50 protein-coding genes, 1 tRNA gene and 1 pseudogene are annotated in these 56335 nt (G+C 66.1%); 32 read left to right on the forward strand and 20 right to left on the reverse strand.

The genetic code is table 11. The features are described from left to right. Positions 1-759 (reverse strand): annotated as a pseudogene (locus ACIPVK_RS11320) (HNH endonuclease); the annotation flags it as partial. A gap of 240 nt (positions 760-999) precedes the next feature. After that, positions 1000-1584 (reverse strand): GNAT family acetyltransferase, encoded by a 585-nt coding sequence (locus ACIPVK_RS11325; RefSeq protein WP_407612082.1) that lies wholly within the window; start codon positions 1582-1584, stop codon positions 1000-1002. A gap of 59 nt (positions 1585-1643) precedes the next feature. On the opposite strand from ACIPVK_RS11325, the gene ACIPVK_RS11330 reads away from it, so the two are divergent. From ACIPVK_RS11330 to proC, 6 genes are all read left to right on the forward strand, one after another. Then, positions 1644-3254: a methyltransferase gene (locus tag ACIPVK_RS11330; protein ID WP_407612083.1), complete on the forward strand. Its 1611-nt coding sequence runs from the start codon at positions 1644-1646 to the stop codon at positions 3252-3254. An 11-nt stretch (positions 3255-3265) separates the two neighbouring features. Beyond that, on the forward strand, positions 3266-3910 hold the full coding sequence (locus ACIPVK_RS11335) for an ArsR/SmtB family transcription factor (protein ID WP_407612084.1): 645 nt from the start codon (positions 3266-3268) through the stop codon (positions 3908-3910). A 135-nt stretch (positions 3911-4045) separates the two neighbouring features. Next, positions 4046-6829, forward strand: a complete 2784-nt coding sequence (gene topA, locus ACIPVK_RS11340) for a type I DNA topoisomerase (protein ID WP_407612085.1) — start codon at positions 4046-4048, stop codon at positions 6827-6829. 39 nt (positions 6830-6868) lie between these two features. Continuing rightward, positions 6869-7894 carry a Ppx/GppA family phosphatase gene (locus tag ACIPVK_RS11345; RefSeq protein WP_407612086.1) on the forward strand — a complete coding sequence of 342 codons (1026 nt, stop codon included), beginning with the start codon at positions 6869-6871 and terminating at the stop codon, positions 7892-7894. A 23-nt stretch (positions 7895-7917) separates the two neighbouring features. Further along, on the forward strand, positions 7918-8757 hold the full coding sequence (locus ACIPVK_RS11350) for a sugar phosphate isomerase/epimerase family protein (RefSeq protein WP_407612087.1): 840 nt from the start codon (positions 7918-7920) through the stop codon (positions 8755-8757). Between the two features lie 55 nt (positions 8758-8812). Continuing rightward, positions 8813-9673 carry a pyrroline-5-carboxylate reductase gene (gene proC / locus ACIPVK_RS11355; protein WP_407612088.1) on the forward strand — a complete coding sequence of 287 codons (861 nt, stop codon included), beginning with the start codon at positions 8813-8815 and terminating at the stop codon, positions 9671-9673. Between the two features lie 72 nt (positions 9674-9745). Here proC and ACIPVK_RS11360 read toward each other — a convergent pair whose 3' ends face one another. Next, positions 9746-10384 carry a TrkA family potassium uptake protein gene (locus ACIPVK_RS11360; RefSeq protein WP_113761830.1) on the reverse strand — a complete coding sequence of 213 codons (639 nt, stop codon included), beginning with the start codon at positions 10382-10384 and terminating at the stop codon, positions 9746-9748. Between the two features lie 25 nt (positions 10385-10409). Then, a complete protein-coding gene (locus ACIPVK_RS11365; RefSeq protein WP_407612089.1) occupies positions 10410-11849 on the reverse strand; it encodes a TrkH family potassium uptake protein in 1440 nt (479 codons plus the stop codon). Positions 11850-12111: 262 nt separating this feature from the next. Between ACIPVK_RS11365 and ACIPVK_RS11370 the strand changes: the two genes are divergently transcribed. The 6 genes from ACIPVK_RS11370 (at position 12112) to ACIPVK_RS11395 (ending at position 17463) form a co-directional block, all read left to right on the forward strand. Beyond that, entirely contained in the window at positions 12112-13260 is a 1149-nt protein-coding gene (locus tag ACIPVK_RS11370; RefSeq protein WP_407612148.1) for an acetoin utilization protein AcuC, read from the forward strand. Positions 13261-13306: 46 nt separating this feature from the next. Then, positions 13307-13759 carry an ArsR/SmtB family transcription factor gene (locus tag ACIPVK_RS11375; RefSeq protein ID WP_407612090.1) on the forward strand — a complete coding sequence of 151 codons (453 nt, stop codon included), beginning with the start codon at positions 13307-13309 and terminating at the stop codon, positions 13757-13759. A 201-nt stretch (positions 13760-13960) separates the two neighbouring features. Next, positions 13961-15304, forward strand: coding sequence for an NADP-specific glutamate dehydrogenase (gdhA, locus tag ACIPVK_RS11380; protein ID WP_407612091.1), 1344 nt, complete (start codon positions 13961-13963; stop codon positions 15302-15304). A 404-nt stretch (positions 15305-15708) separates the two neighbouring features. After that, positions 15709-16815 (forward strand): 3-deoxy-7-phosphoheptulonate synthase, encoded by a 1107-nt coding sequence (locus ACIPVK_RS11385; protein WP_407612092.1) that lies wholly within the window; start codon positions 15709-15711, stop codon positions 16813-16815. 192 nt (positions 16816-17007) lie between these two features. Then, a complete protein-coding gene (locus ACIPVK_RS11390; RefSeq protein ID WP_407612093.1) occupies positions 17008-17220 on the forward strand; it encodes a helix-turn-helix domain-containing protein in 213 nt (70 codons plus the stop codon). A gap of 144 nt (positions 17221-17364) precedes the next feature. Next, positions 17365-17463 carry a 30S ribosomal protein bS22 gene (locus ACIPVK_RS11395; protein WP_003792170.1) on the forward strand — a complete coding sequence of 33 codons (99 nt, stop codon included), beginning with the start codon at positions 17365-17367 and terminating at the stop codon, positions 17461-17463. 113 nt (positions 17464-17576) lie between these two features. Here ACIPVK_RS11395 and ACIPVK_RS11400 read toward each other — a convergent pair whose 3' ends face one another. Continuing rightward, positions 17577-18443, reverse strand: coding sequence for an HAD family hydrolase (locus ACIPVK_RS11400; RefSeq protein WP_407612094.1), 867 nt, complete (start codon positions 18441-18443; stop codon positions 17577-17579). Here ACIPVK_RS11400 and ACIPVK_RS11405 point away from each other — a divergent pair. Both ACIPVK_RS11405 and ACIPVK_RS11410 read left to right on the forward strand, forming a co-directional pair. Next, positions 18442-18696: a glutaredoxin family protein gene (locus ACIPVK_RS11405; RefSeq protein ID WP_407612095.1), complete on the forward strand. Its 255-nt coding sequence runs from the start codon at positions 18442-18444 to the stop codon at positions 18694-18696. The two genes, ACIPVK_RS11400 and ACIPVK_RS11405, sit on opposite strands and share 2 nt — an antisense overlap. 188 nt (positions 18697-18884) lie before the next feature. Continuing rightward, positions 18885-19544, forward strand: coding sequence for a redox-sensing transcriptional repressor Rex (locus ACIPVK_RS11410; RefSeq protein WP_407612149.1), 660 nt, complete (start codon positions 18885-18887; stop codon positions 19542-19544). A 98-nt stretch (positions 19545-19642) separates the two neighbouring features. On the opposite strand, the gene ACIPVK_RS11415 is transcribed toward ACIPVK_RS11410, so the two are convergent. Next, a complete protein-coding gene (locus ACIPVK_RS11415; protein ID WP_407612096.1) occupies positions 19643-20392 on the reverse strand; it encodes a hypothetical protein in 750 nt (249 codons plus the stop codon). Between the two features lie 272 nt (positions 20393-20664). Here ACIPVK_RS11415 and ACIPVK_RS11420 point away from each other — a divergent pair, with 272 nt between their 5' ends. The 6 genes from ACIPVK_RS11420 (at position 20665) to ACIPVK_RS11445 (ending at position 25822) form a co-directional block, all read left to right on the forward strand. Next, positions 20665-21327 (forward strand): histidine phosphatase family protein, encoded by a 663-nt coding sequence (locus ACIPVK_RS11420; protein ID WP_407612097.1) that lies wholly within the window; start codon positions 20665-20667, stop codon positions 21325-21327. A 4-nt stretch (positions 21328-21331) separates the two neighbouring features. Then, positions 21332-21958 (forward strand): TlpA family protein disulfide reductase, encoded by a 627-nt coding sequence (locus ACIPVK_RS11425; protein WP_407612098.1) that lies wholly within the window; start codon positions 21332-21334, stop codon positions 21956-21958. 26 nt (positions 21959-21984) lie between these two features. Beyond that, positions 21985-22749: a cytochrome c biogenesis CcdA family protein gene (locus ACIPVK_RS11430; protein WP_407612150.1), complete on the forward strand. Its 765-nt coding sequence runs from the start codon at positions 21985-21987 to the stop codon at positions 22747-22749. Between the two features lie 14 nt (positions 22750-22763). Next, positions 22764-24368 carry a cytochrome c biogenesis protein ResB gene (locus ACIPVK_RS11435; RefSeq protein ID WP_407612099.1) on the forward strand — a complete coding sequence of 535 codons (1605 nt, stop codon included), beginning with the start codon at positions 22764-22766 and terminating at the stop codon, positions 24366-24368. A gap of 8 nt (positions 24369-24376) precedes the next feature. Next, positions 24377-25405: a c-type cytochrome biogenesis protein CcsB gene (ccsB, locus tag ACIPVK_RS11440; protein ID WP_407612100.1), complete on the forward strand. Its 1029-nt coding sequence runs from the start codon at positions 24377-24379 to the stop codon at positions 25403-25405. A gap of 343 nt (positions 25406-25748) precedes the next feature. Continuing rightward, positions 25749-25822 (forward strand) — tRNA-Met (locus ACIPVK_RS11445). Positions 25823-26074: 252 nt separating this feature from the next. Here the strand turns inward: ACIPVK_RS11445 and ACIPVK_RS11450 are convergent. Further along, complete coding sequence (locus ACIPVK_RS11450) at positions 26075-26512, reverse strand: PLDc N-terminal domain-containing protein (RefSeq protein WP_407612101.1); 438 nt, start codon at positions 26510-26512, stop codon at positions 26075-26077. 73 nt (positions 26513-26585) lie between these two features. Between ACIPVK_RS11450 and ACIPVK_RS11455 the strand changes: the two genes are divergently transcribed. Then, a complete protein-coding gene (locus ACIPVK_RS11455) occupies positions 26586-26834 on the forward strand; it encodes a DUF4229 domain-containing protein (protein ID WP_407612151.1) in 249 nt (82 codons plus the stop codon). Between the two features lie 100 nt (positions 26835-26934). Here ACIPVK_RS11455 and ACIPVK_RS11460 read toward each other — a convergent pair whose 3' ends face one another. Then, positions 26935-27591 (reverse strand): GntR family transcriptional regulator, encoded by a 657-nt coding sequence (locus ACIPVK_RS11460; protein WP_407612102.1) that lies wholly within the window; start codon positions 27589-27591, stop codon positions 26935-26937. 158 nt (positions 27592-27749) lie between these two features. Between ACIPVK_RS11460 and ACIPVK_RS11465 the strand changes: the two genes are divergently transcribed. Together ACIPVK_RS11465 and ACIPVK_RS11470 are read left to right on the forward strand one after the other, a co-directional pair. Continuing rightward, on the forward strand, positions 27750-30575 hold the full coding sequence (locus ACIPVK_RS11465) for an FAD-binding and (Fe-S)-binding domain-containing protein (RefSeq protein ID WP_407612103.1): 2826 nt from the start codon (positions 27750-27752) through the stop codon (positions 30573-30575). A 162-nt stretch (positions 30576-30737) separates the two neighbouring features. After that, positions 30738-31208: a hypothetical protein gene (locus tag ACIPVK_RS11470; RefSeq protein WP_407612104.1), complete on the forward strand. Its 471-nt coding sequence runs from the start codon at positions 30738-30740 to the stop codon at positions 31206-31208. 109 nt (positions 31209-31317) lie between these two features. On the opposite strand, the gene ACIPVK_RS11475 is transcribed toward ACIPVK_RS11470, so the two are convergent. The 4 genes from ACIPVK_RS11475 to ACIPVK_RS11490 all read right to left on the reverse strand — a co-directional run bounded on the left by ACIPVK_RS11475 (position 31318) and on the right by ACIPVK_RS11490 (position 35958). Continuing rightward, on the reverse strand, positions 31318-32205 hold the full coding sequence (locus ACIPVK_RS11475) for a 1,4-dihydroxy-2-naphthoate polyprenyltransferase (RefSeq protein WP_407612152.1): 888 nt from the start codon (positions 32203-32205) through the stop codon (positions 31318-31320). 94 nt (positions 32206-32299) lie between these two features. Continuing rightward, positions 32300-33667, reverse strand: a complete 1368-nt coding sequence (locus tag ACIPVK_RS11480) for a short-chain fatty acid transporter (protein ID WP_407612105.1) — start codon at positions 33665-33667, stop codon at positions 32300-32302. Positions 33668-33836: 169 nt separating this feature from the next. Next, positions 33837-34964, reverse strand: coding sequence for an AMP-binding protein (locus ACIPVK_RS11485; RefSeq protein WP_407612106.1), 1128 nt, complete (start codon positions 34962-34964; stop codon positions 33837-33839). Between the two features lie 22 nt (positions 34965-34986). After that, positions 34987-35958, reverse strand: a complete 972-nt coding sequence (locus ACIPVK_RS11490) for a 1,4-dihydroxy-2-naphthoyl-CoA synthase (protein ID WP_407612107.1) — start codon at positions 35956-35958, stop codon at positions 34987-34989. Between the two features lie 371 nt (positions 35959-36329). On the opposite strand from ACIPVK_RS11490, the gene ACIPVK_RS11495 reads away from it, so the two are divergent. After that, the gene (locus ACIPVK_RS11495) at positions 36330-37781 is read left to right on the forward strand and encodes an amino acid permease (RefSeq protein WP_407612108.1); all 1452 of its coding nucleotides are present in this window, start codon (positions 36330-36332) and stop codon (positions 37779-37781) included. 144 nt (positions 37782-37925) lie between these two features. Here the strand turns inward: ACIPVK_RS11495 and ACIPVK_RS11500 are convergent, their stop codons facing one another. Beyond that, on the reverse strand, positions 37926-39368 hold the full coding sequence (locus ACIPVK_RS11500) for an MFS transporter (protein ID WP_407612109.1): 1443 nt from the start codon (positions 39366-39368) through the stop codon (positions 37926-37928). Positions 39369-39716: 348 nt separating this feature from the next. Between ACIPVK_RS11500 and ACIPVK_RS11505 the strand changes: the two genes are divergently transcribed. The 6 genes from ACIPVK_RS11505 to ACIPVK_RS11530 all read left to right on the forward strand — a co-directional run bounded on the left by ACIPVK_RS11505 (position 39717) and on the right by ACIPVK_RS11530 (position 44507). Next, positions 39717-40940: a thiolase family protein gene (locus tag ACIPVK_RS11505; RefSeq protein WP_407612110.1), complete on the forward strand. Its 1224-nt coding sequence runs from the start codon at positions 39717-39719 to the stop codon at positions 40938-40940. Between the two features lie 3 nt (positions 40941-40943). Continuing rightward, positions 40944-41729, forward strand: coding sequence for an enoyl-CoA hydratase/isomerase family protein (locus tag ACIPVK_RS11510; protein WP_407612111.1), 786 nt, complete (start codon positions 40944-40946; stop codon positions 41727-41729). Further along, positions 41729-42601, forward strand: a complete 873-nt coding sequence (locus ACIPVK_RS11515; protein WP_407612112.1) for a 3-hydroxyacyl-CoA dehydrogenase family protein — start codon at positions 41729-41731, stop codon at positions 42599-42601. The genes ACIPVK_RS11510 and ACIPVK_RS11515 overlap by 1 nt, the downstream gene beginning before the upstream one ends. Before the next feature lie 169 nt (positions 42602-42770). Then, positions 42771-43157: an antibiotic biosynthesis monooxygenase family protein gene (locus ACIPVK_RS11520; protein WP_407612113.1), complete on the forward strand. Its 387-nt coding sequence runs from the start codon at positions 42771-42773 to the stop codon at positions 43155-43157. A 15-nt stretch (positions 43158-43172) separates the two neighbouring features. After that, positions 43173-43868 (forward strand): tyrosine-protein phosphatase, encoded by a 696-nt coding sequence (locus ACIPVK_RS11525; protein WP_407612114.1) that lies wholly within the window; start codon positions 43173-43175, stop codon positions 43866-43868. 42 nt (positions 43869-43910) lie between these two features. Beyond that, complete coding sequence (locus ACIPVK_RS11530; protein ID WP_407612115.1) at positions 43911-44507, forward strand: GNAT family N-acetyltransferase; 597 nt, start codon at positions 43911-43913, stop codon at positions 44505-44507. A gap of 54 nt (positions 44508-44561) precedes the next feature. Here the strand turns inward: ACIPVK_RS11530 and ACIPVK_RS11535 are convergent, their stop codons facing one another. From ACIPVK_RS11535 to ACIPVK_RS11555, 5 genes are all read right to left on the reverse strand, one after another. Continuing rightward, positions 44562-45113, reverse strand: coding sequence for a hypothetical protein (locus ACIPVK_RS11535; RefSeq protein ID WP_407612116.1), 552 nt, complete (start codon positions 45111-45113; stop codon positions 44562-44564). A 112-nt stretch (positions 45114-45225) separates the two neighbouring features. Next, on the reverse strand, positions 45226-47640 hold the full coding sequence (locus ACIPVK_RS11540; RefSeq protein ID WP_407612117.1) for a GNAT family N-acetyltransferase: 2415 nt from the start codon (positions 47638-47640) through the stop codon (positions 45226-45228). Continuing rightward, positions 47637-48980 carry a lysine N(6)-hydroxylase/L-ornithine N(5)-oxygenase family protein gene (locus ACIPVK_RS11545; RefSeq protein WP_407612118.1) on the reverse strand — a complete coding sequence of 448 codons (1344 nt, stop codon included), beginning with the start codon at positions 48978-48980 and terminating at the stop codon, positions 47637-47639. The genes ACIPVK_RS11540 and ACIPVK_RS11545 overlap by 4 nt, the downstream gene beginning before the upstream one ends. Next, positions 48977-50500 (reverse strand): pyridoxal phosphate-dependent decarboxylase family protein, encoded by a 1524-nt coding sequence (locus ACIPVK_RS11550; protein WP_407612119.1) that lies wholly within the window; start codon positions 50498-50500, stop codon positions 48977-48979. The genes ACIPVK_RS11545 and ACIPVK_RS11550 overlap by 4 nt, the downstream gene beginning before the upstream one ends. Before the next feature lie 323 nt (positions 50501-50823). After that, positions 50824-51432, reverse strand: coding sequence for a hypothetical protein (locus ACIPVK_RS11555; RefSeq protein ID WP_407612120.1), 609 nt, complete (start codon positions 51430-51432; stop codon positions 50824-50826). Positions 51433-51572: 140 nt separating this feature from the next. Here ACIPVK_RS11555 and ACIPVK_RS11560 point away from each other — a divergent pair, with 140 nt between their 5' ends. Then, a complete protein-coding gene (locus tag ACIPVK_RS11560; protein ID WP_407612121.1) occupies positions 51573-52586 on the forward strand; it encodes an NAD-dependent epimerase/dehydratase family protein in 1014 nt (337 codons plus the stop codon). 226 nt (positions 52587-52812) lie between these two features. Then, entirely contained in the window at positions 52813-54477 is a 1665-nt protein-coding gene (locus tag ACIPVK_RS11565; protein ID WP_407612122.1) for an ATP-binding cassette domain-containing protein, read from the forward strand. On the opposite strand, the gene ACIPVK_RS11570 is transcribed toward ACIPVK_RS11565, so the two are convergent. Both ACIPVK_RS11570 and ACIPVK_RS11575 read right to left on the reverse strand, forming a co-directional pair. Further along, positions 54458-54892, reverse strand: coding sequence for a hypothetical protein (locus ACIPVK_RS11570; protein WP_407612123.1), 435 nt, complete (start codon positions 54890-54892; stop codon positions 54458-54460). The genes ACIPVK_RS11565 and ACIPVK_RS11570 overlap by 20 nt on opposite strands. Positions 54893-55094: 202 nt before the next feature. Continuing rightward, positions 55095-55982, reverse strand: coding sequence for a serine protein kinase RIO (locus ACIPVK_RS11575; RefSeq protein ID WP_407612124.1), 888 nt, complete (start codon positions 55980-55982; stop codon positions 55095-55097). Between the last annotated feature and the right edge of the window lie 353 nt (positions 55983-56335).

Consider the following 56335-nt stretch of genomic DNA (forward strand, 5'->3'; position numbering starts at 1 on the left):
CTCCTCCGGGACGTCCCCGGTGCCCTGCTCGAGGGTGCCCTGGATGCCGGCGAGCAGCCTGGCGGTGGTGCGGGGGTCCTCGCGGCGCACGGATTCGGCGACCCGCTCCTCGAGCGTCCCGGCCAGCACGGCGGGGTCGGGGTGCCGGTCCAGGTGCGGGGCGAGCTTGTCGAGCTTGCGGGCCGCGGCACCGATCTGGCCGGGGTCGGCGGTGCCGTTGGCCAGGTCGCCGGCCAGGACGGGGAAGCGCGCGGGGACGGGTTGGCCGTGTTGGTCGGTGCCGGGCAGCAGCAGGGCGATGGTGCGGACGCGTTCGCGGGCCTCGAAGTAGCCGATGTGCAGGAAGCCGGCGAGGAATTCGGTGGTGTCCTTGAAGACGGGCCGTCCGGCGGGGACGGTGCGGGGGTCCGGGGGCAGGGCCGCGGCGCCGGCGAGGTAGGGGCCCGGGTCGGCGTGGAGGGCGGCGAGGGCGTCGAAGGTGGCCTCGGGCAGTTCGTGGGCCAGGGTGCGGCGGGCGGTGTCGGCGGCCAGCAGCCGGGCGTGGGCGGCGGTGCGGTGCGCGTCCTCGGCGGCCCGGGCGAACAGGGCCGCGGCGGTGGGGGAGGTGGTGCGGGCGACGCGGCGGGCCAGGTCGCGGGCGAGGCGCTGGGCCTCGAGCAGGGCGCGCAGTTCATCGTCCGGCGACACGGGGTGTCCCGGGGTGCCGCGGGTGCCCGCGGAAAGTTCGATGAACCGGTCGGTTTCCATGTCCACCAGCATGCGCCGACGCGAAGGGGAATGGGGAAGTGCGCGGGGAACTGTGGATAACGCTGAAATTGGGTTTGGGGCGGCCGCGGGCCACGACGTGGAATCCGGCAAGTGGCTGCCGAGCGAGATGGCACGGCGCTATGCGTGCCCGGGTTTCGCGATCACGCCCGGCGCCGTAGATGCCGGTCCGGGCAAGTCATCGGCTCGATGAAATGCCCGCCGCGCAAATCCGGCAGCAGCCGGGGCCGCGGTCTAGGCCGTGACGGAGTCCGCGGGCCACAGCCCGGCGGCCCCGTCGCCGGGCTCGACCATCTCTGTTTCGGTGTGGAAGATCCTCAGCCCGCGGGCTTCATAGTTGGCGATGGCGGCCGGTCCATCCAGCGAACAGGTGTGCACCCAGACCCGGCTCACCGGTGGAAAGCCCTCGAACCGGGAGTCAAGGTCCCATGCCCGGGAAATGCCCTCCGTCAGCAGGGCGCCGCCCAAGCCCCGTCCGATGCACTGCGGGAACAGGCCGAAGTACATGATTTCAACCTCGGTACCGGAATCCTGGACGCGTCCGGCCAATTCGACGTAGCCGCCGGGCGCCCCATCGACGTAGAGCACGTGGGTCTCGACCCCCGGCGTCCGCACCAGGGATTCCCACTCCGTGCGGGTCAGGGAGAGCCGGTCGGACCAATTCCAGCCGCTGCCCACGCCCCGGTACAGGAACTTGCTGAACTCCGGGGTGATCTCCGCGACCCGCTCGATGCGGGCTCCGGCCGGCAAGGGACGGGAAGAAGGGAGAATCCCCTCGGGAGAGAGCTGCTGCAGGTGGGTGGTGGTGACCTCGATCATGGATTCCATCATAGGCACAGGACCGAACCCGTTTTCCCCGGATCGATAGACTGTGGGACGTGACTTCCATCGAAAACTTTTCCCAGGTCCCCGATGCCCCGCGCAGCGACGACGCCCGGCTGCTTGAACTCCTTGCCGGGGATTTGCGGCGTGCGGAATATGCCCACGAAGCGATCACGAAGTTCCTGGGGGACAGCGCGCACGAGGCGCTCATGCGCGACCAGCTCATCCCCGCGCTGCGCCGCATCGCCGCCCAACCCGAGCCAACCGCGCTGGGTACCGTCCTCGGGATGTTCATGCTGGGCACCGATGTCGGGGACGACGAGCTTGCCGCCGCTTTCCCCGCCACCGGGATCGAGGGGTTGCGCGCGCTGGGCCTGATCGAGGACGTCGACGGAAGCCGGAACCACCGGGCCCGGATCGACCTGCGTCCGCACGCCTCGGATGCCGACGCCGAGATCTGGGTGGCGAGCGACCTGGGTGCCCACCAGCGCCCCGGCGTGCTGCGCCACGACCACGTGCTGGGAATCGGCCAGGCTTCCCTGACCCTTGCCCAGACCACCGTCCGCCCGCAGGTCGAGAACGCCCTGGATTTGGGAACCGGCTGCGGGATCCAGGCCTTCCACCTGCTCTCCCACGCCCGACGGGTGGTGGCCACCGACATCTCCGCCCGCGCTCTGGGCTTCACCCGCTTCAACCTGCTGCTGAACCACCAGGCCCTGGACATCGACCCGGGGAACCTTTCCGCCCGCGTCGACCTGCGCCTGGGCTCCCTGCTCGAGCCCGTGGCCGGGGAGCACTTTGACCTCGTGGTTTCCAACCCGCCCTTCGTCATCACCCCGCGCACCGCCGGCCAGGACGATTCCGAGCGCTTCACCTACCGCGACGGCGGGATGCCCGGGGATTCCCTGGTGGCCACCCTCGTGCGCACCTTGCCCGGGATCCTGAATCCCGGCGGCACCGCGCAAATGCTCGCCAACTGGGAGATCACCGCCTCCGCGAGCCCGGAGGAGGAACCCGAATGGAGCGCCGGTCCGCGCTCCTGGCTCACCGGGGACACCGAGGCCTGGTTCATCCAGCGCGAGGTCGTGAGCCCCACCGGCTACGCCGAAACGTGGCTGCGCGATGCCTCGCAGGGTCGCGACCCGGAGTCCTTCGCCGCGCAGTATGGTGCCTACCTCGATGACTTCGCCTCACGCAACGTCGCCGCCATCGGCTTCGGCATGGTGTGGCTGCGGCGGCCCGCCGCGGAGCACGCAGGCATGGGCCGGCTCTTCGAGTCCATCAGCTACCCCATCGAACAGCCCATCGGCCCGTACCTTGCCCGGGACGTCGCGGTGGCCGACGACCTGGCTGCGACGGAGGTGGGCGGGCTGCACCTGGTCGTGGGCGAGGACGTCACCGAGGAACGCCACCAGCGCCCCGGCGCCGAGCACCCCGGGGTGATCTTGTTACGCCAGGGAGCGGGTTTGCGGCGAACCGAAATATTGGACACCGCCCTGGCCGGATTCGTGTCGGCATGCGACGGCGATTTGAGCGTATCGTCCCTAGTCGGTGCCTTGGAGTCGCTGGTCGGCGACGGCGATCCGGAGTTTTCTTCCCGGCTTCACGAAGGGGTTGTCCGGCTAATTAAGCGTGGCTTCCTTTTGGAGATGCGAAACAACCGCTAAAGTTTTTTCATATGAGCCAGAACACTTCCACGGGACCAAGTGCCACCAGCAGTGGCCTGTCTCCGATGCCCGTCACCTCGGTGTCTATCAGCGACCCGCAAGCCATTCGCGCGCTCGCCCACGAGGCGCGCCTGACGGTCCTCGAGGAACTCTTTGCCTCGCAGTCCACGCGCACGGCCACCGAGCTGGCCACGCGCTGCGACCTGACGCCCAGCGCGATGAGCTACCACCTGCGCGCCCTGGAAAAGTACGGCTACGTGGTCCGCGCGGCCAGCGAGGGCGACGGACGCGAACGCCGGTGGAAGGCCGCCGGCGGCCAGCTCGTGCTGGGCTCGCTTTCGGATTCCACCAGTGCGAAGAACGCCTACCTGAACGTGCAGCTCAACGCCTTCCGCGACAGGCTCTCGGCGGAAATCGCGCGCCGTGACAAAGAACGCAAGGAGGGCAAGGAGCCCGAGCCGGACAGGGCACCGGTGCTGACCACGGGGGTGGTGTTCCTCTCCGAGGTCCAACGCAAGGAATTCATCGCCAAGGTCTACGGACTGCTCTATGAGTACGAGGCGCTGGCCGAACCCGAGCAGCGCGGTGTCGACGGGGAACGGCTCTACTACATGCTTTCCTTCCTGCCTGAAATCCGTGGGGAGCAGGCTCGCTGAGGCACTGCGGCTGAGAGCGGAAAAATGCGTCTTGGGGTCGCTGCTTGCCTTGGCGCTTAAAAATACGGCTAACCTAGAGCAGGGAATGTGCTGTGCGCCCACTTTGGTGCACCACTGGTTGCTAATAGGAGTGCTGTGCCCGCCAAGGCCAAGGAAAAGACCGGAATGAAACTCGTGATCGTGGAGTCCCCGGCGAAAAGCAAGTCGATTGCCAAGTATCTGGGCGAGGGCTTTGAAGTCGACGCCTCGGTGGGGCATATCCGCGATTTGGCGCAACCCGCCGATCTTCCGGCGGAAATGAAGAAGGGTCCCTACGGCAAGTTCGCCGTGGACGTCGAGAACGACTTCGACCCCTATTACGTGGTGTACCCGGACAAGAAGAAGCGGGTGGCAGAACTCAAGGCCAAGCTCAAGGGCGCCGACGCGCTCTATCTCGCAACCGATGCGGACCGCGAAGGCGAAGCCATCGCGTGGCACCTGCTCGAGGTGCTCAAGCCCAAGGTCCCGGTCTACCGCATGGCCTTCACGGAGATCACCCAAGAGGGCATCAACCGTGCCATGGAGAACATCCGCGAGCTGGACACCGACCTGGTCAACGCCCAGGAAACCCGCCGCGTGCTCGACCGCCTCTACGGCTACGAGATCTCCCCGGTGCTCTGGCGCAAGGTGGCTCGCGGCCTGTCCGCCGGACGCGTGCAGTCCGTGGCAACCCGCCTGGTCGTCGAGCGCGAACGCGAACGCATGGCCTTCCGCACCGCCTCCTACTGGGACTTGACCGGCACCTTCGCCACCGCCGCCGGCGAGTCCTTCGGCGCCAAGCTCTCCTCGGTCGACGGGGCACGCGTTGCCACGGGCCGCGACTTCACCGACCGCGGCGAACTGAAGACCCCCAAGTCCGGTTCCGTCGCGCACCTGGACGAAAGCAAGGCCGCGGCCCTGGCCCAGGGCCTGGAAAACGCGGACTTCGCCGTCACCTCGGTCGACGAGAAGCCCTACACCCGCCGCCCGGCCGCGCCGTTCACCACCTCGACGCTGCAGCAGGAAGCAAGCCGCAAGCTGCGCTGGAGCTCGAAGTCCACCATGCAGGTCGCCCAGCGCCTGTATGAAAATGGCTACATCACCTACATGCGTACCGACTCGGTGTTCCTCTCCAACGAGGCCGTGAACGCCGCCCGCAAGCAGGCCGCCGAACTCTACGGCGCCGACTCGGTGCCCGCGAAGATGCGCGTCTACAAGGGCAAGAGCGAGAACGCGCAGGAGGCCCACGAGGCCATCCGCCCCGCCGGCGACTCCTTCCGCCGCCCGGCCACGGTCCGCGCGCAGCTCTCGGCCGACGAATTCAAGCTCTACGAGCTGATCTGGAAGCGCACCGTCGCCTCGCAGATGGCCGACGCCAAGGGCTTCACCGCGACCATCAAGCTCGCCGGCGAGTCCACCACCGGGCAGGTCGCCGAGTTCTCCGCCTCCGGCACCGTGATCACCTTCCGCGGCTTCATGGCCGCCTACGAGGAGGGCCGCGACGCCGCCCGCGAAGCAGAAGCCGCGGAGGCCGCCGAGGAGGCACGGCTGCCCCAGCTGAAGGTCTCCGACCCGCTGGCCGGCACCGGCATCGACGCGATTTCGCACACCACGAGCCCTCCGGCCCGCTACACCGAGGCCTCGATCGTCGCCGAGCTGGAGGCCCGCGAGATCGGGCGCCCCTCGACCTTCGCCCCGACCATCTCCACCATCATGGACCGCGGCTACGTCACCAAGCGCGGCGGGGCCTTGGTGCCCAGCTGGATCGCGTTCTCCGTGGTGCGCCTGCTGGAAGAGCACTTCGGCAAGTACGTGGACTACGACTTCACCGCACGCCTGGAGGACGACCTCGACGAGATCGCCCACGGCCAGAAGGGCCGCACCGCCTGGCTCAAGGACTTCTACTTCGGCTCCAAGGAACGCGGCGAGGCCGGCCTGGAATCGGTGGTCAACAACCTGGGCGACATCGACGCCCGTGCCATCAACTCCATCGACATCGCTCCGGGCATCGTGCTGCGCGTGGGCAAGTTCGGCCCGTACCTTGAAAAGCCGTTGCCGGCCGATGCCCCGGAGGGCACCGACCCGCAGCGCGCCAACGTGCCCGAGGACCTGGCCCCGGACGAGCTCACCGCCGAGAAGGCCATCGAGCTCATGGAACACCAGGGCCCGAGCGAGAACGTGTTGGGGGTGGACCCGGAGACCGGGCGCACCATCGTGGCCAAGGACGGGCGCTACGGCGCCTACGTCACCGAGGTCATCGTGGAGCCCACGGCCGAGGAACTGGCCGCCATGCCCGTGGAGTACTACAAGAACGGCAAGCCCAAGCCGCCGAAGAAACCGGTCAAGGCCAAGCCGCGCACCGGTTCGCTGTTCAAGTCGATGACCGTGGAATCCGTCACGCTCGAGGAGGCCCTGCGGCTGATCTCGCTGCCGCGCGTGCTCGGCGTGGACGCCGAGGGTACGGAGATCACGGTGCAGAACGGCCGCTTCGGGCCCTACCTGAAGAAGGGCACCGACTCGCGCTCCATCGGCTCCGAGGATGAGATCTTCACGATCACCCTCGAGGAGGCGCTGGAAATCTACTCGCAGCCCAAGCAGCGCGGCGCCCGTGCCGCGGTGCCGCCGCTGGCCGAGTTCGGCCCGGACCCGGTCTCGGAGAAGAACATCGTGGTCAAGGAGGGACGCTTCGGTGCCTACATCACCGATGGCGTCACCAACATCACCATCCCGCGCGACACCACGCTGGAGGAGCTGACCCGCGAGAAGGCCATCGAGCTGCTCGCGGACAAGCGCGCCCGCGGACCGGTCAAGCGCAAGACCGCGGCCAAGGCCCCGGCCAAGAAGGCGCCCGCCAAGAAGGCACCGGCCAAAAAGCCGGCGGCCAAGAAGACCGGCAACTAGCCGCACGCGGCAGGAAGCCACACACATGAGGATGACACCATGAGGCTGGGCGTACTGGATATCGGGTCGAACACGGTCCACCTGTTGCTGGTCGACGCATATCCGGGCGCCCGCCCGGTGCCCTTCGCCTCGCACAAGCGGGCGCTCTCGCTTGTGGCATACCTCGACGAGCACGGGGCCATCAACGAGGCCGGGCAGGCCGAGCTGCTGGACTTCGTGCACGAGGCCGCGCAGTTCGCGATCAACCACCACGCGGAGGACCTGTTGGCCTTCTGCACCTCGGCCATCCGCGAATCGGCCAACGGCGAGGAGGTCCTCGCGAGGGTCGTGGCCGAGACCGGCGTGAGGCTCACCGAGCTGACCGGTGAGCAGGAGGCCGGGATGACCTACTACGCGGTGCGCCGCTGGTTCGGCTGGAGTTCGGATCGGATCCTGAACCTGGACATGGGCGGCGGCTCCTTCGAGCTGGCCATGGGCCAGGACGAGTTCCCCACCACCGCGCACTCGGTGCCGCTGGGTGCCGGGCGGCTGACCCGCGAGTGGCTGCCGGAGGACCCGCCCTCGATCAAGCAGGTCAAGGCGCTGCGCCACCACGTGCGCGAGGTGCTCGCCGAGCCGGTGGCCGAGCTGGGCGGGTTCGGGCGGCCCACCGTGGTCACCGGCACCTCCAAGACCTTCCGCTCGCTGGCGCGGATCACCGGGGCGGCCCCGTCCGCCGAGGGACCCTACGTCAAGCGGGTGCTGCGCGCCGAGTCGCTCAAGCTCTGGACCAACCGGCTCACCGCGATGAACTGGGAGGAGCGCGCCGAGCTGCCGGGGGTCTCGGCCATCCGCGCCCCGCAGCTGCTGGCCGGCGCCATCGTCGCCCTGGAGGCCATGAGCGCGCTGAAGGTCAAGAGCCTGCGAATTTGCCCGTGGGCGCTGCGCGAGGGTTTGATGCTGCGCCGCTTTGATCACGTCCTTTTTGACTCCACGGTGCCGCTCAGTAGTAGCGTGGGTGTCGGAGAGGTCGCCCTGGGCAGGTCCTCGGTAATGTCGATGTCCCAGGGCAGCAACGTTCTGTAAGGAAAAGACAAGGGGCACGTTCCATGGTCGAGTCAGGCAACAACAACAACGCCCCCATTCCCGTGGCGCTCTCCAGCGCCTCGGTCTATCCGCTGAACGTCCACGACGCCTTCGCCGTGTCCCATGACTTGGGCTACGACGGGGTGGAGGTGCTGGTCACCGGCAACCAGATCTCCCAGGACGCCCGGGCCCTGAACCGGCTGGCCGAGCGCTACGAACAGCCCGTGATGGCCATCCACGCGCCCACGCTGCTGCTGACCCAGCAGGTCTGGGGCACCGCCTGGAACAAGATCGAGTCCGCCGCCGCCATGGCCGTTGAGGTCGGCTGCGACGTCGTGGTGGCCCACCCGCCCTTCCGCTGGCAGGGCACCTATGCCACCGAGTTCGCCACCGGCATCCGCCGCATCATGGAGGAGTACGGGGTGAAGATCGCGGTGGAGAACATGTACCCGTGGCGTGCCCGGGGACGCGAGGCCAAGATGTACCTGCCGCACTGGAACCCGGTCCCCGAACCCTACGAGTTCGTCACCTGGGACTTCTCGCATTCGGCGATCGCCGACATGGACTCCGCGGTGGCCTTCCGCGACCTGGGGCAGCGGCTGACCCACGTGCACCTGTGCGACGGGATGAACAACGGCAAGGACGAGCACCTGGTGCCCGGGCGCGGCACCCAGCCGGTGATCGAGGCCATCGAATACCTGCGGGACTCGGCCTGGGACGGCGTGGTGGCGGTGGAGGTCTCCACGCGCAAGGCCAAGGGCGCCGGGGAGCGTGAGGCCTGGCTGGGCGAGACCCTCGAATTCGCCCGCCGCTACCTGGCCCCGGTCACCGAGTCCGCGGACTCCGGGCGCTACTCGATCTAGCCGCACCGCGCGCACGTGCGGCCCGCGTCACCGCGGGCCGTGGAACAATGGGCACATGACTTCAGTGCTTTCGACTTCAGCCCTTGCCGCGAACAAACTTGCCTTCCTGGGCACCGGTTCCATGAACGGGGCGGTGCTGCGCGGCATCATCGCCACCGGCTACGACCCGGCGGCAATCGTGGCAACCCTGCGCAGCGACGCGAAGGCACAGGCCCTGCGCGCTGAAACCGGGGTCACGGTGCTCATCGGGGCCCAGGACCCCCAGTCCAACGCCAAGGCCGTGAAGGACGCGGACATCGTCTTCCTGGGCGTCAAGCCCGTGGGCATCGCCGCGCTGTGCGACGAGATCAGGGACGCGCTGAAGCCCACCGCCGTGGTGGTCTCGGTGGCCGCCGCCATCACCATCGACATGATCGCCGCGCACCTTTCCCCAGGCCAGCCCGTGGTTCGCTCCATGCCCAACACGCCGCTGCAGGTGGGCCTCGGCGCGGTGGGGCTCAGTGCCGGGCCGACGGTCTCCGAGGCGGCGCTGGCCACCGTCGTGGACCTGTTCGCCGGCTCCGGCGTGGTGCACGTGGTCCCCGAGTCCCAGCAGGACGCGGTCTCGGCCATCAGCGGCTCCGGACCGGCCTACGCGTTCTACCTGGCCGAGGCCATGGCCGCCGCCGGCGTCAAGCTGGGCCTGGACCCGGCGCTGGCCACCGACCTGGCCCGCGCCACCGTCGCCGGGGCCGGGAAGATGCTGGCGGAACCGCAGGCGGACCCCTCCGCCCTGCGCCAGGGCGTGTCCAGCCCCAACGGCACCACCGTTCAGGCCCTGGCCGTCTTCGAGGCGGAAGACCTGCCGGGCATCGTCGCCCGGGGCGCGGCCGCCGCGGCCGCACGCGCCGCGGAGATCACCGGGGAGCTGGCCTAGCAAACAGAAAAGTTCCCCCGCCACCGGGTTCGCACAACGGTGGCGGGGGAACTCTTTTGTCTTCCGGGCGGCTTAGGGCCGGGCGGCGAAGCGCTCGAGCAAATCCACGTGCCCGGAGACGATCAGCACGTCGCGGCGGGTGACCTTGGTGTCGGGCTGGGCGTAGGTGAAGTCCTCGCCGGGGGACTTCACGCCCACCACGGTGATCCCGTACTTGGAACGGACCTGGGACTCGGCCAGGGTGAAGCCCTGGGTCTCCTTGGGCGGGTACATCTTCACGATGGCGAACCCGTCGTCGAACTCGATGAAGTCCAGCATCCGACCGCCGACCAGGTGGGCGGCGCGGACCCCGGCATCGGCCTCCGGGTAGATCACGTGGTTGGCGCCGATGCGGGTGAGGATCTTGCCGTGCGAGGGAGTGATGGCCTTGACCCACAGGTGCTCGATCCCCAGGTCCACCAGGTTCACGGTGATCAGCACGGAGGACTCGATCGAGGTGCCCACGCCCACCACCGCGGAGGTGAACTCCTGGGCGCCGAGCTGGCGCAGCGCATCGATGTTGGTGGCGTCGGCCTCCACCACGTGGGTGAGGACCGAGGCCCATTTCTGCACGAGTTCCTGGTTGCGTTCGATGGCCAGGACCTCGCGGCCCTGCTTGACCAGTTGCTCGGCCACGGAGGCGCCGAAGCGCCCCAGCCCGATGACCAGCACCGCGGCGTTGTGGTCGGTGTTCTTCTCAGCCAATGATCGGCCTCTCTTCGGGGAAGTGGTAGAGCTGGTTGCGCTGGCGCAGGGTCAGCGCAGCCGCAAGGGTAATCGTACCGATCCGGCCGGCAAACATCAGCGCCGAGAGCACGTACTTGCCCGCCGGCGGCAATTCGGCCGACAGGTTGGTGCTCAGCCCCACGGTCGCGAAGGCGGAGATCGACTCGAAGAGCGCCCGGGAGAGCGAGGTCCCGCTGATCACCAGCAGCGAGGCCGTCGCCAGCATCACCAGCGTGGCTCCCAGCACGATGACCGAGATGGCCACGCGCATGGTGCCCTCCGGGATGCGGCGGCCGAAGGCGCGCACGTCGGTGTCGCCGCGGGCCTCGGCGAAGATCGCCAGGAACATCACCGCGATGGTGGTGACCTTGATGCCGCCGGCCGTGGAGGCCGAGCCGCCGCCGGCGAACATCAGCGCGTTGGACAGCAGCATCGTCACCTGGCCCATTTCCCCCTGCTCCACCAGGTTGAAGCCACCCGAGCGGGTCATCACCGAGGCGAAGACCGAGTGGATGACCTTGTCGCCGTTGGACATGTAGCCGATGGTGTCGGGGTTGGACCATTCGGCCGCGGCCCAGAGCAGGGTGCCGACCACCAGCAGCATCGAGGTGACCAGCAGGGTGAGCTTGGCGTGCAGCGTCCACCTCCTGGCGTTGAAGCGGTGTGCCAGCAGCACCATCAGCACGGGGAAGCCCAGCGAACCCAGGAAGACCCCGAGCATCAGCGGCACCAGGATCCACAGGTCGGTCTCGTAGGGGACCAACCCGTCGGAGTGCGGGGTGAACCCGGCGTTGTTGAAGGAGGAGATCGAATAGAAGATCCCGTGCCACACGGCCTCGTTCACCGGTTCGCCCAGGATCAAAAAGCGCGGGACCAACATCAGGGCCAGGGCGATCTCGATGGCGACCGAGGTGGTGATCACGATGCGCAGCAGCGAACCGACCTCGCCGAGCGTGGAGGCGGCGGAGGTGTTCATGGAGTTCTGCGCCATCAGCTTGCCGCGCACGCCCAGGCGCTTGGACACGGCCAGGGACAGCACCGAGGCCAGGGTCAGGATGCCCAGGCCGCCGACGAACACCGCGATGATGATCACCAGCTGCCCGAAGAAGGACCAGTGGGTGGCGGTGGAGACGACGGTCAGGCCGGTGACGCACACCGCGGAGACCGCGGTGAACAGGGCGTCGTAAAAGGGGGTGAACTCCCCGCTGGCCGAGGACGGCGGCAGCGCCAGCACCGAGGTGAACAGCGAGATCACCAGGGCAAAGCTGAACAGGGCCAGGCGCGCGGGGGAGCGGACGGTGAAGTCGGAGACGATTCGGCGCCACTGCCCCAGGCGCGAGCGCCAGCGGGCCGGCGCGCCCGACTCGGTGACCGGCCGTCGTGCTGGTTCGGAAAAGGGAGGCATTCCCATGTGATCTGCTCGGCTCCAAGACGTGGAAAACTTCGGTGCGGAAGCGCTGCCCCGCAAGATCCCACAATAAACCATGGCGCAGCGGGATCGGCCGGTGGCCCGCCGACTCGCTGGCCCCTCCCGCGCCGGGTGCCGGGGCACTGGGTTGGCGGAGGTCACACGAGTGTCTTGGCGCACACCGGTGGTGCAGATCGCGTAGCCTGAATGGGTGTTTGCCGTAAATGAGCCGCTGCCCCCGACCCAGGTGATCTGGAGCGAGCAGATGATGCAGTACCGCTTCAGCGAGACCCATCCGATGCACCCGCTCCGGCTGGAGCTCACCGCCCGGCTCTGTACGGACCTGGGCCTCTTCGGGCGCTCCAACGTCACCCTGGCCGCCCCGCCGGTGGCCACCGACGCGGAACTGGCCGCGGTGCACGATCCGGCCTACATCGCCGCCGTCCACGAGGTCAGCGCCAACCCGCAGGTTCCCAACGAGGCCCGCGGTCTTGGCACCGAGGACAACCCGGCCTACGCGGGGATCCACGAGGCCAGCGCCCGGCTGGCCGGGGGTTCGCTGCTGGCCGCCGAGGCCATACTGGGCGAGAGGGCCCTGCACGTGGTCAACTTCGGCGGCGGCATGCACCACGCCTCCGCGTCCAAGGCGAGCGGCTTCTGCATCTACAACGACGCGGCCCTGGCGATCCGGCGATTGCTCGACGGCGGCGTGCAGAAGGTCCTGTACATCGACGTGGACGCCCACCACGGCGACGGCACGCAGTCCATTTTCTGGGACGACCCGCGGGTCATGACCATCTCCATCCACGAAACGGGCATGTCGCTGTTCCCCGGCACCGGATTCGCCAACGAGATCGGTGGACCCAACGCGCAGGGCACCGCGGTGAACATCGCCGTCCCCCCGCGCACCGGCGACGCGGCCTGGCTGCGCGCCTTCCACGCGGTGGTCCCGCAGCTGGCGGCGGCCTTCGAACCGGAGGTGATCGTCTCCCAGCACGGCTGCGACGGGCACCGCGACGACGACCTGTCCAACCTGCGCTTGACCGTCGACGCGCAGCGGCAGAACGCGCTGGACATCGCCGAGCTGGCGGCCAGGCTCTGCGGCGGGCGCTGGATCTCCACGGGCGGGGGCGGCTACAACACCGCCTCGGTGGTGCCGCGGGCCTGGAGCCACCTGGTGGCGGTCGCCTCGGGCAAGCCGGTACCGCTGGCCACCCCCGTGCCGCGCAGCTGGCGCGACTACGTGCTCGGGCGCTACGGGATCCGCACCCCCGAATCCATGGGCGACAACGCCGAATTGTGGTGGCGCAGCTGGGAGGTCGGCTACGACCCCGCGGATCCGGTGGACCGCACCGTGATGGCCACCCGCAAGGAGATCTTCCCGCTGTTCGGGCTGGACCCCTGGTTCGATTAGGTCGCCCAAAGATGCCATTGCACGTATATGCGGATAGGGTTATGCGGTGGCTCATGATGATATCTTTTCCGCCCTGGCCGACCCCACCCGACGCAGGTTGCTCGATTCCCTGCGCGAGGAGTCGCGCTCGGTCGGTTCCCTGGTCGAGGCCCTGGGCGTTTCCCAGCCGACCGTTTCCAAGCATCTGAAGGTCCTGCGCGAGGCCGGCATGGTCTCGATGCGCGCCGACGGGCAACGCCGCTACTACGCCCTGGAATCCGGGACGTTCCTTGACCTGCAGGCCTGGTTGCACGGCTTCGTGCCCCCGGCACCCGTCCTGGGCCTGGTCCCGGAGGGCCATGTCGAAGCCCAGCTGGCATCGCAGGAGGCGGCCAGCCAGGCAACGGTGGCCGCCGCGCAATTGGGCCGGACCGTGGGCCGCGGACTGGAACAGGTCACCGGCCGTGCCCACGATTTCCTGGACCGCCTGCCCAAGCCGAAATTCGGCAGGAAGCGCTAGCCTTCAGCACCGCTCCGCGGCCGGAAATGTCGGCGCGAAAGCATACACGGGAGCTCAAAAAATTACGCGGGCGTGCCCGGTTGATGACGCCCGGTTGTGCCGACCGGGCGCGGCCGTGGCATCCTCGACGTCTGGGGCAGCGTCGCCAGACATGGCGGCAGCGTGCCCTCGTGCCTGCCCCAAGTGATGAGGAGATAAGACTTGGACCAGCATCTAGCGACCATTCGCGACGAAGTGTTCCGTCGCAACCCCGGTGAAGCAGAATTCCACCAGGCGGTGACCGAGGTATTCGAAAGCCTCGAAGCGGTCTCGCGCAAGCATCCTGAATATGCCGAAGCTGCGATCCTGCAGCGCATGTGTGAGCCCGAACGCCAGATCATCTTCCGCGTGCCGTGGATGGATGACGAAGGCCGGGTACAGATCAACCGCGGTTTCCGCGTTGAATTCAACTCCGCCCTGGGCCCGTTCAAGGGTGGACTGCGCTTCCACCCCTCGGTGTACCTGGGCATCGTCAAGTTCCTGGGCTTCGAGCAGATCTTCAAGAACTCGCTCACCGGCATGCCCATCGGCGGCGGCAAGGGCGGCTCGGACTTCGATCCGCGCGGCAAGTCCGACGCCGAGGTCATGCGCTTCTGCCAGTCGTTCATGACCGAGCTCTACCGCCACATCGGCGAGTACACCGACGTACCCGCCGGTGACATCGGTGTGGGCGGGCGCGAAATCGGCTACCTGTTCGGCCAGTACAAGCGCATCACCAATCGCTACGAGTCCGGCGTGCTCACCGGCAAGGGCATCAGCTGGGGCGGATCCCTGGTTCGCCCGGAGGCCACCGGCTACGGCGCGGTGATCTTCACCGACGAAATGCTTAAGACCCGCGGCGCCAGCTTCGACGGCCAGCGCGTCTCGGTCTCGGGCTCGGGCAACGTGGCCATCAACGCCATCGAAAAGGCCCAGGCGCTCGGCGCCCGCGTCGTGACCGCCTCGGATTCCTCCGGGTACATCGTTGACGAACGCGGCATCGACGTCGAATTGCTTCGCCAGATCAAGGAAGTCGAGCGCGGGCGCATCAGCGAGTACGCCGAGCGTGCCAAGTCCAAGAAGGTGCACTACGTCGAGGGCGGCAACGTCTGGGACGTCGATGCCACCGTGGCGCTGCCGTGTGCCACCCAGAACGAGCTGGACGCCAAGGACGCCACGAAGCTGATCGCCTCGGGCGTCGTCGCCGTGGCCGAGGGCGCCAACATGCCTTGCACCGCCGCGGCAACCTCGCTGTTCCAGGACGCAGGGGTGCTCTTTGCCCCGGGCAAGGCCGCCAACGCCGGCGGCGTGGCCACCTCCGCGCTGGAAATGCAGCAGAACGCCAGCCGCGACTCGTGGAGCTTCGCCCACACCGAGGAGCGCCTGACCGAGATCATGGTCGGCATCCACGACCGCTGCGCCTCCACCGCCGACGAATACGGCGTACCGGGCAACTACGTGGCGGGCGCCAACATCGCCGGCTTCGTGAAGGTCGCCGACGCCATGCTGGCCCAGGGCCTGATCTAGCCAGGTCCGCAGCAACCGTCGCACGAGGCACCAAAGCCGGGAGCCGGCAAGCACGAACCCCAGGGTTTCTGCTTTCCGGCCCCGGTTTTTTGCGTTTTTGAGACGTCATGTTTCGCCGAGTCTTGGGGCCGGGTTTGTGGTTTTCGACGTCCCGGGGGTACATTTTCAACCATGACTAATCGTTGGTATGCGTATTTTGTGTCGGCTCTGGAGGGGCCTAAGACGCGATAATTTCGCATACCCACCTTCAGAGCCGACAAGGGCCGCAAGCTGTTGCTTGCAGGCCCTTCGCTATTTCCAAGATAGCGGCCCTGGAGGAATACGGAGACGTGTCAGCGGGGGCCGCATTGAAACCAATGGGCCCCGCAAAGACGCGCGGGGCCGTAACCGAAAGGCCCCCAACCATGAGCATCGCAGTCGCCACCGAGACACAGCAACGCGCCAACACCAATGAACGCGTGCTGGGCATCACCGAACTGCCCACCCCCGCGGAACTTGTCGCCGAGCTTCCCGTGGAAGATGCCCAGGGCTACCGGATCATGCGGGCCCGCCAGGAGGTGCGAGCCGTGCTCTCCGGGCTCGATGGGCGCCTGCTGGTCATCATCGGCCCCTGCTCGATCCACGACCCGGTAGCGGGGCTGGAATACGCCACCAGGCTCGCCGCCGCCGCGAAGGAACACGAGGGCGAACTGCTGGTGGTCATGCGCAGCTACTTCGAAAAGCCGCGCACCACCGTGGGGTGGAAGGGCCTGGTCAACGACCCGCACCTCGACGGCAGCCACGACATGGCCGCGGGGCTGCGTGCCGCACGCGAATTCATGTTGGCGGCCAGCAACCTGGGCCTGCCGCTGGCCACGGAATTCCTCGAGCCGCTGAGCGCGCAATACCTGTCCGACGTGATCAGCTGGGGCGCCATCGGGGCGCGCACCACCGAAAGCCAGACGCACCGGCAGCTGGTCTCCGGGCTGTCCATGCCCGTGGGTTTCAAGAACGGCACGGACGGGTCGGTCCAGGTGGCCATCGACGCCTGCCAGGCTGCCGGCTCACCGCAGTCCTTCCTGGGCATCAGCGACGACGGGCGCACCGCGGTGGTCCGGACCGCGGGAAACGAGGACGCCCACCTGATCCTGCGCGGCGGCGCCGACGGTCCCAATTTCGAGGCAGAGCCAGTGGCCGCCGCGTCGACCGCAATGGGCAACGCGGGCATGAACCCGCGGGTGATCGTCGATGCCTCCCACGCAAACTCGGGCAAATCCCATCTGCGCCAGGCGGAAGTCATCGCGGAGCTGGCCGCCCGCATTGCAGACGGAGACCAATTGATTGCCGGGGTCATGGCGGAAAGCTTCCTGGTGCCGGGAGCGCAGAAACACGATCCGGATGTGGTGGCCCAAGGCTCGGACGTGCTGGCAGGACTGACCTACGGGCAGTCCGTCACCGACGCCTGCATGGGCTGGGAAACCAGCGCCGAATTGCTCGCGACGCTTGCCGAAGCGGTGCGTGCTGCGCGCTAAACGCGCAATATATGGGTTCCCCGCAAGAAATGGTGGCCCCGGGAAGCCGAGAATCGTTCACATTGGCCCCACGAGCCACTAAAGTGAGTCAGAAGGACATAGGGTATCTTGGGGTGTTGGCACAGACAAGGTACGTTCCTCGGTCTGCGCCAAGGCATGATTGCTATGTGAAATTGTCAGGAGAAACAGGGAATGGTCGAATCGCAAAACTTTGCCAACGCGCGTTTCATGACGGTGGCCGAGGTTGCCGAGGTGATGCGTGTGTCAAAGATGACGGTTTACCGCCTCGTCCATTCTGGAGAGATGCCGGCCGTGCGGTTCGGTCGTTCCTACCGCGTACCGGAAAACGCCGTGCAGGAGTACCTGCGGGCAGCCGGGTTCGGCCGGGACTCCAACACCGGCTAGCGCCGCCGAATTTCGCGAGTGGTCAGAATCTGCTCTAGAAGCAGGTAATCTGTTAAGGAACGTTTAACGTCCAGTTGGCTATTCTGGTGCTTTGGTGCCGAAGAAATAGTAGTCGGCAATCGAATCAGTTTGTGAGGAACCATTATGGGCTCTGTTATTAAGAAGCGCCGCAAGCGTATGGCCAAGAAGAAGCACCGTAAATTGCTTCGTAAGACCCGCCACCAGCGTCGTAATAAGAAGTAAATGCCGGCTCCGGGCTTGCCCGGAATTGAGCATGTAAAAAGGTGCGTTTCCCTCTTGGGGAAACGCACCTTTTTGCATGCTGCGGCAAAAGCCGGGGGATGGCCTCAGAAATGTCAGGGACGGCGTCGCAGGGCGCCGACACTGCGCCACAGGCCCCATAGGGCTCCCGAGATCCCCGCGGCCTTCAACCCAAAGGTCGCGGCCTTGCGTCCGGTTCGGAAGTCGTAAACCGGCCAGTTCCGGTCCTTGGCATGGCGGCGCAGTCTCCAGTCGGGATTGATCGCCACGGGGTGCCCGACCGCTTCAAGCATGGGGATGTCGTTGTGCGAGTCGCTGTACCCCCAGCATTCGTCAAGATCCAGCCCCTGTTCCAGCGCCAGGTTCTGGACCGCCTCGGCCTTCGCCGCGCCGTGCAGGATCTCGCCGACCAGGCGGCCGGTGTAGATGCCCTCGACGTGTTCCACGCTCGTGCCCAAGGCCCCGCTGAGCCCGAGTCGGCGGGCCATCACCGAGGCGACCTCCAGCGGCGTGGCAGTGACAAGCCATACCCTCCGCCCGGCGTGCAGGTGCTGCTCGGCAATTGCGCGGGTGCCTGGCCAGATTTTCGACTCAATGAATTCGTCATAAATTTCATCCCCGAGCGCAACCATGTCGGCCACGGAGAACCCCGCGGCCATCAAGAGCGCACGGTCACGGATGGCCTGGATGTCTCCGAGGTTCTCTCCCCGGGCCACGAACCGCAACTGGTGAACGGCAAACCACGCCACCTCACGCAGCCTAAAAGCCCGTCGTTGATACATTTTTCGGGCTACGGCGAATAGAGAGGCACCGCGCATCATGGTGTTGTCGACATCGAAGAAGGCCGCGGTCGTGCTCGAATGCAACGGTTCTTGCCCAGGAAATGACGCGGGGGAAAGGTTTGAGGGCATCCGCCCAGTGTATTGCAATCTTTTTTGGCGGGCGCTGTAGCGTTGGGGCATGAGCAGTGAGCAGACCCCGAGGGAAATTACTTTGTTGGTTCGGTCCGGATGCCATCTGTGTCAGGCCGCGATCGAAACACTCGATGAGGTCACCGGTCGGCTGGATTACACCTGGCAAAAAATCGACATCGACCAGGACGCAGAACTCTTGGAACGCCACTCGGAAGAGGTGCCCGTGCTGTTGGTAGACGGACGGGTACGGGACTTTTGGGTGATAGACGCCCAACGCCTTGAGACATTGCTGACAAGCTAGGACGACGACACCGACGCCGGCCCCCGAAAACGAGGCCGAGCGGCAGTGTCGCGTGAACTGGTTGGTAAGTCACAAAAGTATCCAAGGAATTGAGTCAGAGCAGAATGCCCACCGAGCGCGACCCAGCAAGCAGCGAATCAACGGTCCCCGCTGCCGAACCCCTGATCGAGCACGACCTGGAGCCCGACATGACCGTGGGGCAGACAGCGACGGGTTCACTGGGCAGGATTCTTCCCGAAGCAACCCTTGCGCGGTTGACCCAGTACCTGCGCGCCCTGAACACCATGCAGGGTCGCGGCGAGGCACGTACTTCTTCAGGTGTCCTGGCAACGGAGGCTGGAGTGAATCCGGCGATCCTGCGCAAGGACCTTTCCCTTCTTGGATCCTATGGGACCCGTGGAGTGGGCTACGTGGTGACCGAGCTGGCCGAACATATTTCCAAGGCCATGGGGCTCTTGCGGCAGTGGCGCGTTGCGATTATCGGTGCCGGAAACTTGGGCCGTGCGCTGTCCGGGTATGGCGGTTTCAGAAGCCGCGGATTCGAAATCGTTGCGCTGCTGGATTCCTCGCCGGAGGTTATCGGCAGCACGGTGGGTGACTTGAAGGTCCAGCCCATTCTCGACCTCGACGAGATCCTCAAGGCCACCAGCGCAAACATGGCCGTCCTGTCTGTTCCCGGCGCAGCCGCCCAGGAACTGTGCGACAAACTGGTGGAAAGCGGCGTGCGAAGCATCCTAAGCTTTGCACCGGTGGTGCTGCAGGTCCCGCCAGGGGTAAACCTTCGCAAGGTCGATCTGGCCACCGAGCTTCAAATCCTGGCCTACCACGCACAAAACCTCGATTCCTAGGTGCCGGCACAGGTCCGCGACCTGGCCAAAACACAAAAAAGGTCCGTGGGATCCGGCCGGCAACGGCTGGAACCCACGGACCTTTTTGGGTGTGGTGTTTAGCGGTATCCTGCAGCCCGTGCCGCTCGCCGCGCAGCAATGAACTGGCTCGAGGGGCGCAACCAGGCGAAGACCACGCCAACGACGCCCAGGACGACCGAGAGAGCCATCAGCAGGCCGCTGCCGATGCTGAACAAGGACAGGACGGCGAAGATCGTGGCGAAGATGCGTGCCACGCCGCTTCCCTTGCGGACCATGAAGGCAATCAGGACGTAGATCAACAAGCCAACGACTGCGAACACGATCGCCGTGGTCTGGATCATGGGGATTGCGTCGCTGATGCTCATTCCGGCGGCCGCGAGCTGCTCTTCCAGCTCGGGTACCGCTTCAACCTGTTCCATGATTGCGGCGGTGCTCAAACCAAACACGGAGCTCAGCAGGAAAGCGACGCCCGCTGCCAGGATGGCCCAAAACGAGGTGTCCAGTTCCTTGGGACGGTGGGTGGGCATCTGGGGCGGTGCGAAGTTGCCTTGAGGGGGAACCGGGAAACCGCCGGCGTACGGCTGCTGCCCATATGGCCCCTGCGGGGGCTGCTGGCCGTACGGATTGTTCGCGGGTGCGGGCTGGCCATAGGGGTTGGGGTTTTGGCCATACGGATTCGGCTGCTGTGCACCGTACTGTGGCGGCTGGCCGTATGGGGGCTGCCCGGCAGCATTCGGATCCTGCGGTGCACGCTGTCCGTATTGCGGCGGTGCGGGATCCGTGGGCGGCTTCTCGGGATTCAGGGGATCATTTTCAGGGGTAGACATAACCTGCTCCTTGGGGTTGGAAAAGAATGACTTACCCTCACGATATCCGTTCGAGATTGCTTTTCACCCCTCCCTAAGGATGGTTTTTCGTTTCGACATGCACTTCGGTCAGGGCCCCTTCCCGAGACCTGCTCTGCAGGTTGCGCGCAGGGCTGGGGCAAGGAGCCGGGTCATCGCGCCAACGGCTTCGGGATGCGTTCAAGGGCCGGTCACGTGGGCAAAATCAAGTGTCCGGTTTAGGTAACGGAACAAAGATTTGAGACACTTAATCCATGTCGACTGCCACCGTTCACCTTCTGCGTCACGGCGAAGTGTATAACCCGGACAGGGTCCTCTACGGTCGGCTACCGGAATTCCACCTTTCCGAACTTGGCAACCAAATGGCGGTGCGGGCCGCGGAATACTTCACGGCCCAGCGAAGCGCGGGCGCAAATATCACCCACTTGGTGTCATCCCCGCTCGTGCGGGCGCAGGAAACGGCAAGGCCCACCTCTGCGGCGTTGGGCCTGGAAATCGTGACAGACGATCGAATCATCGAGGCGGCGAACCGTTTCGAGGGACTCTCCCAGATTAAGAACCGACTGAAGGAACCAAAGTACTGGTCCTTTGTCGTCAACCCATTTCGTCCATCCTGGGGGGAACCCTACCGGGACCAGGTGGAACGAATGATGACCGCCATTGTTGAACACCGCGATCGAGCGGTGGAACTTGGCGGCCGAGGGGCGCAAGCCATTTTGGTCAGCCACCAGCTGCCCATCTGGGTAACGCGCCGCTCCGCCGAGGGCAAGGCCCTGTGGCACGACCCGCGGAAACGCGAGTGCACTCTCACCTCCGTGACTAGCCTGGACTTTGAAGGTGAAAGTCTGGTCGGAGTCCGTTATGCAGAACCTAGCGTGGACCTCTTGGCCAACGCTGCTAACATCCCTGGAGCCTGAGATCATGACCGATCCCATCTCGTCCCAAGCGAAGCGTTTGGGACGACGTACATTCTTGCGCGCTGCAGTACTTGGCGCCGCCGTGCTGCCACTGGCGGCTTGCGTGGGGGAGGAAGACCCCCTGGCCAAGCAGGCGCGCGAAGGCAATAACAAGAATTACATAGCCGGCGACGGCTCGGTGGAGGAATACGGTCCGGCTTCGCGCACGGAACCGGTTGAAATCAACGCAGTGGCCTACGACGGAACCACTATCGACTCGGCTACCTGGGCAGGACAGGCCACGGTGCTGAACTTTTGGTACGCGGCGTGTGCCCCGTGCCGCATCGAGGCCCCGCACATGGTCGAGCTCAACAACGAGTTCAAGGGCAAGGCCGAATTCATCGGCATCAACGTGCGTGACGAAAAGGAAGCGGCAGAGGCCTTCGAGCGCACCTTCGGCATCAAGTACCCGTCGGTGCAGGACACCCAGGGCGCGATCCAGCTCGCCATGACAAAGTATGTACCGCTCAAGGCCGTGCCCACCACCTTGGTCCTCGACAAAAAAGGCCGGGTCTCGGCCCGCATTCTCGGTGTCGCCGACAAGCCCACGCTCAAGGCCCTGATCAATACGGCCCTCACCGAGTCGTTGTGATCGACTCTGTGCTGGCCGGTGCCTTGATGCTCCCAGCCCAAGGAAACCAGTTTGCCGAGATTGTCCAGGACGGATCGCTTGTCCTCGCGGTTCCCGTGGCCGTCCTGGCGGGACTGGTCTCCTTTCTTTCCCCATGCGTATTGCCCCTCGTGCCTGGCTACTTGGGATACGTCACCGGCCTGTCCGGTGCCGACCTTGCCGATCAAAAGCGTGGGCGTATGGTTGCCGGCATTGGGCTGTTCATTCTTGGCTTTACCGCCGTCTTTGTCATGGCGGGTGTGGTCTTTTCGCAAGTGGCCGCCTGGATGCAGTTCGAGGGTGCCTGGATCACCCAGATTCTTGGCGTGGTCGTGATCCTCATGGGCTTTGTGTTCATGGGCGGTTTTTCATTCATGCAACGCGATGCGAAGATCCACCGGAAGCCACCTGCGGGCCTCTGGGGAGCCCCGGTCTTGGGTGTCACTTTCGGCCTGGGATGGGCCCCCTGCATCGGCCCCACGCTTGCCGCGGTATTGGCCATGAGCACGGGAGTCGACCCGAACCCCGCCAAGGGCGCCTTGCTGACGTTCTTCTACTGCATGGGGCTCGGCCTGCCATTCCTGTTCATTGCCATGGCGCTGCGCCGAGGCATGGGAGCCATGAAGTTCTTCCGCCGCCATCAACTCGCGATCATGCGCTTCGGCGGGGGCATGTTGATTCTTTTGGGAATCCTCATGGCCACCGGCCTGTGGGGTTCATGGGTCACGCAATTGCAAGACTGGTTCGCTAACGAAGTGAAGTTGCCCATCTAATGAATAAGCCAGACATGAAAAAAGATGTTGCTGTCCCGGCACTTGGACCCCTTGGCATGCTCCGCTGGGCCTGGACCCAGCTCACCAGCATGCGCACGGCGCTCTTCCTGCTGCTGCTCTTGGCAGTGGCGGCGGTACCGGGTTCGCTGTTTCCCCAGCGCTCGATCAACCCGGAGCAGGTGACGACGTACCTGACCAACAAGCCGACGACCGGCGAATGGCTCGATCGATTCCAGCTCTTCGACGTGTATTCCTCCGTCTGGTTCTCGGCGATCTACTTGTTGCTGTTCATTTCCCTGATCGGGTGCATCCTGCCGCGCGTCAAGAAGCACGCCAAGGCGCTCCGGACGCCGCCGCCCCGGACCCCGTCGCGGCTGAACCGCCTGCCCCAAAACGGCACCATCCGGATCCAGACTGCAGGCGTGTCAGGCGTCAGCGACGAAGAAGTCGTCCGGGACGTGGCCGCTCTGCTGAAAAAGCGCGGATACCGCTCCGAAGCCAGACCCGGGGACGCAACCCCGTCGGTCGGAGCGGAACGCGGATACAGCCGTGAAGTCGGTAACCTCCTGTTCCATATTTCATTGGTTGGCCTTTTGGCCTCCGTGGGTGTCGGCGGTGCCTTCGGGTACAACGGCCAGCGGGTCCTCGTGGAAGGGGAGACCTTCGTGAACTCCCTGGTGTCCTACGACTCCTTCAAGCCCGGAACGCTGTTCCAGGAAGACTCGCTGGACCCCTACTCGGTCAAGCTCGACAAGTTCAACATCACCTTCGACCGCGAATCCACCACGCACTTCGGCCAGCCGATTGACTTCACGGCCGAGGTCGAGACCCGCCGCAGTCCGGACGCCGAACCGGAAAAGGAAAAGCTCCGGGTCAACCATCCATTGCGCATCGATGGCGCGGACATGTACCTGGTCGGCAACGGCTACGCCCCGGTGGTCACCGTTCGTGACGGCGACGGAGACGTTGCCTTCAGCGGCCCGGTGGTCTCGGTGCCGCAGGACGGCATGTACACCTCGCTGATGGTCATCAAGGTTCCCGACGCGAAGCCGGAACAACTGGGGTTCCAGGGATTCCTGCTGCCCACCGCAATGACCGATGAAACCGGGTTCGCCATTTCCGGTGACCCGAACGCGATCAACCCTCAGTTGCAGCTGAACTCCTATTACGGGAACCTGGGGCTGGATGACGGCATGCCGCAAAACGTGTACGTGCTGGAAACCGATGAGCTCAAGGACCTCAACAACAGGAACGCCGACGCCGGCGGCATCGTGCTGGGCGCTGGGCAGACGTACGAGCTGCCCGACGGCAAGGGGAGCATTTCCTTTGACGGTCTCAAGCGCTTCATCGGCGTGGACATCGCATACGACCCGAGCAAGCGCCCCGTGGCGATCTTTGCGGCCCTTGCGCTGTTGGGACTGGCCATCTCGCTCTTTACCCCGCGCCGCCGTGCCTGGGTGAAAATCAAGAACTCTGTTGACGGCTCGGGCCGTGAAGAGCGGATAATCGAATACGGATTGCTGGCCCGTGGTGAAGACCACCGCCTGGAATCCGAAGCCAAGGAGTTGCGTAAGCTTCTTGAGCAGCAGTGGCCCGCCGTTGAGCGAGCCGGAGTCTAGGAGACCCTATGGAAAACGACATGCCCACGATCAACGTGGCCTTGGGACAGTACAGTGACCTGTTCATGTTGCTGGCCGCAATTGTCTACGCCTCGGCCTTCGTCGCCTTCGCGTGGGACCTTGCAAAGTCCAGCAAGCTCATCCGGGAGATCGACGCCGCCACACTTGCATCGGAAAAGAAGGTCCTGGTTGCAGCCGGGGCAATCGATTCTGCTCCCGGGGGCAGCTCGAAGACCGAGCTGGTCAATGACTCCATGGAGTACACCGCAGCCTCCGCAAAGCGCATGGCCGCCAAGATTGCGGTCTCCCTGACCTGGCTGGGCGTGCTCATGCAGGGCTTCGCCGTGGCCGCCCGCGGCATTGCGGCGGCCCGGGTGCCGTGGGGCAACATGTACGAGTTCCTGTCCACAGGTTCGTTCCTGGTGGCGCTTGTGTTCTCGCTGGTGTTGCTGAAGAAGGACCTGCGCTTCATGGGCACCTTCGTCATCGGACTGGTCACCGTGATGCTGTGCGGTGCCACCATGGGCTTCCCGACGCCCGTTGCGCACCTGGTGCCCGCACTGCAGAGCTACTGGCTGATCATCCACGTCTCCATTGCGGTGCTGGCCTCGTCCCTGTTCACCATCACCTTCGCCATGAACGTTCTCCAACTGGTCCAGCACGCCAGGATCGATGCGCTGGCCGCCGGCAAGGCGGACAAGATGCCTTTCATGCGTCTGGTCCCGGGTGCCGCTGCCCTGGAAAACTTTGCGTACCGCATCAATGCCGTGGCATTCGTGATGTGGACGTTCACCGTCATGGCCGGTGCCATCTGGGCCGAGGCGGCATGGGGCCGTTACTGGGGCTGGGACACCAAGGAAGTCTGGAGCTTCGTAATCTGGGTTGTCTATGCCGGTTACCTGCACGCCCGTGCAACTGGCGGTTGGACCGGTGCCCGCTCGGCATGGCTGAGCATCATCGGCTACCTCTGCATCGTCTTCAACTTCACCATCGTGAACATCTACTTCAACGGTCTGCACTCATACGCGGGTCTCTAAGACCGTCGCATGATGCATGGTGGCCTCGTACCTCGAATGACGGGTGCGGGGCCACCGGTGCGTTACGGAGGCCTTAGGCGTTCAGGACAGAGCCAGGCCCGGCGACCGACCAGCGGAGCTTCTTGACTCCCATGTGGGACATGGTGGTTTTCGGGTGACCGGATACCGCGGGATGGTGATCGACCTCACTGCCGAATATTTCGCATTCGGCGGTGATTGGGCAACGAAAGTGTTGCACCGTAGCCCAATGCGGCCCGAATGTCCCGTAATTTTGCGGAAGTTCGACTAGTTGACCGCTCGATTAGGTGGCTGGGCCATCCACTGTTATTGTTGTATTTACCGACGCGGGGTGGAGCAGTTCGGTAGCTCGCCGGGCTCATAACCCGGAGGTCACAGGTTCAAATCCTGTCCCCGCCACAAAGAAACAGCCTTTGTTCCTGAATCAGGAACAAAGGCTGTTTGCATTAACGAACCTGGCGGAAATGGGTCCCGGGTTTCCGGCCTCGCCGCGGAAGACCCAGAGTCGTGCGCGGGCTGTGAGTCAACGTCGAAGCAGCGGGGACTGCTGGTGGTGCTCCCCGGCTTGCGTGAAATAAAACAAATGGTTGGGGTGGCCCACGAAGTTCTGTGGGCCACCCCAACCATTGGGTATTGCCGGAATGTTTTTCCCTACGGTGTGTGCCGCTGTGTGTCTTCCGTGGGATTGCCGCCTTCGTCATGCGGCTTGTCTTCATCGTTGCGGGGCTTGCCCTCTTCGCGCAATTTGCGTTCCCGGGCTTCCATTTCGGCTTCCTTGCGGCGCAATTCGTCCTCACGGGCCTTGTTGCGACGCTGCCTTTCGAGATTGCGAAGGAACTCCGGATCGTCGTCCGGGGCTCCGGTGGGGCCCTGTCGTGTCTGCGCCGGTCGCGCACCCGAATTATCCTTGGGTCGACCAAGCCAGAACCACAGCCCGGCTCCGATCAGTGGGAGCAAGACGATTGCGGCCACCCAGCCGGCCTTGGGCAGCGAACGGACCTCGCTCGAAGGCGTACGAAGGCATTCGATCAAGGCATAGACGGTTACCGCGAGTGCAACCAATGCCAAAAAAATTAAGTTCCTGACCATATAGACAGTCTAGTGAATTTAACTGTGTTCTGGCTGCGTCTAGACTGTACGGGTGCAGTTCTTCAAGTACACCGTGATTCGGTTGGCCCTATTCTTCGTAGTATTCCTACCACTCGTATATCTCCTGCGCTGGCCCATTTTCACGGCGGGCCTAGTCGCGTTGGTAATCGCCTTTGCCGTGAGCTACATTTTCTTGAACAAACTGCGCCTCGCGGCCAACGCCGACGTGCAGAATATGTTCAACTCCGATGGCCCCAAGAAGTCCAAGCGCGACCTGGACGACGAGGCGGCGGAAGACCGTTTCCTGGACGGCGAGAAGTAACTTTTCGCATTTGTGCGGCCGCGGGGCCGTGCGTTACACGCTTTCGCGTCTAGCGCACGGCCCCGCGGGCTTTAATGCCAGCCCGCCGCCGTTCAGTCGTTTAGCCCGACGTTGCTTCGAGCTGTGCCGCCAGCAGCTTCCTGGCGTGGGCCAGATGCTCATCCAGCACGCTCGCCGCCCCCTCGGGATCCGCGGCCCCGATCCGTTCCAGGATGGCGGCATGCTCGGCGGCGATCTGGGCGGTGTCGAGAAGCTCCAGCGACTGCACGCGGGTCATGCAGAGTCGGACCTCGCCCAGCAATGACCGGTACATCGCGCTGGTCCGCTTGTTCTCCATGGCGTCAACCAGTGCGGTATGAAAAGCCATGTCGGGTTCGATGATCTCCGTGGCAGGCAGGGAAATGCGGGCAACGATATCGGCATTGGCGCTGACAGCCGCCCGCGGGACGGTGGCGGTCCTTGCCAGGCGTCGCACCACCTCGGATTCCAGGAATGCCCGGGCGAAATAGATGTCCTTGACCGAATCTGCGCCCAATATCTTGACTCGTGCAGTCTTGTGCGCGCCGCGCTCCAGGAGCGAATCCGAAACCAGCCGCTCGATGGCTGCCTTGGCGGTTGGCCTGGCGACGTCATAGTTCCCGGCCACCTCTGCTTCGGTCAGTGCGGTGCCCTGTGCGAGCTCACCCTCGTAGATCCGTTGGCGCAGGTCCGCGACGATCGCGTCAATGATGGAAAGGGCGGTGACGCGTTGACTCATGGAGACGGGTTCCTTTGACTGGCGGGCAACCGGGACATTAATCGTGACAGATTTTCTCGAACATGGCTTGAATGACAAGTGTACTTGTTAGACAATATTGACGTTGGTGTGTTGCCGGTCCCACGGGCGTGGCACGTCTGCCGGCGTATTCTTATCCGATGGAACGGAAGAGCCATACCTTGATTTCCACACTGCGCAGCACGATGAGCCATGACAACCAGATCACGGAACGCGCCATCGACTTGCACGCCTACGCCAATGACGCGTCCCACTTCTTGTTGACGCCGCAGGCCGTGGCGATCCCGAACAACGCCGCCGAGGTTGGTGCCTTGCTCAGGGCCAGTGCCGAACTCAACCTGCCACTGACGTTCCGCTCGGGCGGAACCTCGCTTTCGGGGCAGGGTGTTACGGACTCGCTGCTGGTCGACGTGCGAAAGAACTTCAAGGGCATCGAGGTCCTGGACAACGGCGAACGTGTGCGCGTCCAGCCCGGAGTCACAGTGCGGGCACTGAATGCAAGACTGGCGCTCTACGGGCGCAAGTTCGGGCCGGACCCGGCCTCCGAGGCCGCCTGCACCATTGGCGGCGTGGTGGCCAACAATTCCTCGGGCATGCATTGCGGGACCGTGGACAACGTCTACCGCACCCTGGAGTCGCTGGTCGTCGTGCTCACCAGTGGCACCGTGGTGGACACCGGTGCGGCCGACGCCAACGAGAAACTCCGGACCCTTGAACCCGCCCTCTTTGAGGGCCTCGAACGCCTGACCAAGCGGGTGCGCTCCAACGCCGAGTCGGTGGCGAGAATCAAGCACCAGTTCTCCATGAAAAACACCATGGGTTACGGATTGAACTCCTTCCTCGACTACGAGGATCCCGCCCAGGTGCTTGCGCACCTCATCGTCGGCTCCGAGGGAACGCTCGGCTTCGTGGCCGAGGCGACCTTCAGTACGGTACCCGCCTACAAGCACGTGACCACTTCACTTCTGGTCTTCGACGACCTCTTTTCCGCCAACGAGTCGCTCGAAGCACTGGTGGGGTCGGGCGCCGCAACGGTCGAACTCATGGATTCGCTCTCGCTGAAGGTGGGCCAGACGCTGCCCGGAACCCCGCGGATTGTCAGGGAACTCAAGGTGCAGTCGCATGCCGCGTTCCTGGTCGAATACACGGCAACGAGCGCCGAGGAGCTGGAGGACCGCCAGGCCAAGGGACTCGCCCTTGCGAACTCACTCAAGCTCAGCGCCCCCGCCAGGTTCAGCCCCGATGCCAAGACCCGCGCCCAATTGTGGAAACTGCGCAAGGGCCTCTACGCCTCCGTGGCCGGTGCCCGCACGCAGGGGACCACCGCGCTGCTCGAAGACGTGGTGGTCCCGGTTCCCGCCCTGGCACGTACCTGCGCCGAGCTCTCGGTGCTCTTTGACCGGTACGGATACGAAAACTCCGTCATCTTCGGCCATGCCAAGGACGGCAACGTCCACTTCATGCTCACCGACGGATTCCACACCAAAGACCAGGTCCAGCGCTACTCGGCATTCACCGAGGACATGGTCGACCTGGTGCTCGGGGAGGGCGGATCGCTCAAGGCCGAACACGGCACCGGCAGGGTCATGGCACCCTACGTGCGCCGCCAATACGGCGACGAACTCTACGGCGTCATGCGCGAACTCAAGATGCTGCTGGATCCCGCCGGACTGCTGAACCCCGGTGTCATCCTGGACGAGGATCCGCAGGCCCACCTGCGCAACATCAAGGTCACCCCGGCTGTGGATCCGGAAGTCGACCGCTGCGTGGCCTGTGGCTACTGCGAGCCGGTATGCCCCTCGCGGAACCTGACGCTGACCCCGCGCCAACGCATCGTCACGCTGCGCGCCATCGAGACCGCCCGGCTGGCCGGGGACACCAAGCTGGTCGCCGAGTTGGAGAAGGACTACGCCTACGAGTCGGTCGACACCTGTGCGGTGGACGGAATGTGCCAGACCGCCTGCCCGGTGGACATCAACACCGGCACCCTGGTGAAAAAACTGCGCGCCAAGGACGCCAACAAGGTCGAAGGAGCGGTGTGGGACACCGCCGCGAAGCACTGGTCGGCGGTTACCCAGGGGGCCGGCAAGATGCTGGGCGTCGCGGACAAGATGCCCCTGCCGCTGGTGGTGGGTGCCAACAAACTCGGGCGCGCGGTCTTGGGTGCGGACACCCTGCCGCTGTATTCCGCCGAGCTGCCCGCAGGAGGCACCAAGCGTGCACGCACGGCCCCGGCCGGCGAACCGGTCGCCGTCTACTTCCCCGCCTGCGTGAACACCATGTTCGGCCCGGCCGATCCGGCGCAGCCGGGAATCCAGGAAAGCTTCGGCGCGCTGGCCCAACGGGTGGGAATCGAACTGCTGGTCCCCGAGGGCATCGATTCGCTGTGCTGCGGCACCCCATGGTCCTCCAAGGGGATGGAGAAGGGCCACGCAAACATGGGGGAGCGGACCATCGCCGCACTGCGCGTCGCCAGCCGCAACGGCGAACTACCGATCCTCTGCGATGCGTCCTCCTGCACCGAGGGGTTGCGCCACGGCATCGAGGACGAAGTGGTTCCCGCCGGGGCCAAGCCGCTGCGGGTCATCGACGTGGTGGACTACACCGCTGAGCACATCCTGCCGTTGCTGCCCCAGGGACAGAAGGTGGCGTCCCTGGCATTGCACCCAACGTGTTCCTCCACCCGTATGGGCCTGAACCCGGCGCTGCACGCCGTCGCAGAGGCCGTCGCCGAGACCGTGCAGGTCCCGGAAAACTGGGGCTGCTGCGCCTTCGCCGGCGACCGCGGAATGCTGCACCCGGAACTCACCGCCTCGGCCACCGAGGTGCAGGCCGCCGAGGTCCGTGCCTTCGGTGCCGCCATGCATGCCTCGTGCAACAGGACCTGCGAGCTGGGCATGACCCGGGCGACTGAACAGCCCTACGAGCACGTGCTGGAATTGCTGGAGCGCATCACCCGGCCATAAAAGCGGTCTGGTTCTCGCAGGAGACCTGCAGCTATCGGCGCACCTTGCCGGACCTTCCGGATCGCTGTCAACGCTACGATTGGTGGAATGCGGGTACCACCACAGTCCAGCCCCGTGGTTGCGGTTTCCCCGCCGAATCCGCTACCGAGAGGCGATTTTTCGATGGACGTCACGCAACAACGCAAGGGTTCCAAGGCAGGCCGCTCTTCCTTTGACTGGTATGCCGTCGTGAAGGGCTGGACTGTCACGGTGGGACTGTGGCTTGGCTTCGGCTTGGCGCTTGCCTTGTACTGGGACGCGAGGTCGGAACATAGATTAATCTACCAGCTGGACAGTGTCGATTTCTGGCCGATGTTTGCCGCGGCGAGCCTGGTCGTGGCGCTGTTGGCAGGGTTCCCGTTGGCACTGCTGCTGGACCGGGTGCTGCGCAGGTGGCAGCTTCCCTGGCTACACGTGGCGGCGTTCTTCGCCTTCTTTACGTTGTTGCCGGCGAGCCTGTTCATCCGAGATTCCATGTTCTGGCAGCCAGAGGCATTCCTCGGCTGTGCGGCGCTGGGTGCCTGCGCGGGACTCGGCAGGGCCGCGGCCTTCCTGCGGGGTCGCGCCTTCCGCAGGCCAACCACCTGGGCCTGATCACGGGCACACCTCGGCTCCGGCCGGTGAAACGAAACGGGCCCTGCCGCTTTCGCGGCAGGGCCCGTTGCTTGGGCGAGGAGGGGGAGCGTGCCGGCTCCCGAAAGGACTACGCCAGCACCCTGCCCATCACGATGGCGACGGTGAAGAGCGCGGCGTAGGCCAGGTTGATGATGCCGGTCTGCTTGAGCACCGGGATCAGGGCACCGGGTTCGTGCCTGCGCAACACGGTCCAGCTGGGCGCCAGGGCCAGCGGCACGGTGAGCAGGATGAGCCACATCCATGGATTCGTGGACACCATGACCAGCGGCAGCACGATGGCCACGGCGAGCATCATGACATAGCTGACGCGTGCGGCGGGGTCGCCCAGCCGCACGGCCAGGGTAATCTTGCCGACTTCCCTGTCGGTGGGGATGTCGCGGATGTTGTTGGCCATCAGCAGCGCCGTGGCGACGAGTCCGGTTCCCACGGCCCCGAGGTAGGCCGGAAGCGTGAGCTGGTGCGCCTGGGTGTAGGTGGTTCCCAAGGTGGCCACGAGGCCGAAGAAGATGAAGACGAAGACCTCGCCCAGCCCCCGATAGCCGTAGGGGTTCTTGCCCCCGGTGTAGCCCCACGCCGCAAAGATTGCCGCGACGCCGACCAGCAACAGCGGCCAGGACGCGGTGTACACGACGAGGAACGCGCCCACGATGCCTGCGAGCCCGAAGCAGGCGAAGGCCGCATTGCGGACCGTGGCCGGCTTGGCCAGCCCCGATCCGGTCAGGCGCAGGGGGCCGACACGGACGTCGTCGGTGCCGCGGATACCGTCGGAATAGTCGTTGGAGTAGTTCACCCCGACCTGCAACAGCAGGCCGACGACGAGGGCCAGGAGGGCTTCGAGCCAGGCGAGCTTTCCGGTGGTGTGCACGGCGGCCGCCGTGCCGATGATCACCGGGGCAATCACAATGGGTAGGGTCCGCAAGCGTGCGCCCGCAACCCATTGGGCAATCGTAGCCACCATCAATCCTCTCGCTGCTTCCAAAAAACCTGCAGCCCCCATTCTCTCCCGCCCGTTGGCAGGGGAGAAATTCCGCCGGCGAGAGCGGGCGCCGCTAGAACGAGACGATCAGCAGGGTTGCGGCGAAAACGATCCCGGAGGCGATCAGCACGATCGTGGTGTAACCCAGGATGTCGCGCATCTTCAATCCCGCGATGGCCAGCAGCGGCAGGGCCCAGAACGGCTGGATCATGTTGGTCCACTGGTCGCCGTAGGCCACTGCCATGATCGGGATGGCCGGGTCCACGCCGAGTTCCGCGGCTGCGGTGAGCATGATCGGGGCCTGCACGGCAAACTGCCCGCCGCCGGAGGGGACGAAGAAGTTCACCAGCCCGGCCGAGAGGAACGCCAGCACCCCGAAGGTCTGCGGCGTGGAGATCGATACGAACACGTCCGAGAGCACCTGGATCAGCCCGGTCCCGGTCATGATGCCCAGGATTCCGGCGTAGAGCGGGAACTGCAACAGGATCTCCCCGACATTCGATGCCGCGTGCTTGGTCAGCGCCATCAGCTCGAAGGGGCTGCGCACCAGCAGCAGGATCAGGGCAAGGAAGGACCAGTTGACGATGTCCAGGGTCAGCGTGCCGCCCGTGGAGAAATGGATGACGAGGTAGGCCAGCAGCATCGCGCCGAGCAGCAGCGTGGGCAGGCGGCTGGCGTCCAGGCGGTCGGCGGGGGTGCTGACCTCGTCGTCGACGGCCACGAGTTCCTCGCGGGCGTCCTGCACCAGCTCGACGATCTTGTCGTTCCCGCGCGGCGCGACGAGGTACAGGGACACGGCCACCAGGACGATGGTGGCCACCGTGGCGATCATGTTCCAGGAAGAGAAGGTGGTCTCGGAAATCGACAGCGGCCCGCCGAGCTGCTTGGCGATGAACGAGTCGGGGGTGGCGGCGGTCAGCGGCCCTGAGCCGGAGTAGCCCATATGCCAGACCACGAACCCGGCGAACCCGGCGGCCACGAGCATCGGGAAATGGAAGCGGATGCCGCGTTCGCGTCCCTGGGCTGCGACCTCGCGGGCCAGCAGCCCGCCGACCACCAGTCCCAGGCCCCACGTGATCAGGGAGGCCACGGCGGCCACGAGGAAAACGAACACATAGCCCTGGAGCGGGGTCTTGGGGATGCGTCCCAAAAAGCGCAGGAGCCTGCGCACCGGCCGCGTGTTGGCCAGGATGAATCCGAGCATCAGGACCAAGGCCATTTGCGTGATGAACGCCAGCAGCCCGGCCAGCCCGTCTCCCCAGCTTTGCACGATGAGCAACGGGCTGGAGCCGGTGATCAGCAGCGCGAGGATGGCGACGATGAAGGTCAGGGCGATGGCGAAGACCAGTGCCGAGGGGATGAAGCGTTCGACAACGTTGTTGATGGGCCGCATGGCCCGTGAGATCGCTGTTCCACCTTGCGGCGCGGCGGTCTTGCTCATGAACTAACACCTCTTTGTGCGGATCCGACAGGGCACCTGGCCAAAAACATGCGCTGGCCAGTGATGTTGCCCACGCTACGTCAGGATCGCCGGCTTCCGGGCATGCAGTCGCCGGGGCCGGGGGTGTGTCGCGCGTTCGGCTGCGGCGGAACCAGCCGCAGCCTGCCGGTCAGTCGGAGGACTCGGCCAGCCGGGCAGCGAGCAGCATCCGGTCGATCTTCCCGTTGGGCAGCAGCGGCAACGCCTCGACCCTTTGCAGGCGGCGGGGCACCGCGGCGGCGCCGAGCGACCCGCGCACCGCGGCGGCCAGCGATTCCGGTCCGGCGCTGCCGACATAGGCGGCGCCGACCTGCTGGCCCCATTGCGCATCCGGAACCGGAACCACCGCCGCTGCCGATACTCCCGGCACGGTTTCCAGGACGTGCTGGACCTCGGCGGCGGAGACCTTGATGCCGCCGGTGATGATCACGTCGTCCGCGCGGCCGGTCACCGAGAGCACGCCGTCCGTGTAGCTGCCCAGGTCGTCGGTCGCGTACCAGCGCACCCCGGAATCATCGACGCTGAAGTGCCTGGCGGTCAGCTCCGGGTTGCCGAGGTAGCCCGAGGCAAGGGTGGGCCCGCCCAGTAGGATGCGCCCGTCGAGGACCTTGATCTTTACCCCGGGAAGGGCCTTGGCGTCGTAGACGCAGCCGCCGGCGGTCTCGCTGGAGCCGTAGGTGAGGTGGAGCTTCAGCGAATGCCTGGCCGCTTCGTCCAGGACGGCCCGCGGGGCACGTGCGCCGCCGAGCAGGATCGCGTCGAAGCGCCGCAGGGTTGCCAGCGTTTCATCCGTCGGATCGGTGAGCAGGCGCTGCAACTGGGTGGGAACCAGGGACACCAGTCGCTTGGAATCGGTCAGCGCCGCAGCGGCGGCATTGAAGCCCGCCGCGTCAAAGCCGGTGCCAAGATCCATGGCCCAGGGCCGGGTTCCCGCGTAGAGGCTGCGCGTCAGCACCGCCAACCCTGCAACATAGTGCAGGGGCAAGGCCAGCAGCCACTGTCCCTCGAAGCCCAGGTACTCGGCCGTGGCCATGGAGGAATTGGCCAGCGCATCGATCGACAGGGCGGTGCGCTTCGGGGTGCCGGTGGAACCCGAGGTGCGCACCACCGCGGCGATGTCCTCCAGCCCGTCCAGCTCCGCGACGGGCACCGCGTTCACGAAGTAGTCGTTGTTGGTGGCGCCGGGCAGGATTTCCACCGCCGGGCCGTCCTCGTTCAGCGAGGCGGACAGTGCGGCGAGGGCGGGCTCAGGGTTCATGGTGGTGCCTTCCGGCCTCGGATTAGAAGTAGTAGGGGTGGGGGGACCAGTCGGGGTCGCGCTTCTGCAGGAACGCGTCGCGGCCCTCGACGGCCTCGTCGGTCATGTAGGCCATGCGGGTGGCCTCGCCGGCGAAGACCTGCTGCCCGGCCAGCCCGTCGTCGGCCAGGTTGAAGGCGAACTTGAGCATGCGGATGGCCTGCGGGGACTGGCGTGCAATGTCCGCGGCATATTCCAGGGCGACCTCCTCGAGTCGCGCGTGGTCCACCGCCTCGTTGACCGCACCCATGCGCACCATGTCCTCGGCGGAGTGCTCGCGGGCGAGGAAGAAGATGGAGCGGGCATTCTTCTGGCCGACCTGGCGGGCCAGCAGCGCCGAGCCGTAGCCGGCGTCGAAGGACCCGACGGTGGCGTCGGTCTGCTTGAACTTGCCGTGCTCGCGTGAGGCGATGGTGAGGTCCGAGACCACGTGCAGCGAGTGCCCGCCGCCGGCGGCCCAGCCGTTGACCACGGCGATGACGACCTTGGGCATGGTGCGCATCAGGCGCTGGACCTCGAGGATGTGCAGGCGCCCGGCGCGGGCCGGGTCGATCGAGTCGGCCGTCTCGCCCTCGGCGTAGCGGTAGCCGTCGCGGCCGCGGATGCGCTGGTCCCCGCCGGAGCAGAAGGAATGCCCGCCGTCCTTGGGGGAGGGGCCGTTGCCGGTCAGCAGGACGGTTGCCACGTCCGAGCTCATGCGGGCGTGGTCCATGATGCGGTAGAGCTCGTCAACGGTGCCGGGGCGGAACGCATTGCGGACCTCGGGGCGGTTGAAGGCGATGCGCACCGTCGGCAGGTCGCGGACGACGGCGCCGGTCGAGTCGCGTTCGACCTGGCGGTGGTAGGTCATGTCCTCGAGGTCGAAGCCCTCAACCACGCGCCACTGCACGGGGTCAAAGATGTCGGAAACCTTGGCTGGCAATTGTTCGGTGGATTCAGAGGTGCTCACAATCATGAATGCTATCGGTTCGGGAGCGATGGGGGCGAAAGCGGTGCAGTTCGCCGGATGGCCTGGCGTGCGCAACGCCTCGGCCCGGCGAGGTGATGTGAGCTGTTCAACAAATGGCACTTGCGCCCTGGTGCTGGCCTGTGGGCTGCAGGAAACTGCCGTCCCACCAGTGAACTTGTGCCAAGTCCGGTGGCAGGAAGCACCGATTGGGGCTGGTGTCCCCGCTCGTCCGCCGACTTCATGCCGGGTGGCAAAGTGCGGTAAGTTTGCGGCTTGCACCCCACCCGATGTTTGATCGGGCGCGCCCCCACGGGGCTTGCCGGGTGCCGCCCCGTTTTACCGATGCGGGTTGATTGAGTCACCAAAGGAGCCACACGTTGGAACCACACAACGTCCGAGACCACCAGCATCCCGTCGCCACCAAGGAAGCGGAACTGACGTCCGAGGGATACAAGAAGACCCTCACCCGCAGGCACGTCCAGATGATCGCCATGGGCGGCGCCATCGGCGTGGGCCTGTTCATGGGGGCCGGCGGCCGCCTGGCCTCGACCGGACCCGCCTTGATCTTCTCCTACGCCATCGCCGGGTTGATCGCCTACTTCCTGATGCGCGCGCTGGGCGAGCTGATCATGTACCGCCAGTCTTCGGGTTCCTTCGTTTCCTACGCCGGCGAGCTCTTCGGCGCCAAGGGTGCCTTCCTCTCGGGCTGGATGTACGTGCTGAACTGGGCCATGACCGGCATCGCCGAGCTCATCGCCATCGGCCTGTACTTCACCTACTTCTTCCCGGGCGTCCCGGTGGAGGCCGCCGCGCTGTGCGCGTTGGGCCTGCTGGTTGCCGTGAACCTCTTCAGTGCCAAGGCGTTTGCCGAGTTCGAGTTCTGGGCGTCGTTCCTGAAGGTCGCGGCCATCGTGCTCTTCCTGTGCATCGGCACCTACCTGGTGGTGACCAACGCGCAGGTCGGCGACGGGCATGCCTCGGTGTCCAACCTGTTCGCCGGCGAGGGCGGCATGTTCCCGCGCGGATTCATGATCACCATCCTGGTGCTCAACGCCGTCATCTTCGCCTACAACGCCATCGAGCTGGTCGGCATCACCGCCGGCGAGATGGAGGACCCGGCCAAGGAGGTTCCCGCTGCCATCCGCGCGGTCGTCGTGCGCATCGTGGTCTTCTACGTCGGCTCGGTGACGCTGCTGGCCATGATCGTTCCGTGGAACCACTTCAAGGCCGGGGAAAGCCCGTTCGTCACGGTCTTCGACCAGCTCGGTTGGGGCTGGATCGGCGGGGTGATGAACTTCGTGGTCATCACCGCCGCGCTCAGCTCCTGCAACTCGGGCCTGTACTCGATCGGCCGCATCTTCCGCGCCATGGCCAACAACGGGCACGCCCCGGCGTGGCTGACCAAGATGAACAAGCGCTACGTCCCCTACGCCGGCATCCTGGCCATCGGCGGGGTCTACTTCGTGGGCATCATCCTCAACGTCTGGCTCGGCGGGACCTACGCCTTCGACCTGGCGCTGAACACCGCCTCGATCGGGGTCCTGTTCACCTGGGCCTCGATCTTCGCCTGCCAGCTGATGCTGCGCAGGAAGCGCGGCAACGTCTCCTCCCTGCCGATGCCCGGTTCGCCCTACACCAGCTGGGCGGGCCTCATCGCCCTGGCGATCATCACGGTGCTGATCGGCTTTGACACGCTCACCGGCCCGGACGGCGAGGTCTTCCACCTGGGCCTGTACACCATTGCCTGCATCCCGCTGATTGCGGCCGGTCTCTGGATTGGCTGGCAGAAGGCCAAGCACAACACTGCCAAGAGCGAGCTCTACTCGTAGCCGACCCGGCTGCAAGCCGCAGCAAACGGACAACACAACGGCGGGTGGGCCGTTCCCCAGGAAATCTTGGGAACGGCCCACCCGCCGTTGTCGTCAACGCCCGCGTTGCGCGATGGCGGCAGTGCGGGTGAGGCCGGTCCGAAATTACGGCCGGGGCGCTACGGCGTCCGTGTCGGCCAGGATGCCCGTCTCGTGGGCGTCGGGAATCTCGGTCCCGCGCAGCGACGCACCGGCGGTCTCGGGAAGGTGCCGCGTGGCCACCAGGCCGATGGCGCAGGCAATCATCATGTAGACGGCCGGGAACAGCAGGAAGCCGGTCTTGTCGATGACCGCCTCGTTGACCATGGCCGCGGTTCCCCCGAAGATCGCCGTTGCGACGTTGTAGGTCACCGCGAAGCCGGCAAACCTGACGTGCGAGGGGAACATGGCCGGGAAGGTCGCGGTGATCGTGGCCAGCTGCGGGATGTAGAGCAGGCCCAGGATGGCGAAGCCCAGGATCGCGAGCGGGAAGCTCTTGCCCATGAGCCAGAACAGCGGCAACGCCAGCACGAAGAGTCCGACCAGCGAGGCGAACCACATGGGTTTTCGGCCCACCCTGTCCGACATCGATCCGGCAAACGGGATGACCGCCATCATGGCGACCTCGCCGATCAGGATCACCATCAGGGAGGCCTTCGGGTCAAGGCCCAGCTGGCCCTCGAGATAGGTCGGCATGTAGCTCAAGAGCGTGTAGTTCACGACGTTCAGGGCGATGACCAGGCCGCTCATGACGAGCATCGGGCGCCAGTACCCGCGGATGAGCCCGGGCAGCGAGCTCTTCTCCTGGACCTCGCCGCGTTCCTCGAGCTCCTGGAAGACCGGGGTGTCCTCCAGCTTGTTGCGCAGGTAGAGGCCGACCAGGCCCATGGGCAGGGCCATCATGAACGGCACGCGCCAGCCCCAGTCCATCATGGCCTCATCGCTCAGTGCGACCTGGAAGCCCAGCATCACTGCCGTGCCCAGCGCGAAGCCACCGAGCGTCCCGAACTCCAGGAACGAGCCGAAGAAGCCGCGCTTCTTGTCGGGGGAGTATTCGGCCATGAACGTTGCGGCGCCGCCGTACTCGCCGCCGGTGGAGAACCCCTGGACCATGCGCAGGAGCACCAGCAGCACCGGGGCCAAGACGCCGACCTGCTCGAAGGTCGGCAGGACGCCGATGAAGAATGTCGCCAGGGACATCATCAGGATGGTGAGGGCCAGGATGTGCTTGCGGCCCAATTTGTCGCCCAACGGGCCCCAGACCAGGCCGCCGAGCGGCCTGACCAGGAATGAGAGCGCGAATGTCCCCAGCGCCATGAGGGTTCCGCCCTCGGTGGGGAAGAAGTGGAAGGTAATGTACGTGACTGCCACGGCATAGACGCCGTAATCAAACCATTCGGTGAGGTTCCCCATGGCCGAGGCGGCGGTTGCCTTGCGGATTTCGCGGCGGCCGGCGGTGGTGGATAGGTCGGGGCCGATATCCTCGCCGAAATCCACCGGTTCGGTGGCCTGGGTTGCCAGCGGTGTGGCTGTGTTTGGTTGTATGGGTTGGCTGTTTTCCGGCTGCATTGCTGCTCCGTTTGCTATTCAGCTTTCCGTCGACCGGATGCCCGCCCAATTCCCTGTTGACGGCCCTGGACGGTGACGGTCCACGATCCGGGGGTGCCCCGGAGTCGGTCAAGTGGACGACGATACGCGCACATAATCAATGCGTCAACGCGGGCGGGTTTGTGTCCGGGCGGGTTGACCTTGGTTGTGGCAAGATGGGATTGTATTAGTGAACGAATGGTCGGTAATTGTGCGTGGCGTGGCCAGACACAGGAAACCGGGGCCAAAGCACGGCGCACGATGGGATGATTTCGCGGGGCAAGCCGCCGGGGTTTTCCCCATCCGATGCCGAATGACGAAGGAGTTGTTATGACCGAGGCTTTCTTGGTGGGCGGAGCCCGCACCCCGGTGGGACGATACGGCGGATCGCTGTCCAGCGTGCGCCCCGACGACCTGGCGGCAATCGCCATCAAGGCGGCCGTGGAACGGGCGGGCATCGACCCGTCTGCCGTGGACGAGGTCATCTTCGGCAACGCCAACGGGGCCGGCGAGGAAAACCGCAACGTGGCCCGCATGGCCTGGCTGCTGGCAGGATTCCCCGACACCGTGCCCGGCATCACCGTCAACCGCCTCTGCGCCTCCGGAATGAGCGCCATCACCATGGCCAGCCACATGATCAAGGCCGGTGCCGCGGACATCGTGGTGGCCGGCGGCGTCGAATCCATGTCGCGCGCCCCCTGGGTCATGGAAAAGCCCGACAAGGCCTTCGCCAAGCCGGGTGCCACCTATGACACCTCCATCGGCTGGCGCTTCCCCAACCCCGAATTCCTCTCCGGTGAGCTGTCCCGCGACGGCAAGGCAACGTTCTCCATGCCCGAGACGGCCGAGGAGGTCGCCCGCGTCTACAACACCTCGCGCGAGGACTGCGACGCCTTCGCCGTGCAGTCGCACGAACGCGCGATCGCCGCCATCGAGGCCGGGCACTTCAAGGACGAGATCGTCCCGGTTGTCGTCAAGACCCGCAAGGGCGAGACCGTCGTGGACACCGACGAGGGCCCGCGCCCCGGCACCACCATGGAGGTCCTGTCCAAGCTGCGTCCGGTCGTGAAGGGCGGTTCGGTGGTCACCGCGGGCAACGCCTCGACGCTCAACGACGGCGCCTCGGCGATCATCGTGGCCTCCGCGGCCGCCATCAAGAAGTACGGCTTGGTTCCGCGCGCCCGCATCATCGACGGCGCCTCCGCGGCCCTGGCCCCGGAAATCATGGGCATGGGCCCGGTCCCCTCCAGCCGCAAGGTCCTGGAGCGCTCCGGCTACACGGTCGGTGACCTCGCCGCCGTGGAACTCAACGAAGCCTTCTCCTCGCAGTCCCTGGCTTCCATGCGCGAGCTGGGCATCGACCCGGAGATCGTGAACCGGGACGGCGGCGCCATAGCCCTGGGCCACCCGCTGGGCTCCTCGGGCTCGCGCATCGTGATCACCCTGCTGGGCCGACTGGAGCGCGAAACCACGGACGGCGGGTCCAAGCTCGGCCTGGCCACCATGTGCGTCGGCGTCGGCCAGGGCGCCGCCCTGCTCATCGAGGCGGTCTAGTACATGGCCGAGAACCTACCCGCGGACGGCTTTTCCACGCTGCAGGTCAGCGAGTCCGATGACCGGTTGCTGGTCGCGCTCAACCGGCCCGAGGTGCGCAACGCCATCGACCAGCTGATGGTGGACGAGCTGCACACCGTCTGCTCGTACCTCGAAGCCAACCCCAAGATCCTGATCCTCTGCGGCACCCCGGCGGACCCGGACGCCGGAACCAAGGGGATCTTCGCTTCGGGCGCCGACATTGCCCAGCTGCGCGAGCGGCGCCGCGACGACGCCCTGGCCGGGATCAACTCCGGGATCTTCGACCGACTCGCCAAGCTGCCCATGCCGGTCATTGCGGCCCTGGACGGCTTCGCCCTGGGCGGCGGGGCCGAGCTGGCCTACGCCGCGGACTTCCGCATCGGCACCCCCGACCTGCGCATGGGCAACCCGGAAACGGGGCTGGGCATCATGGCCGCGGCCGGGGCCACCTGGCGCCTGAAGGAACTGGTCGGCGAGCCGCTGGCCAAGGAGATCCTGCTGGCCGGCAAGGTGCTCAAGGGCGAGGAATGCCTGCGCGTCGGGCTCATCACCGAGCTGGTCGAAGGTGCAGACCTGCTGTCCGCCGCCTCCGCGCTGGCCGACCGCATCGGCACCCAGGACCCGCTGGCGGTGCGCATCACCAAGTCGGTGTTCCACGCCCCGCGCGAGGCCCACCCCGTCATCGACACCCTGGCCCAGGGCATGCTGTTCGAATCGCAGGCCAAGTTTGACCGCATGGCCGCCTTCTTGGATCGGAAGAAAAAGTAATGGAAACACTCCCCAACGCGCTGCCCGCCAAGGTCGGCGTGCTCGGCGGCGGACGCATGGGCGCCGGCATAGCCCACGCGTTCCTCATCAACGGCTCCGACGTCCTGGTGGTCGAACGCGACGAGGCCAGCGCCCAGGGCGCGCTGGAGCGGGTCACCGAATCCGTTGCCAAGTCGATCGCCCGCGGCGGCGTGGCCGAGACCCGGGAACAGATCACCTCCCGCCTGCGCGTCTCGGTGGACTACGCCGACTTCGGCGATCGGTCCCTGGTCGTCGAGGCCGTCCCGGAAATCTGGGACCTAAAGGTCTCTTCGCTGAAGAAGGTCGAGGAAAACCTCGCGCCCGGCGCGATCCTGGCTTCGAACACCTCCTCGCTGTCCATGAGCGGGCTGGCCGCGGAGTTGGCGCGTCCGCAGGACTTCCTGGGCCTGCACTTCTTCAACCCGGTCCCGGCCTCCACCCTCATCGAGGTGGTCATCGCCAAGCAGAGTTCCGATTCCGTCATCGAGGCGGCCCGTGCCTGGGTTGCCGGACTGGGCAAGACCGCCGTCGTGGTCAACGACGCGCCCGGCTTTGCCAGCTCGCGCCTGGGAGTGGCCATCGCACTGGAGGCCATGCGGATGGTCGAGGAGGGCGTGGCCACCGCGCAGGACATCGACAACGCGATGGTGCTGGGCTACAAGCACCCCACGGGTCCGCTGAAGACCACCGACATCGTCGGCCTGGACGTGCGCCTGGGCATCGCCGAGTACCTGCACGAGACCCTGGGCGACCGCTTTGCCCCGCCGCAGATCCTGCGGGACCTGGTGGAGCAGGGGCACCTGGGCCGCAAGACCGGTCGCGGATTCTACGACTGGTCCGAATCCAAGTAGACCCCGGGCCGACCGAAGCCGGTGGAGCCATGGATCATTGATCCATGGCACCACCGGCTTCCGTGCATCTGCGGGAGGACGAAATGGGCAGCCGCGCAAGATCTTCGGTAGCGTGGAAGCCGAGCCGTCCAGGCACCCCTGGCGGACGCCGTGGGAAGGGAAAACAACCATGTATGTCGTCACGAACCGCATCGATGTCCCGGAGGAACGAGCAGCAGCCTTCGAGGAACGTTTCATCGGCAACATGCGCTCCAACCTGCCCAAGGTCCAGGGACTCTCGCGGGCAACGCTTGACCGCCCCGTCGACCCGGCGGCGCAGTACAAGGTGACCATGGAGTTCGACACCGAAGCGGACTTCGAAACCTGGCGCGATTCGGAGGCGTTCCGCGCCTCGCATGCGCGGCCCGCGACGGCCCCCGGCAACCAAGGCGCGGCAGCGGATGAGCCGAAGACCGCGGCGCCCACGACCGGCGCACCCAACGCCGGCGCACCGCGTGCGGCCACGGGCCCCGAGCACCACATCCGCATCGAGACCTACGAAGGTCCCCGGGCGTAGGGGAGAACGATCTCGATGGTGGAATCCCTGGACCAGCCGCAGTGGGAGGGCGCCGTCAACGCCAGGATCGTGCTGGGCAGCATCTACCGCATGGGCCGGCGCGAGTGGCTGACCAGTGCCGGATGGCAGCAGGCCCATGCCGACGGCGTGCGCACGGTCATCGACCTGCGCAACCCCGAGGAGGTGCGCCGGCGCCCCACCGACCCGCAGGTCGACGAGGCAGCCACTGCCGGAATCACCATCGTCCATGCGCCGACCGAGGAACCCGGGCACCCCGAGTTCGAGCAGCTCGCGGTGCCCTACATGAACCATCCGCGGATGTATCCGCGAAACATCGAATTCTTCCCCGACCGCATCGCGGAGGTGTTCCGCCAGATTGCCGCGGCCCGCGGAAAGGTGGTGCTGCACTGCTCCGCCGGGCGCGACCGCACCGGGCTGATCGTGTCGATGCTGCTCAAGTTGGTCGACCGGCAAGACCTGCTCGAAGCCCAATACGAGGCCTCGCTGCGCGGGATCAACGACTGGCACAAGGTCAGCCCGGTCAAACACCCCTACGAGTCCTACCTCGAGGAGCCGGAGCTCATCGGTCCGCTGAACGAGCGGCTGGAAGCGCTGGGGCGGTTCGTCGATTCGCTCGGGGTCGAATCCTTCCTGCTGGAGCACGGGCTGAGCCCGGCCGAATTGCACGAAATCAGGAAGAAGATGGCCTGAGCACGACGACCATCGCCGCCCGGGGCGTCATAGGCTGGAACCATGACAAAAATCGAACCACTGACGTTGCGCGGGCGCCTGGTGACCCTCGAACCCCTGCGGCGCGAGCACCACGACGAACTCGTTGACGCGGTCAACGACGGCGAGGTCTTCGGCCTGTGGTACACGGTGGTGCCCGAACCCGGGAAGATGCGCGCCGAGATCGACCGCCGGCTTCAGTTGCAGGCGCAGGGATCGATGCTGCCCTTCGTCACGCGGCGCAATGCGGATTCCGTGGTGCTGGGCATGACGACCTACATGGACATCGATCCGACCCTGCCCAGGGTCGAGATCGGGTCGACCTGGAACCGGGCTTCGGCGCGCGGGACGGGCACGAACGTCGATGCCAAGCTGCTGCTGCTCACCCATGCCTTCGAGGTCCTCGGCTGCCCGGCCGTCGAGTTCCGCACGCATTGGATGAACATGCCCTCCCGTGCCGCCATCGAACGCCTGGGCGCAAAGCTGGACGGGGTGCTGCGCTCGCATCGACGCATGGCCGACGGGTCCTTGCGCGACACCTGCGTCTATTCGATCATCGCCTCCGAATGGCCCCAGGTCCGGTCCGGACTGGAGCACCGGCTCACCCGGCACCTGGGATGAGCAGGGTAGCGGCCCCCGGAACCATCGCCGATTGGCGTCTCCCGCCGGCACGGCTCACCTGGTGCCCAGTTCCGAGGACATGACGGTGACGTCGTACTCCACCTCCGGATAGGTCCACAGTTCCACGAAGGTGGAAGTGCCGTCCTCGGTTCCCCCGCCGCCCTCCGCAACCCGGCAGGGGTCCAGGTCGTAGCGGGCCACCACGATGCCGCGTACGTCGAACGACCGGATGGCCATCGGCGCCTCCTCCTCGCACGAGACCAGCAACCACAGCAGCGCACCCGAGCGTTGGTACGGCAGCACGATCCTTGAATCGCCCCGGCCGTGAAAATGCATCAGCACCTTTTCGGTGCCTGGCTGGGAACCGGGGAGGGGGCTCTTGCCCTGCTCGATGAGCTCGGCATGTGTCGGTGGGTTCTTGCCGGCACCACCGGCGTCCGCCGCGGGAACGATGCGAAAGACCTTGGTCTCGGGTATGAAGGACGGCCCGAGATCCGGTGCGATCGTAGTGGGCGCGGGCAATGAATCGTCCACGAGCATGGTGCATCCGGCGAGCAGGAAGATCAGGCCAAGCCGGGCCGATGATGCGGCCAACAGATGCAGCATGCCTTGAGGGTACCGCTCAGATCGTGGCCAGCATATAGCGCGGTTTAACGAAGATCCGGGTTGCCCGGGGACCGCCGATGGAGGCTGTCCCCGGGCAACCCGGAAGGGCATGTCAGGCCCCGCGCCCGGCCAGCGGGTTGGCCAGGGTGCCGGCGTAGATCAAGCCGCCGGACTGGTCGGCGAGATCCAGCATTTGCGCGTTGTTGCGCAGCTGCAGCCGGTTCAGGCAGGAGAGCTCGAAGGATTCGGCAAACAAATCCAGGGCGTCGAAGGCCTCGGCCGTTTCGGGGGTCCGGTTCCGGTAGGCCAGCAGCCTCTCCGCGGCCGTCTCCCAGAACGTCTCCTCGCTGCAGGTTCCCTCGCGGGCCAGCATTGGCGCCAGGAAGCGCAGGAAGCAGTCGACGATGTCGGTGAACACCACCAGCCGGCGCTCGGAGGCCGGGACGGCGGCGCGGATCCGCTCGACCTCGGCCGGCAGCGGCTGCCTGTCCCCGAGCACCGCGACCTCCTCGGCGAGGTCCTTGTGCAGCACGCGGACGGGCACGGAGTCCTCAAGCACCAGGATGACGTTTTCCCCGTGCGGCATGAACGCCAAATCGTAGCGGCACAGGCAATGCACCAGGGGGACCAGGTAGGCGTCGAAGTAGCGGGCGAGCCAGTCGGTCGCCTCCAGCCCCGAACGCCGGATGTGCGCGGCGGCCAGCGAGGCGCCGGCGGAATCCAGGTGCAGCAGCGAGGCCATGGTGGCCAGCTGCTGGCCGGGCTCGATGAGCCCGGCGGGCGATTCGCGCCAGAGAGCCGCCAGCATCTTGCGCTGCGGTGCGTCCTTCCCGGCTGCCTCGAAGAGCGGGGACGAATAGCCGGCCGCGGCGATCTCGCGCAGCAGACCCACGTTGCCCCGCCCCAGTTCCGCATCGGACTCGAAGAGCGAGGTGAGCCAGGCGTTGATCGCCGGGGTGCCCTCCATGTAGGCGGCCGAGAGCCCGCGCATGAACCCCATGTTCAGCACCGACAGTGCCGTCTTCACGTAGTGGCGCGCAGGTGCGCTGCGGTTGAAGAAGGTGCGGATCGACTGCTGCGGCTGGTAGAGGTCCTCCCCGGCACCCAGGTGCACCAGGTGCCCGCTGGCCACGTCGGGGGCGAAGCTGATGGCCAGCTTGTGCTCCCACTGCCAGGGGTGGATGGGCAGCAGCACGAAGTGCTCCGGATCCAGGCCGCTCATCGCGCAGGCGTCGGTGATCCGGGCGCCGAAGCGCTCCAGCTGCGCTGCCCCGAGCTCGGATTCCAGCAGGGCCTCGATGTCCAGCCCGGGAAGCGTGCTGTAGCGGGCGCGGGATTCGTGCGCGGCCACCCACTGGAGCTTCAGCGCGGCACCGGTCTCCGGCGCGTAGCCGAGGTAGTCGTTCGCGCCCAGGCCCAGGCGGCCGTTGTTGGCCACGAAGCAGGGGTGCCCCTCGGTCATGGCGGCCTCGGTGCGCTGGAAGTCGGCGACCGCGTCCCCGGTCCCGGCGGCCAGCTCGGCGGCGCTTGCCGTGGAGTGCAGCTGCTTGTAGCAGTGCGAAGCCAGCGTGCTGCCGATCTCCTCGAGGTACACCGGCAGCTGGGCCGCTGACAGGCCCAGGGTGTCGCGGAAGGCCAGCACGAAGCCGGCGGCGTCGACGGCGGCGGGCTCCCCGTTGACCGACAGCTGCAGGGAGTCCGGGTCGATGACCCAGTGCTCGAGGCCGTGCACGGTGGCGGCGAAGCGGTATTCGTGGTTTCCGGTGCCCAGCGACCAGCCCTCGGCCTCGGGGACCGGGGTGATCAGGCGTTCGTGGGTGAACTCGGCGATGGCCTTGGCCAGCAGGTGCCGGTTGGCGTCCTCCCAGCGGCCCGGGGACAGGTGCCCGGCGGCGCTCGAGGGCCGCCCGGTGGCCTCGGCGAAGTCCGCCCGGGTGCATAGGGACAGCAGCGCGGTCTTGGCCGGGGTGTCGGCCCCGGCCGGCAGCTCTATCCGTCCGGCGGGGCGGAAGCCGAGCCGGGAGTTCAGCGAGTGGACGGCGGTGTTGGCGGCGTCCGGCTCCACCACCACGCGCAACACGGCCGGGTCGGCGAAGAGGTGGGCAAGTCCCGCCTCCATGGCCGCGGCGCTGAAGCCGGGCAGCGCCCTGCCGTCTCCCGGACCGGCCAGCAGCAGGTGCATGCCCGCATCCCCGTGCCGGTGCTCGTAGCGGCCGGCGAGGACCGAGTGCTCCGGGGCGTAGTGCTCGAGCAGGAACACCGGCTCGGGCCCTGCCTGGTGGCGCCCGGCGGGCAACAGGCCCAGCAGCACGTGGTGGTGCGCCGAGGCATCGAGTTCCTCGTAGGCGGCCCTGACCTCGGCGACCGTGGTCCCGTTCATGCCCCAGTAGCGGGCCCGCTCGGTGTTCACCCAGCCGTGGAGCAGTTCGGCGTCGGTTGCCGGGTCGAAGCGGCGGAAGGTGAAGTCGGTGGCGGCAGGCGCGGTGCGGCGGGCCGGGGGGAGGACGATGGCTGGCGTGGAAATCATGCGTGGGCTCCTTCGAGCGCGGGGGAAACGGATGCGGGGGAGTCCGGGGAGGGGCTGCCGAAGCTCTGGAAGCCGATGCGCTTCTCCACGGCGTAGTGCTCGTATCCCAGGATCCGGTTGATGATCACGGAGTTGCGGTAGGCGCCCATGCCCAGGTCCGGGGCGGTGAAGCCGTGGGTGTGCAGCTCGGCGTTTTGCACCAGCACGTCGGCGTCGTCGCTGACGGCGTAGTTCCGGTCCACGTCGAGCCGGCCGTCGGGCAGACGGTTGATGCGCTCCCCGAGGTCTTTGACGAAGTCGGGCTCGCGGTAGGCGTAGCCGGTGGCCAGCACCAGGGTGTCGGCCACCGTGGAGAACTCCCCGCCGTCGTCCTGGTTGCGCAGGTTCAATTGCAGGGCGCCGTCGCGGTGCTCGACTCCCTGCAGTGCGGTGGCCGCGCGGAGGGTGACCGGGGCGTGCCCGGAGACCTGGCGGCGGTAGAGCATCTCGTGGATCTCGTCGATCAGGTCGGCGTTGATGCCCTTGTAGAGGCCCTTCTGGCTGGAAGAGAGCGCATCGCGGGTGCCCTGCGGCAGCGAGTGGAAGTGGTCGATGTACTCCGGGGAGGTCATTTCCAGGGTCAGCTTGGTGTATTCCAGCGGGAAGAAGCGCGCGGAGCGGGTGACCCATTCCAGGTGCGTGTCCGGGCCCAGGGTCCCGAGCAGGTCGGCGAAGACCTCCGCGGCGCTCTGGCCGCTTCCCACCACGGCGATGCGGGATCCGGCGGCGATCGCCGCGCGGGCCGGGCGGTAGCCGCTGGTGTGCACAGCCTGCCCGGTTCCCAGCACGCATTCGGGGACGGAGGCCGGGACGTAGGGGGTGGTGCCGGTGCCCAGCACCAGGCGCCGGGTGCGCACGGTGTGCACCCCGTCGCGGGTGTGCACGTCGAGTTCGTACACCCCGTCCTCGAAGCGGGCGGCGGCCACGTGTGCGCCGAAGTGCACCGAGGGCAGGCGGGCCGCTGCCCAGCGCAGGTAGTTGTTGTACTCTTCGCGCAGCGGGTAGAAGTTCTCGCGGATGTAGAACGGGTAGAGGCGCCCGGTGTCCTTGAGGTGGTTCAGGAAGGAGAGCGGGTGGGAGGGATCGGCCATGGTGACCAGGTCGGCCATGAAGGGGACCTGCAGGTGCGTGCCTTCCAGCATCATGCCGGGGTGCCAGGCGAACTCCTCGGCGCTCTCGAACACCAGCACGTCGAGGCCCGGCACGGTGTCGGCCAGGGCCGCGAATCCGAGGTTGAAGGGGCCGGCGCCGATGGCCACGGCGTCAAGGATGCGGTCCGTGTTAGGAAGCGTGGTGCTCATGCCTGCACCTCCATCAGGGTGCGCTCGCCGGAAAGCCGGCGGCCGTGCCCGACGATGGCGTCCAGGATGGCGGAGACGTCGCCGATGGTCGTCTGCGGGTTCAGCAGCGTGAGCTTGAGGTGGCGCACTCCGTTGATGGTGGTGGCGGCGACCATGGCCTCGCCGGAGTCGTAGAGCGCGGTGCGGATCTGGTTGGCCAACGGGCCGGGCCCTTCGTCCACGGGGAACGGCGGCACATAGCGGAAGACCACGGTGCTGAGCTGCACCTCGGCCGCCAGCTCGAGTTCCGGGTGGTCCTTCACGAGTTGCCCGGCGGCGGCGGCCAGGTCCATGACGCCGTCGAACATCGTGCCCAGGGCCTCGGCGCCGATCGAGCGCAGCGTCACCCAGAGCTTCAGTGCGTCAAAGCGGCGGGTGGTGGCCAGCGACTTGTCGACCTGGTTGGGGGTGCGCCCGGCCTCGGCGGCCGGGTTCAGGTATTCGGCGTGGTGCGAGACCAGGGCGAGGGCTGCGCGGTCGCGGACCAGGATCGCGCTGGAACCGATGGGCTGGAAGAAGGACTTGTGGAAGTCCACGGTCACCGAGTTGGCGGCCTCGATCCCGGCCAGCAGCCCGCGGTGGCGCGGGGATCCGAGCAGCCCGCAGCCGTAGGCGGCGTCGACGTGGAACCAGGCGCCGTGTTCGGCGGCCAGTTCCCCGATGGCCCCCAGCGGGTCGATCGAGCCGAAGTCGGTGGTGCCTGCGGTGGCGACGATGGCCATGGGGCGCAGCCCGGCGGCCACGTCGTCCTCCAGGGCGCGCCGCAGCGCGGCGGCATCCATGCGGTGCAGCGCGTCGCACTCCACCGCAACGACCGCCTCGGCGCCCAGCCCCAGCAGGGACGCGGAGGTGGAGATGCTGAAGTGGCTGTCGGCCGAGGCATAGATCCGCAGCCCGGCGAGTCGCTCGGGCAGGCTTCCGGGCTTGCCGGCAACAGCGGTGTTGCGGGCCAGCAGCATGGCCTGCAGGTTCGAGGCGGTGCCGCCGCTGGTGAAGACTCCGTCGGCGTCCGGGCCGAGGCCGGCCAGGTCGGCCGCCCAGTCGATGAGGCGCTGCTCGATGAGCGTGGCGCCGGCACTCTGGTCCCAGGTGTCCATCGAGGTGTTCACGGTGGTGACCAGGGCCTCGGCCGCGATGGCGGGTAGCAGCACGGGGCAGTTGAGGTGCGCGGCGTAGCGCGGGTGGTGGAAGTAGACCGCGTCCCGCAAATAGAGCTCGGTGGCTTCCTCCAGGGCATCGGCGGTGTTGCCGAGCGGGGCGCGCAGGTCCACGGCGTCGAGCCGGGCGCGCAGTGCGGCCGGGCCGGGGCCGGTGGTGGGTCCCGCGGCGGCCGCGATGGACCGGGCCGCGAGCCTGGCGGCGGCGCCGAATTCTTCGGCCATGCGTTCGGCGGTGTCCCTGCCGAGCAGCTGTTCGGCGGCGACCTCGAGGGATCGGGTGGGCGTGGACAGGGTTTGCGCCAGGGGACGTTGGGGCGTCATGGGGCTCCTTCAAGATCGGGGAATGCCACGAGATGGTAGGCAAAGGTTATGCTTACCTAACTCGCACCGAGATATTAAAGGCATAGGCGAGGCTTCTAATACAACTTAAGTTCAATACACAACCAATAAAGTCCTAGTCGGACGGGCCAAAGTGCCCGTCCGGCTGCCGCGCACCCGCAAACGGTGTGCCGCGCCGGATTCTTTCGCGTCACACTTCGCAAAGTTACATTTTCCCGGCGGCCGGTTGGCCGTGGCCGGACAGGGTGTGCGCGCAGCTCGGAATCCGCGGACGCGGGGCCCTTGGCCGCCTCGAAACGCGAACGTCAGTTCCCGGCGGGCGGGTCCTGCTCCGCCGAGGTGAAGACCACGGCGCTCAACTCCATGTCGGTTTCCGGGTTGATGACGACCCGGATCTGCCGCACGTGCCGGTTATTCGGTGTGCCAAAGCCAAATCCGAAGGGGCCGCCGGGAAAACAATCCGACGATTGGCCGCCGCCGAGCGTTCGTCCCTCGGCGTCGTAGGCCTCAAAACTCAGATTCACGCTCGTTGCACACGTCATTTCCACGACGATCGAGTCGCCTGAATGCTTTTCGGATAATTCGAAGCGCGTACTCTGAGAGAACCGTTCGGCCAGCACCAAGCGTTCACTGCCCGGCACCGCGTAGTCGATGGGATGTTTCCCCTGTTGCAGTTGATTGGCAATCGAGTACTCGTGCAACGCGCGGGTCCGTTGCTCCAACCCGTCGGCGGTACTTGTCTGCAACGGCAAATCCGGCACTTTTGGAGATGCGGCTCCGGAAGGCGGGAGAACGGATCCAGCCGGACTGGACGACGTCGTCGGATCCAGCGGTGGGGCATCAAGGGGCACACAGGCCGTCAGCATGAGTCCCAGACCCGCGAGCCCGACCAATATTCCTGAAATTCGTTTCATGACCTGAGCCTATGCAATGGAACCCGGTGCCGGGGAGTACCGCGGATAACAATCCGAACGGCTTCGGATTCGGCCGCGGGCCGCCTACGCCGAGCGAGAATTCCCTTGTGCCGACGTAGGGGCAGCCGTTGACTCAAGGAATGAGTAAAATTCTGCTGCTCGGCGGCACGGGCTGGCTGGGAAGAACACTGGGCCTCCTTGCCTTGGAAGGAAGACACCAGGTCACGGCATTGGCGCGGGGGACCGAGGCGTTTGCCCAGGGCGTTGACGCGGTCGTTGCGGATCGCGACTCTCCCGATGCCTACGCCGGGGTGGAGGACCAGATCTGGGATCTGGTGGTCGAACTGACTTCGTCGCCGAGATTTTGCCGTGAAGCCCTCCACCGGCTCGGCGGGAACGCGCGGAATTGGGTGTTCGTTTCCTCCTGCTCGGTGTACGCCGAACAATCCGTGCCGGGCGCCGACGAGACCGCCGAGGTCCTCGATCCGCTCGATCCAGGCGACGGGGAGGCCGAGGCGGACTATGGACGGGCCAAGTCCGCGTGCGAGGTACTTAGCATGCAGGCCCGCGGCGGCAGGGCCCTGGTGGTCCGCCCGGGACTAATCGGCGGCCCGGGAGACCCCAGCGGACGCAGCAACTACTGGCCGCTGCGTTTTGCCGAGTCGCGGGACCCCGTCCTGGTTCCGGCCGACCCGGAGGGGCGGCAGTGGGTGCAGATCATCGACGTGCGCGACCTTGCCGCGTTCATACTTGAGTCCGGCTTGACGGGGCACCACGGATTCGTCAATGCCGTGGGCGTGCAACACACGCTCGGCCAGGCCTTGCGCCTGGCCCGGGAAGCCGCTGGGGCCGCGAGTTCTGCAGCGAATCCGGAAGCGGACCACGAGCTCGTTGAATACGATGCAGCACGGATGGAAGCGGATCGGGTGGCTCCCTGGGCAGGTCCCAGGTCGTTGCCGCTGGTGCTGCCGGCCGGCTCCGGGTATGCCGGGTTTGCGCGCCGCTCGGACACCCGATCCCTGGCGATGGGGCTGCGCCGCAGGAGCCTTCGCGAGAGTTTTGAAGACATCGTGCGCTCGGACGATGGAAGCGGGACCGGTTCGCTGCGCTCGGGACTCGGTGCCGAGGAGGAATCCGAGCTGATCGCCGGCTAAGGACGTTGGGCGCCGCACCTGGCCATGCGGACCGCCATTTGACAGCATGCGTTCCCCGGCCGCAGGATTGAAAGGTCCCATTGTCGACGTCAGGACCACGACGTGTTGCCAGTTCTCGCCTTCGCCTAATCGCGCCAAGGAAATCTCCATGACCTCCACCCCCGCACGGGGCAGCTCGAGGCCGTGATGAAATTTCGGCGCATCCTTCGTCGAAACGAGAACCACCATGCAACACCCAACCCCCATCGTCATTGACCGCCTGGGTTTTTCCTGGCCCGATGGCGGAACGGTCTTTGACGAGGTCTCAACCACGTTCTCCCGTGGGACCACGGGCCTGATCGGACCCAACGGATCGGGCAAGTCCACGCTTTTGCGCCTTGTCGCCGGCGAACTCAAACCCACCCGCGGCACGGTCCATACCGAAGCCCGGCCTTCCTATCTGGCGCAGGACATCGTCTTGGACACCACTCGAAGTGTCGCAAGCCTGATGGGCATCGCGGGCACCCTGGCTGCGCTGCACCGGATCCTGGACAACACCGCCGAGGACCTGGCGCGGGACATGGAGATTGTCGGGGCCGACTGGGACCTCGAGGAGCGCTCCGCCGCACTGCTTGACGGATACCTGAATGCGGAGATCACCCCGGCATTCCTGAAGCGCACAGTGGGCACGCTCTCGGGTGGTGAAACCATGGCCGTTGCGCTTGCAGGCATCGAAATGCGCGGCGGCGGGATCACCATCCTGGACGAGCCGACCAACAACCTGGACCGCGATGCCCGCCACCGCCTCTACGACATGGTGGAGCGCTTTTCCGGGACCATGCTGGTTTCCACCCACGACAAGACGCTGTTGAAGATGGTCGATTCCCTGGCCGAGCTGCGCCCGGTGAACGTGCGGGCCTTGCGTGCCGAGAAAATGGACCTGGTGCGCTTTGGGGATTGGGGCTCCCGGCAGGAAACCCTGGGGCACGAACGCGAAAGTGCCGCCAGGAGGCTCGGCGATGCGCGCCGCAAGCTGGCGGTGGAACAGCGGCAGAGCCGCGAGGCCGAAACCAAGATCGCCCGGCGCTCCAAACAGGGGCAAAAGGCCGCCGAATCCATGCCGAAGATCCTGGCCAATTCGCTGCGCAACAAGGCCGAGGTTTCCGCGGCGAAGAATCGCGGCATCATGAAATCGCATGAGGCGGACGCCCGTACGGAATTGGCGCAGGCCCGCAACGCGTTGCCCGTCGAACAGCGGATCGGGATCGAGTTGCCCCGGACCCGCGTTCCCGCCGGACGCAGCGTGGTTGAATTTCCGGTCGCCGAAATCGCCCGCGGAATAGTGCTCGAGGGCGGTGAACCCTTGGACGGGGACGCGGTGCTGGGCATCAGGGGACCGGAACGCATTGCCCTGATCGGGGGAAACGGGGTTGGCAAGACGACCATGCTCGGCCAGCTTCAGGCCCGGTCCCGGATGCCTGTCGGGTTCCTGCGGCAGCGACTTGCGTCAGCGGCAGGAGAGGACTGGGAGGGGCTCAACGACGGGATGAGCATGTTGGAGAACCTCCGCCTTTCGGCTCCGGGCGTGGAGCCGGGGTTCCTGCGCGAACAACTGGCCGCCTTCCATTTCCGGGGCGGCCGGGTCGATGAACCGGTAGCCCAGCTCTCGGGAGGGGAGAGGTTCCGGGTGGCGCTGGCGATGATTCTGCTGGCCGACCCCGCCCCGCAATTGCTGCTGCTCGACGAGCCGACCAACAATCTGGACATGGTCACGGTCGAGCAGCTGCTATCGGCCCTTGAATCTTTTGGCGGCGCCATGGTTGTGGCCAGCCACGACGAGGAGTTCCTCGCCGCGCTGGCCACGGATCGCCAGTGGGAGATGAAGCGCGCGGCTACGTTGCCGGGCGCATGACCTTCCTGGTGCCCGGAACATGTGCCGGGGCGTGGGCGACCGAGCGGGCGCCGATTTCCGCCAGCGCGATGATGGCGAAGGCGTTGACCCCGTGAAGCGCCCCGACCCAAGGCAGAGTGGCCAGGAAGGCCACGAAGGCCAGTGTGATTTGCACCGCGACGGCCAGCAGGAGCCACAGGGCCCACTTCAGCCCGGCGTGGGCCAGCAATGCGATGACCACCAGAGCCAGCACCAGCAGCGGAATCACCATCATCCCGATCGTGCCATGCATCTCCGCGGTCCACGGCCGTTCCGCCGGCACTACCCCGTTCTGTAAGTCAGGGATCAGCCCAAACATCGACCACGCGATCAGTGCCGCCTGAACCACAACAGCGGCGGCAATGATGTGCGCAACAACCTTATATGCGGTACGCAACTTGAATATCCTTTCTGGGAATTGCTCAAGGTACCGAAAATGACGGCCAGCAATGGCCACGTGGCCGCTTTCTTGCGGGAAAGGTGCGAGATTGATCTTGTCGTATGGGCGGCCCAAGCAGTTTTGTGGGCCAACCATAGCCCCGCTGCCGAGCCGATACCAGCACAGTCGATGTACCAATTGCTCCCGCGGCGCTTATGGCCTACCAGGCCTCGGCGATGAGCTCGGCCAGGAGTTCTTCGCCGTCCACCTCCAAGCCCCGGGAGCGGAACCAAAGGCTGATGTTCTGGCAGTCGCGTCGAAGATAATCGATGCCTCCTTCGTTTCCTGCAAGATCGACAAATTGCGGCAGGTCAATAACCACGAGCCGTTCACCGGCGGCCAAGACGTTGTAGGGCGAGAGGTCGCCGTGGGCAAAACCCAGCCGGGCAAAGACCTTCATGGCCCACACCATTTGCTCCCAGTAGTGTTCCAGTCGCTCGGAATCGGGATGGACGTGCTGCAGTCGCGGAGCTGCCGCGCCCGGGGACTCCGGGTCTTCTATGAATTCCATGAGGATCTCGGTGCCCATGATCTGCACCGGGTACGGGACCGGCGCACCGGCCTCGAAACACAAACGCAGGTATTGCCATTCGGAGTTTGCCCACCGCGAGGCCTCAACGAGCCGCCCATAGGTGCTGCCGTTCTTCAGCGCACGGGCGTCGCGCGAGCGCTTCACGCTGCGGCCCTGGGTGTAGGTGGAGGACCTGGTGAAGGTGCGTTGCTCCGGAGACCGATAGCGCTTGGCCGCCAACAAGGATCGATGCTCGGTGGTGGCCCGCTCGATGAGGAAGACATCGGCTTCCTTGCCGGTCTTCAGGACGCCGAGTTCGGTGTCGATGGCCGCGGCATCCTCGATGACGAACTCGGGATAGGGCAGCGGGCCGCGCATGAGTTTCTCGGTCGCCGGCCACGTTGACCAGCGTTGGGATTCGGTGAGTTGGTCGTCGAGGTAGTTCCAGTCCTCCTCGCGATCTGCGGGCCTGGTCCTGCCGGGGGAGAGGCGTGGTTCAAAGGTGTCTGAAAAGCTGTTTTCTACGTAATTCTTCATTGCTGGAGTAACTCCTGTGGGAAGGAAATATCGGTTCCGGGGTCATCGTCGGGACACTCATCGGATTCCTCCTTCGGTAGTTACTGGCGTTGGTTCACCAAGCACACCATAGTCATTGGTGGTTGTCAATCACTTCCAGTTTGCGCACGTTTGGCGGGCAGGCGGATCGACCGCCATGGCGATAAGCGCTCGGTGCTTGCGGGATGCCGGAAAAGGTCGCCAAGGTAGGGCGCGGATCGACCGGTGTCGCTGAAGCGGTCGCGCGGGGACCGCCGAGCGTGCTCCTGTTGCGGTCACGGGAGACCTGTTCGCGGGGGTGCGGCTCCGGTCCCGGATCGCACTGTTCCATGTCG

The sequence above is a fragment of the Paeniglutamicibacter sp. MACA_103 genome, from assembly GCF_045798555.1.
Classification (GTDB): Bacteria; Actinomycetota; Actinomycetes; order Actinomycetales; family Micrococcaceae; genus Paeniglutamicibacter.

Excerpts from the sequence above, each read along its gene's own strand:
- ACIPVK_RS11325 (WP_407612082.1), bottom strand. The coding sequence starts at position 1,584 with ATGATCGAGGTCACCACCACCCACCTGCAGCAGCTCTCTCCCGAGGGG.
- ACIPVK_RS11335 (WP_407612084.1), top strand. The coding sequence starts at position 3,266 with ATGAGCCAGAACACTTCCACGGGACCAAGTGCCACCAGCAGTGGCCTG.
- ACIPVK_RS11345 (WP_407612086.1), top strand. The coding sequence starts at position 6,869 with ATGAGGCTGGGCGTACTGGATATCGGGTCGAACACGGTCCACCTGTTG.
- ACIPVK_RS11350 (WP_407612087.1), top strand. The coding sequence starts at position 7,918 with ATGGTCGAGTCAGGCAACAACAACAACGCCCCCATTCCCGTGGCGCTC.
- proC (WP_407612088.1), top strand. The coding sequence starts at position 8,813 with ATGACTTCAGTGCTTTCGACTTCAGCCCTTGCCGCGAACAAACTTGCC.
- ACIPVK_RS11365 (WP_407612089.1), bottom strand. The coding sequence starts at position 11,849 with ATGGGAATGCCTCCCTTTTCCGAACCAGCACGACGGCCGGTCACCGAG.
- ACIPVK_RS11370 (WP_407612148.1), top strand. The coding sequence starts at position 12,112 with ATGATGCAGTACCGCTTCAGCGAGACCCATCCGATGCACCCGCTCCGG.
- ACIPVK_RS11385 (WP_407612092.1), top strand. The coding sequence starts at position 15,709 with ATGAGCATCGCAGTCGCCACCGAGACACAGCAACGCGCCAACACCAAT.
- ACIPVK_RS11390 (WP_407612093.1), top strand. The coding sequence starts at position 17,008 with ATGGTCGAATCGCAAAACTTTGCCAACGCGCGTTTCATGACGGTGGCC.
- ACIPVK_RS11395 (WP_003792170.1), top strand. The coding sequence starts at position 17,365 with ATGGGCTCTGTTATTAAGAAGCGCCGCAAGCGTATGGCCAAGAAGAAG.
- ACIPVK_RS11405 (WP_407612095.1), top strand. The coding sequence starts at position 18,442 with ATGAGCAGTGAGCAGACCCCGAGGGAAATTACTTTGTTGGTTCGGTCC.
- ACIPVK_RS11400 (WP_407612094.1), bottom strand. The coding sequence starts at position 18,443 with ATGCCCCAACGCTACAGCGCCCGCCAAAAAAGATTGCAATACACTGGG.
- ACIPVK_RS11410 (WP_407612149.1), top strand. The coding sequence starts at position 18,885 with ATGACCGTGGGGCAGACAGCGACGGGTTCACTGGGCAGGATTCTTCCC.
- ACIPVK_RS11415 (WP_407612096.1), bottom strand. The coding sequence starts at position 20,392 with ATGTCTACCCCTGAAAATGATCCCCTGAATCCCGAGAAGCCGCCCACG.
- ACIPVK_RS11420 (WP_407612097.1), top strand. The coding sequence starts at position 20,665 with ATGTCGACTGCCACCGTTCACCTTCTGCGTCACGGCGAAGTGTATAAC.
- ACIPVK_RS11425 (WP_407612098.1), top strand. The coding sequence starts at position 21,332 with ATGACCGATCCCATCTCGTCCCAAGCGAAGCGTTTGGGACGACGTACA.
- ACIPVK_RS11430 (WP_407612150.1), top strand. The coding sequence starts at position 21,985 with ATGCTCCCAGCCCAAGGAAACCAGTTTGCCGAGATTGTCCAGGACGGA.
- ACIPVK_RS11435 (WP_407612099.1), top strand. The coding sequence starts at position 22,764 with ATGAAAAAAGATGTTGCTGTCCCGGCACTTGGACCCCTTGGCATGCTC.
- ccsB (WP_407612100.1), top strand. The coding sequence starts at position 24,377 with ATGGAAAACGACATGCCCACGATCAACGTGGCCTTGGGACAGTACAGT.
- ACIPVK_RS11450 (WP_407612101.1), bottom strand. The coding sequence starts at position 26,512 with ATGGTCAGGAACTTAATTTTTTTGGCATTGGTTGCACTCGCGGTAACC.
- ACIPVK_RS11460 (WP_407612102.1), bottom strand. The coding sequence starts at position 27,591 with ATGAGTCAACGCGTCACCGCCCTTTCCATCATTGACGCGATCGTCGCG.
- ACIPVK_RS11465 (WP_407612103.1), top strand. The coding sequence starts at position 27,750 with ATGGAACGGAAGAGCCATACCTTGATTTCCACACTGCGCAGCACGATG.
- ACIPVK_RS11470 (WP_407612104.1), top strand. The coding sequence starts at position 30,738 with ATGGACGTCACGCAACAACGCAAGGGTTCCAAGGCAGGCCGCTCTTCC.
- ACIPVK_RS11480 (WP_407612105.1), bottom strand. The coding sequence starts at position 33,667 with ATGAGCAAGACCGCCGCGCCGCAAGGTGGAACAGCGATCTCACGGGCC.
- ACIPVK_RS11485 (WP_407612106.1), bottom strand. The coding sequence starts at position 34,964 with ATGAACCCTGAGCCCGCCCTCGCCGCACTGTCCGCCTCGCTGAACGAG.
- ACIPVK_RS11490 (WP_407612107.1), bottom strand. The coding sequence starts at position 35,958 with ATGATTGTGAGCACCTCTGAATCCACCGAACAATTGCCAGCCAAGGTT.
- ACIPVK_RS11500 (WP_407612109.1), bottom strand. The coding sequence starts at position 39,368 with ATGCAGCCGGAAAACAGCCAACCCATACAACCAAACACAGCCACACCG.
- ACIPVK_RS11505 (WP_407612110.1), top strand. The coding sequence starts at position 39,717 with ATGACCGAGGCTTTCTTGGTGGGCGGAGCCCGCACCCCGGTGGGACGA.
- ACIPVK_RS11510 (WP_407612111.1), top strand. The coding sequence starts at position 40,944 with ATGGCCGAGAACCTACCCGCGGACGGCTTTTCCACGCTGCAGGTCAGC.
- ACIPVK_RS11515 (WP_407612112.1), top strand. The coding sequence starts at position 41,729 with ATGGAAACACTCCCCAACGCGCTGCCCGCCAAGGTCGGCGTGCTCGGC.
- ACIPVK_RS11520 (WP_407612113.1), top strand. The coding sequence starts at position 42,771 with ATGTATGTCGTCACGAACCGCATCGATGTCCCGGAGGAACGAGCAGCA.
- ACIPVK_RS11525 (WP_407612114.1), top strand. The coding sequence starts at position 43,173 with ATGGTGGAATCCCTGGACCAGCCGCAGTGGGAGGGCGCCGTCAACGCC.
- ACIPVK_RS11530 (WP_407612115.1), top strand. The coding sequence starts at position 43,911 with ATGACAAAAATCGAACCACTGACGTTGCGCGGGCGCCTGGTGACCCTC.
- ACIPVK_RS11535 (WP_407612116.1), bottom strand. The coding sequence starts at position 45,113 with ATGCTGCATCTGTTGGCCGCATCATCGGCCCGGCTTGGCCTGATCTTC.
- ACIPVK_RS11540 (WP_407612117.1), bottom strand. The coding sequence starts at position 47,640 with ATGATTTCCACGCCAGCCATCGTCCTCCCCCCGGCCCGCCGCACCGCG.
- ACIPVK_RS11545 (WP_407612118.1), bottom strand. The coding sequence starts at position 48,980 with ATGAGCACCACGCTTCCTAACACGGACCGCATCCTTGACGCCGTGGCC.
- ACIPVK_RS11550 (WP_407612119.1), bottom strand. The coding sequence starts at position 50,500 with ATGACGCCCCAACGTCCCCTGGCGCAAACCCTGTCCACGCCCACCCGA.
- ACIPVK_RS11555 (WP_407612120.1), bottom strand. The coding sequence starts at position 51,432 with ATGAAACGAATTTCAGGAATATTGGTCGGGCTCGCGGGTCTGGGACTC.
- ACIPVK_RS11560 (WP_407612121.1), top strand. The coding sequence starts at position 51,573 with ATGAGTAAAATTCTGCTGCTCGGCGGCACGGGCTGGCTGGGAAGAACA.
- ACIPVK_RS11565 (WP_407612122.1), top strand. The coding sequence starts at position 52,813 with ATGCAACACCCAACCCCCATCGTCATTGACCGCCTGGGTTTTTCCTGG.
- ACIPVK_RS11575 (WP_407612124.1), bottom strand. The coding sequence starts at position 55,982 with ATGAAGAATTACGTAGAAAACAGCTTTTCAGACACCTTTGAACCACGC.